Here is a 54911-nt window from a genome sequence, read left to right on the forward strand (position 1 = left end):
CGGGTCCTGCGCTCCCGCAGCATCCCCGGCATCGACCAAGAAGTCTGGGCCCTGCTCACCACCTACCAGGCACTCATCCGCACCGCCGGCGACGCGGCCTCCACCCGACCCGGCCTGGACATGGACCGCATCAGCTTCACCATCCTCATCCAAACCGCCGCCGACACCGTCACCACCGCCACCGCGGTCCTGCCCACCAGCCCGACCGACCTGCTCGGCACCATCGGCCACGCCGTCCTCGCAGACCTACTCCCCGCCCTGCGCCGCCCACGCTACCGGGCCCGCACCCGCAAAAACCCCACCAGCAAGTACAGCCAGAACGCTGGCCAACACCCCAGAACCACCCAGACCTATACCATCCACGCCAGCATCACGATCTTCGAACAAGGACTTGCCGCCCGCCCACGACGCTAAACGCAACGGCGTTGAACGTGCCGATTCTTGTACATTTTCACTCCGTGACCATGGCGAACATGATGGCTGGTCGACGCGGATCGCAGGCGCGGCCACCGCTGCCCGAACTCGGCTCGCGATGCCGAGCGCCCGAATGACGATCGCTCTACGTTCGCGCCCCCGGCTCGGCTCGAACGTTGGGCGGATCAAGGCGGGCCGTATATGGGCCGATTTGTGGCTTACATTCCTGGTTGGCGGCTTTGCCCCTTATTAGGGTACTTGCCGGCGCCGCTGGGTCAGTTCGGGCTGGACGGGATCGCGAGGTCGGCGAGGGCGACGGGCACGGCGCGTACCTGGCCGAGGAGAGCGGCCTCCCGGCGTAGGAGGGCACGCTCGGCCTTGAGCCGGCTGACCGTGTCCGGCTCGGCGAGCAGCGACTGGCGGTCCTCGAGGGTCAGCGAGGCCGTGGCCGCGACGAGGTGGGACAGCACGGTCGGGTCGTCGGGCAGTTGCTCCCCGTCGTTGTCGGACCGCACCGCGCGCAGGTAATCCTGATAGGCGGCGAGCACGCCCGCGGCGAGCTCGCCCTCGCGGTCCGGCTCGCCCTTGGGCTCGGGGAGCCATTCGACCTCGCCGGTCAGGTATGGCGTGTCGTTGGGCGCCAGCCTCAGCAGCCGGAACCGGCGCCGGCCGACCGTCATCAGGTCGAACCGGCCGTCGGGCAGCTCGGTGATCTGCCGGATCTCCGCGGCGCAGCCGATCTCGTAGAGTGACAGCGACTCGCCGGCCGTGATCGTCGCGTCCACCGACTCGGTCTGCCGGCCGACCTCCCAGCCGCGCCGGATCGCGACGACACCGAACTCGCGGGGCAGGTCCGCCGGGAGCTCGGTGAGATGCTGCACGAGGGTGCGGTATCGCGGCTCGAAGACGTGCAGCGGCAGCACCAGCCCGGGGAACAGCACCGTGCCGAGCGGAAAGAGCGGCAAGAGTGTCCGCGTGCGCTCCGGTTCGTTCGCTGCCTCCACGAGCCGAAGCGTAGCCGAGAGCGCCGCGAGTGGCGCTGAGGAGAGGCTCGTCACCTTCTCGGCCCTGATGAGCCGGCGGTCGTTCGCGCCGGACTGCCGCACAGCCAGCGGCGAGGAGACCCGGCGGTCAGGAAGCCAGGCGGCGAGCAAGCCAGGTGACGACGTGACGCCGTGAGCGAGGGCAAAGATCCCGACAGCCCGCAAGGCGGGACGGCAACGCATAACCGCTGGCGACGCCGAATAGACTCGCAAGGGTGTTGAACCGGATCGACCTGCGAGGCTCCGCCGAGGACCCGCGCCGTCTGCTGCCCCGAGCCGCCATCGACGTATCCGTCGCCACCGAGCAGGTGCGTCCGACCGTCGAAGCGGTCCGCGAGCATGGCGCGAGCGCGATCCGCGAGGCGACACATCGCTTCGACGGTGTCGAGGTCAAGCAGTTGCGGGTGCCGAAGGAGGAGATCGAGCGGGCCGAGGCCGAGCTCGACCCGGGGGTGCGCGCCGCGCTGCTGGAGTCGATCGAGCGCGCCCGCAAGGTGCACGACGATCAGCGCCGGACCGAGGTCACGACCGTCCTCGGCGAGGGCGGCACGGTGACCCAGCGGTGGTTGCCGGTGAGCCGCGTCGGGCTGTATGTGCCGGGCGGCCTGGCCGTGTATCCGTCGAGCGTGGTCATGAACGTGGTGCCGGCCCAGGCGGCCGGGGTGGCCTCGATCGCGGTGACGAGCCCGCCGCAGAAGGACACTGGCCTGCCCAACCGCAACATCCTGGCGGCGTGCGCGCTGCTGGGAGTGGACGAGGTGTATGCGGCGGGCGGTGCGCAGGCGATCGCCATGCTGGGCTACGGGTTCACGGACGAGGAGCCGGCGTGCGTGCCGGTCGACATGATCACCGGGCCGGGCAACATCTGGGTGACGGCGGCGAAGCGGATGCTGCGCGGGACGGTCGGCATCGACGCCGAGGCCGGGCCGACCGAGATCGCGATCCTCGCCGACGACAGCGCCGACCCGCGGCACGTGGCCGCGGACCTGATCAGTCAGGCCGAGCACGACCCGCTCGCGGCGAGCGTGCTGGTCACGACGTCGGTGGAGCTGGCCGACGCGGTCGATGCCGAGGTCGCGCGGCAGGTCGCCGCCACCAAGCACGTGCAGCGCGTGACCGAGGCGTTGAGCGGCTCGCAGTCGGCGACGGTGCTGGTGAGCGACCTGGACCAGGGGCTGCTGGTGGTCGACGCGTATGCCGCCGAGCACCTGGAGATCCAGACCCGCGACCCGCGGACCGTGGCGGAGCGGGTGCGCAACGCAGGCGCGATCTTCGTGGGCGCCTGGTCGCCGGTCTCGCTCGGTGACTACTGCGCGGGCTCCAACCACGTCCTGCCGACCGGCGGCTGCGCGCGGCACTCGTCCGGGCTGTCGACGCAGACGTTCCTGCGCGGGGTGCAGCTGATCGAGTATTCGCACGACGCCCTCCAGCAGGTCGCGGCCCACGTGGTGGCGCTGTCCGACGCCGAGGACCTGCCGGCGCACGGCGCGGCGGTGAAGGTGCGGTTCAGCGAATGACGACGCTCGACGATCTTCCGCTGCGGGACGAGTTGCGGGGCCTGACGCCGTATGGCGCGCCCCAGCTGGACGTGGCCGTCCGCCTGAACACGAACGAGAACTCCTATCCGGTACCGGATGCGGCCGTCGCGGAGATGGAGAAGTCGCTGGCCGCCGTGCTGCGCGACCTCAACCGGTATCCGGACCGGGACGCAGTGGCGCTGCGCACCGACCTCGCTGAGTATCTCGGTCATGGGCTGACCTGGCGCAACGTATGGGCGGCCAACGGCTCCAACGAGATCCAGCAGCAGCTGCTGCAGACCTTCGCCGGGCCGGGGCGCACCGCGCTGGGCTTCACCCCGTCGTATTCGATGCATCCGCTGCTGGCCGCGGGCACCGGCACGACCTGGGTCGACGGGCGGCGCGCCGCCGACTTCGCCCTGACCGCCGAGCACGCCGTCGCGAAGGTCCGCGAGGTGCGGCCCGACCTGGTCTTCCTCTGCTCGCCGAACAATCCGACCGGCACGGCGCTGCCGTTGGAGGTCGTCGAGGCGGTCGCGGAGGTGGCCGAGGGCATGGTCGTCGTGGACGAGGCCTACGCGGAGTTCGCCCGCAAGGGCACCGTCTTCGCGCTGAGTCTCGTCCAGCGGTACCCCCGCCTGGTCGTGACGCGCACGATGAGCAAGGCGTTCGCGCTGGCCGGCGGGCGGGTCGGCTACCTGGCCGCCGACCCGGCGGTGGTCGACGCGGTGCAGCTGGTGCGCCTGCCGTACCACCTCAGCGCCATGACCCAGGCGGTCGCCCGGGCGGCGCTCGCGCACACCGACGCGCTGCTGTCCACCGTGGACGCGGTCAAGCGGCAGCGCGACCGGATCGTCACCACGCTGCTCGGCTGGGGGCTCCCGGTCGCCGACAGCGACGCCAACTTCGTGCTGTTCGGCGCGCCGCGCGGGGACAGCAAGGGCGTGTGGCAGGCCCTGCTGGACCGGGGCGTGCTCATCCGCGACGTCGGGCTGCCGGGCTGGCTGCGCGTCACCGCCGGCACGCCCGAGGAGACCTCCGCCTTCCTGAACGCACTCGAGGAGCTGTTGTGAGCCGTACCGCCCGCGTCGAGCGCGTCACCAAGGAGACCAAGGTCCTGGTCGAGCTCGACCTCGACGGCACCGGTGTCGGGGAGATCTCCACCGGCGTGGGCTTCTACGACCACATGCTCAACCAGATCGCCAAGCACGGCGGGTTCGATCTGCGGGTACACACCGTGGGGGATCTGGAGATCGACGCGCACCACACCGTCGAGGACACCGCGCTCGCGCTCGGCGCCGCGTTCGCCGAGGCACTCGGGGACAAGGCCGGCGTGACGCGGTACGGCCACGCGCAGGTGCCGCTGGACGAGGTGCTCGCCTCGGCGGTGGTGGACCTGTCCGGCCGGCCCTACGTGGTGCACGACGAGCCGGCGAACATCGCGCCGCACATCGGCGGCAACTATCCGACCAGCCTGACCCGGCACATCTGGGAGTCCTTCGGGCACTCGGCGCGGGTGACGCTGCACGTGAGCATTCTGCGGGCGGGCCGGCACGGCGCCCAGCCCGACGCGCACCACATCGTCGAGGCGCAGTTCAAGGCGGTCGCCCGGGCCCTGCGGCAGGCCTGCGCGATCGACCCGCGTAACGCCGGCGCGGTGCCGAGCACCAAGGGTGCGCTGTGAGCATCGCCCTGCTCGCGCTGGCCGGCCTGCTCCTCGGCGGGGCGCTGTCGCTACGGCAGCAGAGTAAGTCGAAGGTGCCGTTCGTGATCACGCTGCTGCTGGCCGCGCTGTCCGCGGCCGGTGGCCTGCTGTGGATGTGAGAAGGGAAGTCCATCCGTGGCGAAACGGGTAGTGATTCTCGACTACGGCTCGGGCAACCTCCGTTCGGCCGAGCGGGCCGTCGCGCGGGTCGGCGCCGACGTCGAGGTCACCGACGACCTCGGCAAGGCGGCCCGGGCCGACGGCCTGGTGGTGCCCGGCGTCGGGGCCTACGCGGCGTGCATGGCCGGCATCGAGCAGCTCGGCGCCGGCCCGACGATCGCCGAGCGGGTCCGGGCCGGCGCGCCGGTGCTCGGCATCTGCGTCGGCATGCAGATCCTGTTCGACGCCGGCGAGGAGCACGGCGTGGTCACCAAGGGCCTGGGCCTGGCCCCGGGCGAGGTGAAGGCGCTGCACGCGCCGGTCGTGCCGCACATGGGCTGGAACACGGTGAACTGGCCACAGGACACGGTGCTCGGCGCGGGCCTGCCGGCCGACACCCGGTTCTACTTCGTGCACTCCTATGCCCCGACGGTGATCGACGCGCAGGCACAGGCCGGTGTACGGGTCGCCACGGCGGTGCACGGCGAGCCGTTCGTCGCGGCGTTCGAGACCGACGTGCTGCGCGCGACCCAGTTCCACCCGGAGAAGTCCGGCGACGCGGGCGCCGCGCTGCTGACCAACTGGCTCGGGACGCTCTGAGATCGTGAGCCGATCGTGAGCATGGCGTGAGCAAGGAACGGGCGAAGCGGCGCGCTCTGCTGGAGGCGGAGCGCGCCGCGCGCATGCGCCGCAACGAGCGCAAACGCGCGCGCCGGGCCGCGATGCGGCGGCTGGTGCCGAAGGTGCGCATCGGCCGAACCGGTAAGCTTTTCGCACGCCGGTCCCGCGCGCAGCGTTCGGTCATCGTCACCCTCGTGCTGGTGGTCCTGACCCTCGTGTGGCTGTTCATCGACTCGATGGCGGCCCGGATCGGCATCAGCGCGCTCGTCATCGTCGCCACCCCGGCGCTCACCGTGCTCGTCCTTGACCGCCGGATCTGACCGAAGGATCTGAAATCATGGCTCTGCAGCTCCTGCCCGCCGTCGACGTCGCCGACGGCCAGGCGGTCCGTCTCGTCCAGGGCGCCGCCGGCAGCGAAACGACGTATGGCGACCCGCTCGAGGCCGCGCTGGCCTGGCAGCGGCAGGGCGCCGAGTGGATCCACCTCGTCGACCTCGACGCCGCGTTCGGCCGCGGGTCCAACGCGGCGCTACTGGCCGACGTGGTGCGCCGCCTCGACGTCCAGGTGGAGCTGTCCGGCGGCATCCGCGACGAGGCGTCGCTGAAGGCGGCGCTGTCCACCGGCGCGACCCGGGTGAACCTCGGCACCGCGGCGCTGGAGAACCCGGACTGGTGCGACCACGTCTGTGCCACCTACGGCGACCAGGTCGCGGTCGGCCTGGACGTGCGGGGCCACCAGCTCGCCGCGCGCGGCTGGACCAAGGAGGGCGGCGACCTTTTCGAGGTGCTCGACCGCCTGGAGAAGGCCGGCTGCGCGCGATACGTGGTGACCGACGTGATGCGCGACGGCACGCTGACCGGCCCCAACCTGACCCTGCTGCTGGAGGTGACCGCCCGGACCAAGAAGCCGGTGATCGCCAGCGGCGGCGTGTCCAAGCTCGACGACCTGCGCCAGCTGGCCGCGCTCGAGCCGGCCGGTGTCGAGGGCGTCATCGTGGGCAAGGCGCTGTACGCCGGAGCCTTCACGGTCTCCGAGGCGCTGCAGGTGCTGGAGGAAGCGGCATGACCGTTGCGGTGCGGGTGATTCCCTGCCTGGACGTGGACGCCGGGCGGGTGGTCAAGGGCGTCAACTTCCTCAACCTCCGCGACGCCGGCGACCCGGTCGAGCTGGGCGCCGCCTATGACGCCGCGGGCGCCGACGAGCTGGTCTTCCTGGACGTGACCGCCTCGTCGGACGGGCGCGCGACGATGCTGGACGTGGTCCGCCGTACGGCTGAAACGGTCTTCATCCCGCTGACCGTCGGCGGCGGCGTCCGCAGCGTCGGCGACGTCGACACGCTGCTGCGCGCCGGCGCCGACAAGGTCGGGGTCAACACCGCCGCGATCGCCCGCCCAGAGCTGATCGCGGAGATCGCGCAGCGCTTCGGCAACCAGGTGCTCACGCTGTCGCTGGACGTGCGCCGCTCGGCGGACGGCCCGGGGCGCCAGCCGAGCGGCTTCGAGGTGACCACGCACGGCGGGCGCCGCGGCGCGGGGCTCGACGCGGTCGAGTGGGCGGCGCGGGTGGCCGAGCTCGGCGCCGGCGAGATCCTGCTCAACTCGATGGACGCCGACGGTACCAAGGACGGCTTCGACCTGGAGCTGATCCGCGCGGTGCGCGCGGTCGTCACCATCCCGGTCATCGCCAGCGGCGGCGCCGGGAAGGTCGACGATTTCGTCCCGGCCGTCGCGGCCGGCGCCGACGCCGTGCTCGCCGCGAGCGTGTTCCACTTCGGTGAGCTCACGATCGGCGACGTGAAGACCGCCCTGCGGGAGGCCGGTCACCCGACGCGTTAGCCGGCGCGGTGCTGGTGATACCGATCTAGACCACGTGCACCAGGTCCTGGCCCGGCACCCAGACGGGGAGGTCGCCGAAGGGCGCGGCCGTGCTCGCGCGGTGTCGCCAGGCGTCCTGGAGGACGGCGACGGTGGCGGCGATCGCGGGCCGGATGCCGGCCGCGGCGCGCCACGCGACGGACACCCGCCGGGCCGCCTCCGGGGTGACCGGGCGGGCCACGGTGCCGGCCGGCAGCGACGTGCGGGCCAGCCGCGGCACGAACGCCACGCCGAGGCCTTCGGCGACGAAGGTCAGCTGCGTCTCGAACTCGTTGACCAGGATCGAAGGGGCCAGCCCGGGCAGCATCCGCAGCAGCCACTCGTGGCACACGGTGCCCGGCCTCGACGCGATCCAGCGCTCCTCGCGGACCTCGTCGAGGGTCACCGGACCGGTGCCGAACGCCAGCGGATGCCCGGCCGGCAGGACCAGGTCGGCGACGTCCAGGCCGAGCTCGACACTGGCGACCCCCGGCGGGTAGGTCACCGGGATCTCCACCCACTCGTCGATGAGGGCCACGTCGATGATGCCGCGCAGGATGCCGTCGAAGCTCGTCTCCCGGTCGCTCTCCAGGAGCGTCGGCTCCAGGCCCGGGTGCTCGGCGGCGAGCCGGCGCAGCGCGTGAGGGAGCAGGCCGCGGCACGCGGTCGGGAACGACGACACGCTCAGCCGGCCCGACACGGTCTCCTGGTGCGCGGCCAGCGCCGCCTCGGCCTCCTCGACCGCGGCGAGCACCAGCCCGGCGTGCTCGGCGAGGATCCGGCCGGCCTCGGTGAGCCGCAGCCGCCGCCCGTCCTTCTCCACGAGCGTGGCCTTCGTCTCACGCTCGAGCTTCGCGATGTGCTGGGAGATCGCCGACGGCGTGCAGTGCAACGCGCCTGCGGCCGCCGTGACGGTGCCGAACGTCTGCACCGCGCGTAGCGCCTGGAGTCGAGGAAGGTCAAGCATGAAGTAATGCTAAATCAACGATGAAGAATTCTTCGATAGAACTTCACATTTGCCGGGTTAATTATCGACGCATGAAACCTCGTGATCTCGCCCTGGCGATCCTGGTGACCGTCATCTGGGGCGTCAACTTCGTGGTCATCCACGTGGGCCTGGACAGCATGTCGCCGCTGCTGTTCTGCGCGTTGCGTTTCGGCGTGGCCGCCCTGCCGGCGGTGTTCCTCGTCGGCCGGCCGCAGGCGCCGTGGCGCTGGGTGATCGCCACCGGCGTGGCACTGGGCGTGGTCAAGTTCTCGCTGCTCTTCGCGGGCATGGCGGCCGGGCTGCCGTCCGGGCTCTCCGCGCTGGTACTGCAGAGCCAGGTCGTCTTCACGCTCGTCTTCGCCACCGTCCTGCTGCGCGATCGCCCGGGGCCGCGGCGCGTCACCGGCGTGGTGCTGGCCGGCGCGGGCATCGTGCTCATCGCCACGCAGCTGGGCCTGGACCGCCCGCTGGGCGCGTTCCTGCTGGTCCTGGCGGCCGGCGCGGCCTGGGGCCTGGCGAACATCGCGATGCGCAAGGCCTCGGCCAAGAACATGCTGAACTTCATGGTGTGGGTGAGCGCGGTCGCGACCCCGCCGCTGATCCTGCTCACGCTGACCGTCGACGGCCCGTCGCACGTCTGGGGCGCGCTGAAGGGCCTGGACCTGACCGCCGCTGGCGCGATCGCCTACATCGCCTACCTCAGCACGCTGTTCGGCTTCGGCGTCTGGGGCCGGCTCATCACCCGCTACGGCGCCGGTACCGTCGCGCCGTTCGCCGCCCTCGCGCCGGTCTTCGCGATCCTGTCCGCGGCGCTGTTCCTGCACGAGCGGATCCACTGGTACGACCTCGTCGGCGGCGCGGCGATCCTGGGCGGAGTGCTGCTGGGCGCGACCGGCGGGCCGCGAGCGGACCCCAAGCCGGGTGCGGAATTGGACTTGCCCGCCGAGCCAGCGCATGCCAGTCTGAGGCCAATCGGTCGGGTGTGATAGCCAATCAAGGGGGAACTGGCCTTGTCTGCGATCGTCCGCGGCGCGCAACTGGCTCGCATGCTCAACGCCTGGCAGGTTGCCGTTGGAGTGCGCGGCCCGGGCGGGCGCCGCCCGGAGTATGTCGTGCTCGCCAACGCCGTGCGCGGCCTGCTCATCGACGGCCGGCTGGCCCTGGGCGTGCGGCTGCCCGCCGAGCGGGAGCTCGCGGCGGCGCTGGGCATCAGCCGTACCACCGTGACCGCCGCATATCGGGAACTGCGCGAGAGCGGGCACGTGTCCAGCCGTCGCGGTGCCGGGAGCTGGACCGAGCTGCCGGCCGGGCACCGGGTCGGCACCGCCGGGCTGTGGACCCCCAGCGATGACGCCGGCCTGATCGACCTGGGCTGCGCGGCGATGCCGGCCCCGCCGGAACTGCCCGCGGCCGCCGCCGCGGCCGTCGCCGACCTTGAGCCATATCTGTGCGGCCCCGGCTATCAGCCGGCCGGGCTGCTGGTGTTGCGGGAGACGGTGGCCCGCCGCTACACCGAGCGCGGCCTGCCGACCGAGCCCGACCAGGTGATGATCACCGGCGGCGTGCAGCAGGCCCTCGACCTGCTGCTGCGGCTGCTCGTCGCGCCCGGGCAGCGTGCCCTGGTGGAGACGCCCACCTATCCCAACGCGCTGAGCGCGTTCCTGGCCAGCCGGGCGCGGCTCAGCGCGTACGCGATCGGCCCCGACGGCTGGGACGCCGACCTGCTGCTGTCGACGGTCCGCGCGGCGCAGGCCCGGGTCGCGTACCTCATCTCCGACTTCCACAACCCGACCGGCCACCTCATGCCGGCGTCGTTGCGCGAGCGGCTCCCCTCGGCCGCGCACGCCGCCGGCACCGACCTGATCGTCGACGAGTCGTTCGTCGACCTGGCCTTGGACCCCGAGCTCGCCGACGGCGGGATGCCGCCCGCGGTGGCCGCGTTCGACCGCACCGCGCGGGTGCTCACGATCGGCGGGATGAGCAAGGCCTTCTGGGGCGGCCTGCGCATCGGCTGGGTGCGCGGTCCGGCGCCGCTCATCGCCCGGCTCGCCGCGGCCCGCGTCGGCGTCGACATGGCCTCGCCGGTGCTCGACCAGCTCGTCGCCACCCGCCTGCTGCAACACCGCGACACGATCGTCGCCGCGCGGCGCAAGCAGCTGCTGGTGCAGCGCGACGCGCTCGCCGCGGCGCTGCGCGCGGCGCTGCCGGACTGGCGCTTCGTGCTGCCCCGCGGCGGCATGGTCATCTGGGCCGAGCTCGACGCGCCGGTGTCCAGCGCCCTGGCCCGATCCGCGGAGGAGCTCGGCGTGCGGGTCGCGTCCGGGCCACGCTTCGGCGCGGACGGGACGATGGAGCGGTTCATGCGCCTGCCGTTCACACTGCCGGAGGCCGACCTGGTCGAGGCGGTGCGCCGGCTCGCCGAGGCCCGCACCGACCTGGACCGCCCGCGCCGCCACTCGTGGTCGACGCAGGTGGTCGTGGCCTGAGACTCCTGCTCACAGACGCGTCGTGGCCCCCGGGAATGGCGGTCCCCGGGGGCCACGACACTGTGGGGTGTGAGCGAGGCCTGTGTCAGATCTCCGCGAGCGTGCCCGCGTACATACGCTCGATGTCCTGCTCGAACGACTTCTCCACGGCGCGGCGCTTGACCTTGAGCGAGGGGGTGAGCTCGCCGTCCTCGATGGACAGGTCGCGGCCGAGGATCTTGAACTTCTTGACGGTCTCCCAGCGGTTGAGCTTGGTGTTGAGCTCATTGACGTAGCCCGCCACGAGCTCCTCGGCCTCCTTGGAGGCGGCGATCTCGGCGTAGGACCTCCCGGCCAGCGCGGTGCCCTCCGCCCACGCCTTGATCGCGTCGGGATCGAGGGTGACCAGCATCGTCACGTAGTTGCGGGCCTGGCCCACGACGATCGCCTGTGAGGTGTACGGGCACACCGACTTGAACAGGCCCTCGATGTAGCTGGGCGCGACATACTTGCCGCCCGAGGTCTTGATCAGGTCCTTCTTGCGGTCGGTGATGCGCAGGTAGCCCTCGGCGTCGAGTTCGCCGATGTCGCCGGTGCGGAACCATCCGTCCTCGGTGAACGCCGCGGCGGTCTCGTCGGACAGGTTGTGGTATCCCCGCATGACCGGCGTGCCCCTGAGCAGCACCTCGCCGTCGGTGTCGAGCCTCACCTCGAGGTCGCCGAGCGCCTGGCCGACGGTGCCGATCCGCTCCCGGCCCTCGCGGTTGACGAACGAGCCCGCGGACGTCTCGGTCAGCCCATACCCCTCCAGGATGGGCAGGCCGGCGGCGAAGAAGAACTCGCCGATCTCCGCGGACAGCGGCGCCGATCCGGAGACCATCGCGCGCATCCGGCCGCCGAGGCGGGCGCGCAGCTTGCTGAAGACCAGCTTGTCGGCGATCGCGGCCTGAACCTTGAGCATCCCGCCCGGCTCGCAGCCGGCCAGCCGCTGCGCGGAGGCGCGCTTACCGACCGCGACCGCCCAGGTGAAGATCTTCCACTTGGCGCCGCCGTCGGCCTGCGCGCCGGTGACCACGCGGTTGTACACCTTCTCGAAGATCCGCGGCGCGGCGCACATGAGCGTCGGCCGGATCCGGCCGAGGTTGTCGATGATCTTGTCGACCCGGCCGTCGACATACGTGGGCAGGCCGACATACAGCATCCCGCACAGCAGCGTCTTGCCGAACGAGTGCGACAGCGGCAGCCACAGATACTGCAGGTCGTCGCTGCGGAGAATGCCCGTGTCCTGCTGCGTCTTGCCCTGCCAGACCCAGCCGGCGTGCAGCAGCTCGACGCCCTTGGGCCGGCCGGTGGTGCCCGACGTGTAGATCAGCGTGGCGAGCCGGTCGCCCTCGACGCCGGCCGCGATCCGGTCGATGAGCTGCGGGTCCGCGGTGGTCGCCGCCCGTCCGGCCGCCTCCACCTCCGCGAGGGTCATCGTCTTCACGGGTTCGGTACCGCTGGGAGCCCCGTCGATCAGCACGACCACCGTCAGGTTCGGCAGGTCCGCGCCGTCGAGCTTGGCCGCTTGGTCCGGGTTTTCGGCGATGAGCACCTTGGAGCCGGAGTCGGCGACGATATAGACGGCCTCTTCGGGCTCGGTCGTCGGATAGACCGTGGTGGTGGCGGCGCCCGCCAGCATGATGCCGAGGTCGGCGAGGATCCAGTCGAGGCGGGTGCTGGACAGCACCGCGACACGGTCCTCGGGCTGCACGCCGAGCGTGGTCAGGCCGGCGCCGATGGCGCGGGCGCGCTCGCCGACCTCGCGCCAGGTCAACCAGATCGGGTCGGCGTCGTCGTCGGGGGCTGGGTGGCCGAAGGCACGGGCGTCCGGAGTCTCGGCCACCCGGTGCAGGAACATGTCCGGGATCGAGCGGTACGGCAGTTCGAGCCGCTGGGTCTGGGTCATGATCGGCCTTCCGGGACGTCCGGGAGCGAGCACCGGCGTTCGTGACTGCCGTCACGTCTTCCGTTACCAGACGGTAAACCGTCGATCCCGTTACCGGCTAGACCCGAAACCGAAACGTGAGGAAGCGCCGGATCCGTGCCCCTTCACCGCAACCGTCCGTGCCGCTCACATGCCCAGTCGCGCTCCTCGGAGGCGTTCGAGGAGATCTTCCGGCCCGGTGAGCTCCACATCGGCGGCGGCCTGGCGGCCGGTGAAGAACAGCAGCAGCTCGCCCGGATCACCCTCGACGGTCACCTGCCGGGCCGGGTCAGGGTCGCCCTTGCCTGCCGTGAACGGCTCCACGATCGGTTCCGCCGTTGACTGCGGGCCCGGCGACCTCACCACGATGCGGGCCGGGAACCGGCGGGCCGACAGTCGCGCCGAGCCCTTGACGCGGGCGCCCAGGGCCCGCGCGTAGGCCTCCGGCAGCTCGCGCGGCGCCCAGCCCGGCACCGCCCGGCGGACGTCCTCGAGGTGGATGAAGAACTCGACGAGGTTGACGGCCTCCTCGGCGAACGCGGGGCGCACGAACGGCGCGGGGGTGCGCACCTTCTCGACCAGCGCCGTGTAGTCGCCGGCGGCGAGCCGGTCCTGGACCTGCTTCGTATGCCCCGCCACGGGCTTGATCAGGATGCCGGCGGCCGCGTCGGGCCGGCGCTCGCGCAGCACGAGGTGCGCGGCGAGATCGCGGGTGGCCCAGCCCTCGCAGAGGGTCGGCGCGTCGGGGCCGGCGGCGAGCAGCGCGTCGGCGAGCGCCGCGCGTTCGGCGCGGGCGAACGAAGTCATGTGCGTAACGCTAGCCCCGAAAGTGTCGTAGGTCGTCGGTAAGGTTGGCGTCCGGTCGGGGTCGCTTACCGGGCGCCGCGAAAACAGGGAGCTGATGTGACCAGCGGCAAGGTGCTCGCGAAGGGCTTTCGGGTGCTGGGCCACGCAGTCCGTGACGAGCCTCACATGTTCGTTGTCTCGGTCGTCGGCAGTGTGCTGTTCAGCATCCTCACGATCGCCACCGCCTTCGTCTCCGGCGCGGTGGTCGGCCGGCTCGTGGTGCCGGCGTTCGACCGAGGCCACGTCGCCACCGGCACGCTGCTGCTCGCCGCCCTGGCGATCCTCGCGGTCAGCCTCGGCAAGATCGTCGGCATCTTCGGCCGCCGGCTGGGCGCCGGGGCCATGCAGTTCAACCTCCAGGCGAGGTATCGCCGCGCGGTGACCCGCCGCTATCTGCGCCTGCCGCTGGCCTGGCACCAGCGCCACCCCACCGGCACCCTGCTGTCCAACGCCAACGCCGACGTGGAGTCGGCCTGGTATCCGATCGCGCCCTTCCCGTTCGCGGTCGGCGCGGTTGTCATGCTCGTCGCCGCGGTCGTCTCGCTGTTCGTCACCGACTGGGCGATGGCGCTGGTCGGCGTCGCGATCTTCCCGGTCCTGCTCGGCGTCAACGTGGCCTACTCGCGCCGCATGGCGCCGCGGGTCGCCCGCGCCCAGCAACTGCGCGCCGAGGTCAGCACGGTCGCCCACGAGAGCTTCGACGGCGCGCTCGTGGTCAAGACCATGGGGCGCGAGGCGTCGGAGACCGAGCGCTTCGCCGCGAAGGCCGTCGAGCTGCGCGACGCCATGATCCGGGTCGGCCGCGTCCGCGCGCTCTTCGACCCCTTCCTCGACGCGCTGCCCAGCGCCGGGACCCTCGCGGTGCTCGTCGTCGGCGGCTGGCGCTACCGGCAGGGCGCCGTCGACGTCGCCGAGGTCGTCAGCGTCGCGTTCCTGTTCACCGTGCTGGCCTTCCCGGTCCGGGCCATCGGCTGGGTCCTCGCCGAGCTGCCGCGCAGCGTCGTGGGGTGGGAGCGGATCCGGCACGTCCTCGACGCCGAGGGCGACACCGTCTACGGCGACACCGACCTGCCCGGCACCGGACCGGCCGCGCTGCGCTTCACCGGCGTCGGCTTCGCCTACACCAACGAGGACGGCGCCGGCCCCGGCGTGCTCACCGACGTGACCTTCGACGTGCCGGCCGGGCGCACCGTCGCGCTCGTCGGACCGACCGGCTCGGGCAAGTCGACCATCGCCGCCCTTGCCGCTCGGCTCGTCGACCCCGTCTCCGGCATCGTCGAGCTCGACGGCGTCGACGTGCGCGAGCTGACCCAGGACGCGCTCGTGCGCAGCACCGCGCTGGTCGCCCAGGTCCCGTTCGTCTTCGACGACACCATCCGCGGCAACATCACGCTCGACCGGCCCGGTGTCGACGACGGCGCGGCCTGGCGGGCGCTGCGGCTGGCCCAGGCCGACGGGTTCGTCGGGCACCTCGCCGACGGGCTCGACACGACCGTCGGCGAGCGTGGCACGTCGCTGTCCGGCGGGCAGCGCCAGCGGCTCACCATCGCCCGGGCCCTCGCCGGCGCCCCGCGCCTGCTCGTGCTCGACGACGCGACCAGCGCCGTCGACCCGCGCGTCGAGGCCGCGATCCTCGCCGCACTGCGCCGCGCCGACGGCGCCACGCAGCAGGCCTCCATCCTCGTCGTGGCCTACCGGCGGGCCACCATCGCCCTGGCCGACGAGGTGGTCTATGTAGAGCGCGGGCGGGTCGTGGCCCGCGGCACCCACAGCGAGCTGCTGGACAGCGCGCCCGGCTACGCCGACCTGGTCACGGCCTACGAGAAGGCGGAGCAGGAGCGGGAGCGCGAGCACGCCTTCGACGGCTCGGACGACCGCCTGGACGAGACGAGCGTGACCGCATGACGAGCACCGTCGAGGCCGCCCCGCGGGCGGGCATCCTGCGGCGCGGCCTGGCGCTATCCCCGGAGCTGTTCACCGGGCTGGCCGGCACGCTCGGCCTGGCCCTGGTCGCCACCGCCGGCCGGGTCGCCGTGCCGGTCGCCATCCAGAAGAGCATCGACCTGGGCATCCACGCGCCCGGCGGGCCCGACCTCGGCGTGGTCGGCACGATCGTGGCGGTCACCGCGGGCGTGCTGCTGCTGACCATGCTCAGCGCCTACCTCATGAACGTGCGCCTCTTCACGGTCAGTGAGACGGCGCTGGCCGGCATCCGCGCCCGCACGTTCCGGCACATCCACGACTTGTCGATGCTGCACCAGCAGTCCGAGCGGCGCGGCGCGCTCGTCTCCCGGGTCACCAGCGACGTCGACCAGATCAGCCAGTTCCTGCAGTTCGGCGGCTTGCTGTTCATCGTCAACCTCGGCCAGCTCACGGTCACCACGATCGTCATGCTCGTGTACTCGTGGCAGCTGACCCTCGTAGTCTTCGCCGCCTTCGCGCCGCTGATCTTCGTCGTGCGGTTCTTCCAGCGCCGGCTCAGCGTGCTGTATCTCGAGGTTCGCGAGAGCGTGGGGGCGATGCTCGGCGTCATCGCCGAGAGCGTCGTTGGCGCCCCGGTCGTGCGCGCCTACGGCATCCAGGGTCGCACCGGCGAGCGGCTGGACCGCTCGATCGAGCGCAGCCGGCGCGGCCAGTTCCGTGCCCAGACCAACAACGTGACCAGCATGAGCTTCGGCGAGCTCGCGGCCGGCCTCGCGCTGGCCGGCGTCGTGGTCGTCGGCACGCTGCTCGGCGTCGGCGGCCGGCTCAGCGTCGGCCAGCTCACCGCGTTCCTGTTCCTGGCCACGCTGTTCGTGCAGCCGGTGCAGGTGGCCACCGAGGTGCTCAACGAGGCGCAGAACGCGATCGCCGGCTGGCGGCGGGTGCTCGACGTCATCGAGACCGAGCCCGACGTCGCCGACCCCGGCGCCGACGGTCGCGCCCTGCCGGACGGCCCGATCGACGTCCGGTTCGAGCACGTCCACTTCGCCTATCCCGGCGGCCCCGAAGTGCTCACCGACGTCCACCTCACCGTCGCCGCCCGCACCCGGGTCGCCGTCGTGGGCGAGACCGGCAGCGGCAAGACCACGTTCGCCAAGCTGCTGACCCGGCTCATGGACCCGAGCCGGGGCCGTGTCCTGCTCTCCGGCGTGCCGCTCGGCGACGTCCGCTTCGACTCGCTGCGCAGCCGGGTCGTCATGGTCCCGCAGGACGGGTTCCTCTTCGACGCGAGCGTTGCCGACAACGTCCGCTTCGCCCGTCCCACCCTCACCGACGTGGACCTCGAGCTCGCCTTCACGGAGCTCGGCCTCATCGACTGGGTCGAGGGCCTGGCCGACGGCCTGCACACCCAGGTCGGCGAGCGCGGCGAGGCGCTGTCGGTGGGGGAGCGGCAGCTGGTGGCGCTCGCCCGGGCGTATGTGGCCGACCCCGATCTGCTCGTCCTGGACGAGGCCACGAGCGCCGTCGACCCGGCCACCGAGGTCCGCCTGCAGCGCACGCTGGACGCCGTGACCCGCGGCCGCACGACGATCGCGATCGCCCACCGCCTGTCGACCGCCCAGGCCGCCGACGAGGTCATCGTGGTCGACAAGGGCCGCGTCGTCCAGCGCGGCCCGCACAACCGCCTGGTCACCGAGCCCGATTCGATCTACGCCCGCCTCTACGCATCCTGGCTCGAACAAACCCGCTGACCCCGCCGCGCCGACCCCGGTCCCGCGCCGCTCGGTCCCGCGCCGCGCCGACCCCGGGTCCGCGCCGCGCTGGTCGGTCCTGACCGGGTCGCTCGGCTGCGGCTGCGACGGTCGGCGGCGTCCGGGCTGTTTGGCTGCGGCTGCGGCGGTCGGTCGCGTGGTGCTTGCTGGGGCGTGTGTCGTGCCTGGCGGCTTGTCGGTTGCGGTGATCTCGATCGTGATCCCGGTCATGGGCTAGGCGCGGCGCTACGCTTCGAGGCGGGGCGGGCGCGCCGGGTGGCCTACATTTGGGCGCATGCCAGCCAGGGGGCGCCGATCCGTGCCAATGCAGGTACGCATCGCGGTGGCTGGGTTCAACGCGGCCGGCGGCGTCATCTTCACGCTCGCGCTGACCGCGCTCGGCGTGCTGCTGTCCGGCATGCAGATCGACCCGGTGGCCCAGGGCGGCACCGGCTACCTCGACTTCGTCCTGTTCTTCAACGCGGTCCTGTTCGTGTCCCCGCTGGCGGCGGTCCTGGTCTTCCTGGGCACCCGCGTGCGGCGCGGCGAGCACTGGGCCTGGCTGGCGAGCCTGGTGTTCTGGGCGTTCATCGGCGCCACGATTCCCCTCCTGGCCTGGCTGCTGGAGGCCCCGCTGTCCTTCCGCCTCGTACCGGTCCTGTGCGCCGCCGCGGTCCTCGCCTTGCTGCTGACGCCCCAAGCCCGCACCCACTGCGCCGACCTCGGCGACTACTGACCTCTCGGCGCGGCCCTCCGCACCGACTCATCCGAAATGTCGGCCTTTACCGTCGCGGCTGCCGGTCGGGGGAGGGGGTCGGCGAGGTACTGCTGGATGGTGGGTCCGATGGTGCGCACGACGTCGTCCTGGGTCATGGAGGCGAGGGGCTCGAGCTTCAGGATGTAGCGCATCAGCGCCAGGCCGATCATCTGCGAGGCGACCAGGGCGGTCCGCTTCGGGGCCTCGGCCGGGTCCAGGTTGAGGGCGCTGGTCGCACGGCGCAGGATCTGGCTCACCAGGAACTCGCGCAGCATGCGGGCCGACCACTCGTGCTGCAGCGCGCTACGGACCAGCGCGGCCGCCGTGTTGCCGGCGGGGGAGTCCCAGACGGTGAGGAAGGTGCGCACCAGGCGCTCGCCGACGCCGTCCAGGCCGGGCTCGAAGACCTTCGGCAGGATTGTGCCGGGGTCGAGCGGGGCGTTCATCGCGGCGAGGAACAGCTTGTCCTTCGACCCGAAATAGTGGTGCACCAGCGCCGGGTCGACCCCGGCGCTGGTGGCGATCTGGCGGATGGACGCCCCGTCGAAGCCGTGCTCCGCGAAGGCCTTGGTGGCGGCGGCCAGGATGACCTCTCGCGTGTCCTGGTTGCCGGGGCGTCGTCCGGTGCGGGCCATGAGCCTCTTTCTGCCGTTCCTTGTGTTGCTGTCGTTCCTAGGTGCCTGCTGCCACCGTGTGTTGCCGGTCGTGCGCTGCCTTGTCGCCGTGGTGCCGTCCGGTTTGCGGTCCCTGCCGCCGTCGTCTCGCCGGCGGGCGGGGTCCACGCGTTCGGGCGGTGCTGTCGCGGTGTCCCGGCCGTGCGTGGCCGAGTGCCGGAACCGGGTCGACGGGGCGGGCGCGGGTCATGCGGTGCGGCGGCGCAGCGTTGCCGCACCGAGCAAGAGTGCCACGATCACACAGCCGACGATGATGGCGAGGTCTCGCCACATGGTCGACGTCGGGTCCGTGTGGGTGCCGACCTCGGTGAGGGCCTGCACGGCGTACGACATGGGCATGACGTCGCTGATCGCCTCCATCCAGCCGGGCATCCGGTCCCGGGGCTGCAGCAGGCCGCAGAGCAGGACCTGGGGCAGTACGACGGCGGGCATGAACTGCACGGCCTGGAACTCGCTGTCCGCGAAGGCGCTGACCAGCAGGCCGAGCGCCATGCCGAGCACGGCGTTGCCGACCGCGATGACGCCGACGAGCCATGCCGGCCCGAGCGTGTCCAGGCCGAGCAGCCAGAACGCGAGCGTCGAGACGATCACGGCCTGTACCGCAGCGGCCACCGCGAACGCGATGCCGTAGCCGAGCAGGATGTCGACCTTGCCGATCGGCGTGGTGAGGAGGCGTTCCAGGGTGCCGCTGGTGCGCTCGCGCAGCATCGCCACACTCGTCAGCAGGAACATGATCACCAGCGGGAACACGCCCAGCATGATGAGGCCGACGCGGTCGAACAGCTGGGGGTTGTCGTCGTAGAGGTACCGAAGCAGGGTCAACAGGACGGTCGGGACCACGAGGATCAGGGCGATCGTCCGGCGGTCGTGCCGGAGCTGGCGGAGGATGCGCCCAGCGGTGCCGAAGGTCAGTCGCGGGGACATGGGTCAGCCCACCTTCTCCGTGTCGTGTGCCTTCGCCGTGTCCTGCGCCTGCACGAGCCTGAGGAACGCCTCGTCCAGGTCGTCGGTGCCGGCGCTCCGCCGTACCTCCGCGGGGGTCTGATCGGCGATGAGGTGCCCCTCGCGGATCAGCAGGAGCCGGTCGCAGCGGCCGGCCTCGTCCATCACGTGGCTCGACACGAGCAGTGTCGAGCCGCCGGCGGCCAGCGCGTGGAAGTGCTGCCAGAGCTCGTTGCGCAGGACCGGGTCCTGGCCGACGGTCGGTTCGTCGAGCACGAGGAGCGTCGGCCGGCTCATGATCGCGCAGGCGAGCGAGGCGCGGGCGCGCTGGCCGCCGGAGAGCTGGCCGACCAGCTGGTCCTTGGCCTTGCTCAGGCCGACGTCGCTGATCGCCGCGTCGGCCTGCTTCGCGCCGAGGCCGTAGAGGGACGCGAAGTACCTCGCGTTCTCGCGGACGGTCAGGTCGGCGTACACGCTCGGCGCCTGGGTGAGGTAGCCGACCTTGTCGCGCAGCGGCTTCGACCCCGCGGGGTGGCCGAGGACCGTGACCGTCCCGCTGACGATTTTCTGTACGCCGACGACGGCGCGGATGAACGTGGTCTTGCCACTGCCGCTGGGGCCGAGCAGGCCGGTGACGCTGCCGCTGGGCACGGTGCAGGTGAAGTCGTGCAGCACCCGCCTCTTGCCGCGCGCGATGACGAGGTGTTCGACCTCGATCGCGTTGCTCATCGTGGGTTCCTTCCTCTGGGCGGTCGGTCAGGGTTGTCGGGCGCTGCGATGCGAAGGTCCCAAAACTCAACGCCTGATGAACTCAACGCTAGATGAAATCTTCTCGGCCCGTCAAACCCGTAAATGCGACAGGGGACGGACCGGTGCCGGTCCGTCCCCTGTACTGGGGTTTAGGCTGACGTCAGAGCGACAGGATCCGCTCGAGGAAGTCCTTGTACTGCCGCATCGCCACGCGCAGCGCCTCGGTGTCGGGCCGCTGCGACGACGCGGCCGGGTTGAGGGCGTGCTGCTGCTCCTGCAGCTTCTCGGCGAGGGTCTCGATCGCGTCGCTGACCACGGCGGACGCACGGGCGACCGCCTTGACCGGGTCGTCGACGAACTTGGACTGGGACTTCACGAGTTGCTGCCGGAACTTGTCGGCCCGCTTCCGCTTCCACAGCACGATGCGCTGCTCGACAATGTCACCGGGCCGCAACGGCGCGGCGACGGCCGCGTACTCGAGTTCCTCGTCCTCGTTCTCTTCGACCACGACGATGGCGACCGGCTCGCCGTCCTCCGCCTCGTCGCCTTCGACGTCACCCACGAGCACCTGGACATCCTGGTCCTCACCGTCCGCACCGAGGGCCGCCGTGATGTCGCCGTCCTCGTCGTCGTCTTCCTCGTCCTCAGCGTCGGCTTCGGCCTCGGGCTCGTCCGTGGCGTCCTGGTCGTCGGCGTTCTCGTTGGTGGCTTCGGCCTCCGGCTCGTCTGCGGAGTCGTCCTCGTCGGTGGCTTCGGCCTCGGGCTCTTCCGCGGCGTCGTCGTCGGCTTCCTCGTCGGTGACCTCGGCCTCGCTGGTTACCTCTTCGATGTCCGCGCCGAGGTTGACCTCCTCGGCCGGCCCTTGATCCTCGGTGTTGTCGACGCCAGCCTCGATGACCTCGACCGGTTCGTCGTCTGCGGCCTCTTCGGTTTCGGCTGCTGGCTCGTCGGCAGCTTCTTCCTGGGCTTCGTCGGTCTCGGCGGTGTCTTCTGCGGCTGCGTCGTCCGCGGCCTCGTCGGTTTCGGCCGCTGGCTCGTCGGCAGCTTCTTCCTGGGCTTCGTCGGTCTCGGCGGTGTCTTCTGCGGCTGCGTCGTCCGCGGCCTCTTCGGTTTCGGCCGCTGGCTCGTCGGCAGCTTCTTCCTGGGCTTCGTCGGTCTCGGCGGTGTCTTCTGCGGCTGCGTCGTCCACGGCCTCGTCGGTTTCGGCCGCCGGCTCCTCGGCCGGGTCGTCCTGCGAGTCCTCAGTTGCTTCGGCGGTGGTCTGCTCTGCCGGCTCGTCGGTGACCTGGTCGGCGTCTGTGGTGGGCTCTTGTTCGGTCTCGGCGACGGGTTCCTCGGAGGCCTCGGCCTCGGGCTCCTCGGCGGTCTCCTCCTGGGCCTCTTCGGTCTCGGCGGTGGGCTGCTCTGCCGGCTCGTCGGTGACTTCGTCGGCTTCCGCGGTGGCCTCTTCTTCGACCTCGGCGGCGGGCTCCTCCACGGCGGGGGCTTCGGCGGCGTCCTCGGTCACCGCCTCTGGCTCGTCCTCAGCCGCGACGTCTTCCGCTTCCGCAGTCGGTTCGTCGCTCTCCGCTGCGTCGATCTCCGCGACCGGGTCGGCATTCTCGTCCGCCTCGCTCTCTGCGGCGTCGGCGTCGCTTTCGGCGGCGGGCCCCTCGTCGCCCTCGGCCGGGGCAGACTCCGCCTCGGCTTTCTCGGCGACGGATGCCTCCTCGACGACCACCTCGGTGGCCGGCTCGTCCGCGTCGGCCCCTTCACTCTCGTCCCCGGCCTCATCGGCAACGGCTTCGGGCTCCGCGGCGTCGCTCTCGGCGACGGCCTCGGCCTCATCGGTCGCCTCGGGCTCCAGGTCCTCCGCCTCCGCGGCCGGCTCCTCGTGGCTGGCCGCGTCGTTGGGCTCGGCGTCGGCCTCGGCACCCGAACTTTCGTCGGTGGTCTCCGCAGCCGGCTCCTCGCCTGCGACCTCGTCCGTGGTCTCGGCGACCGCCTCTTCGTTGCTGGCCTCATCCGCACTCTCGGCGACCGGCTCCTCGTCACCGGCCTCGTCGGTTTCGGCAATCGCTTCCTCGTCACCCGTTTCGGTGACGAGCTCGGCCTCGTCGGCGATGTCAGCGGCCGCTTCGGGTTCGGCGTCGGATTCCTCCGCGTCGGCGGCGTCCTCGAGGTCCTCGGCGGCCGCCGCCTCGGGCTCGGCGGTGGTCTCGGCGGCGGGCTCCTCGTCGCCCGGCTCCTCGGCGTCCGCGGCTGCCTCGACCTCCTCGGTCTCGGTCTCGGGCTCGTCGATGGTCTCGGCCGTGGGCTCCTCGTCGCCCGGCTCGGCGGCGGGATCCTCGGTTTCCGCAACAGCCTCCGCGTCCTCGGCCCCAGCCTCGGTGACCTCGACGGCTGCCTCCTCGCCTTCCGTCTCGGCGACGGCCTCTTCAGCGGCGTCCGTGGCGGCCTCTTCAGCGGCGTCCGTGGAAGCTTCCTCAGAGACATCATCAGTCGACGCCTCTTCGGACGCTTCCGTGGCGGCCTCGGAAGCGGTGGGCGCGGCGGAGTCGTCCTCCGTGAGCGGCTCCGGAGATGCGGCGGCGGCGCCGACGATGGCGGAGATGTCGTCGGGCACGGAGACGGAGATCGCCGGGGTGTCGGCGAGGTGGTCTTCAGCGGCGGGCGGGGTTTCGGCGGACTCGGGGGACTCGGCCGGGGCGGGGGCGTTGTCGGCCTCGGCGGGCGCCGCCAGGGTGTCGTCGAGCGGCTGGCGCGGCTCGGGCACCACGGCCTCGGCCGGCTTGTCCTCCGAAGCGGCCACTTCAGGGGATGGGCTCGACTGGTTGTTCGGCGGGGTGAAGTTGGGGTGCATCGTTGGGTCCTCCGTCCGCTCGGTCCGAACGGGGGCAGCCACCCGGTCGGACTGCTGCTTGGCTCAGCGCTGGGGTCGCGGACGCCGGGAGGCCGAGCGGCGCCCAGAACCGACGACCGCATGACCGACGGTGGGGTGCCCCCAGCGAGACGGGTCGGGGGTGGCCGTCGGGGGGCGGGGAAGGTGGGGCGACCGCGCAGATCTTCCGTGCGGCGCACCGCCAAGGTACTCCCTCAACACCAGCAGCCATAGACCCCAAACCGCCGAGTGTCCGCGGTGCGGAAGAATTGCTGTTGTGTCGTCGAAGCTTGATCCAGAAGTCGCCAACCGTCTACGCCGGAACGAGGCCGGGCTGGTGCCCGTGATCGTCCAGGAGCACGGCACCGGGGAGGTGCTCATGTTGGCGTGGATGGACGACGAGGCGCTGCATCGCACCCTTACGACGGGGCGGGCCACCTACTGGTCGCGCAGCCGGAACGAGTATTGGCTCAAGGGCGAGACCTCAGGCCACGTCCAGCACGTCAAGAGCATGGCGATCGACTGCGACGGCGACACTTTGCTGCTCACCGTCGAGCAGACCGGCGGCGCCTGCCACACCGGCAACCACACGTGCTTCTACACCCCACTGGAGGTGGCCGGATGACCACCGGCGCCGTGGCCCCGGACGAGGCCACCTTCCGCGAGCTCGCCCGGAACCGCCGGGTGGTGCCGGTGACCCGCCGGCTGCTGGCCGACGGTGAGACGCCGGTCGGGGTGTACCGCAAGCTCGCCGGCGGCCCGGGCACGTTCCTGCTCGAGTCTGCCGAGCAGGGCGCCGGGGCGGCGGGGGCGGTCTGGTCGAGGTACAGCTTCATCGGGGTCCGCAGCGTGGCCACGCTCGTCGAGCGGGATGGCAGCGCGCACTGGCTCGGCACGCCGCCCGCGAACGTGCCGGTCGACGGAGACCCGACCGAGGTGCTGCGGGCCACGATCGCGGCGTTGACCGCGAACGATGCCGACCTGCGGGGCCTGGACCTGCCGCCGCTGTCGGGCGGGCTCGTCGGCTTCCTGTCCTATGACGCCGTACGCCGCTTCGAGCGCCTGCCGGAGCTCGCCCTCGATGACCTGCACCACCCCGAGCTGGGCATGATGCTCGCGACCGACCTCGTCGCGCTGGACCACTTCGAGGGCGCGGCGCTGTTGATCGCCAACGCGGTGCTGCCGGCGGCCGGGGCGGACGACGCGGTGGTCGGGGCCGCGTACCACCAGGCGATCGGCCGGCTGGACGCGATGACCACGGCATTGTCCCGGCCCACGCCGCCGCTGGTATCCACTGTGGACAGAGTGCCGCTCGGCGAGGTGGTCAGCCGCACGCCGGCGGGAGAGTACCCGAAGGCGGTCGAGGTCGCCAAGGAGGCCATCCGGGCCGGTGAGTGCTTCCAGATCGTGGTCGCCCAGCGCTTCGAGCGGGCCACCGAGGCGGACCCGCTGGATGTCTACCGGGTGCTGCGGACGACCAATCCCAGCCCGTACATGTACCTGCTGCGCTTCGACGGCTTCGACGTGGTCGGGTCGTCCCCCGAGGTACACGTGAAGGTGGACGGGCGGCGGGCACTGCTGCACCCGATCGCGGGCACGCGCTGGCGCGGGGCGACGCCGGAGGAGGACGCCGCGCTCGCCGCCGACCTCCTCGCCGACCCGAAGGAGCGGGCGGAGCACGTGATGCTCGTCGACCTCGCCCGCAACGACCTCGGGCGGGTGTGCAAGCCCGGCACGGTGGAGGTGCCCGAGTTCATGACCGTCGAGCGGTACTCGCACGTCATGCACATCGTCTCGACCGTCGTCGGCGAGCTGCACGACGATCGCGGCGCGTTCGACACGCTCGCGGCGACGTTTCCGGCCGGCACCCTGTCGGGGGCGCCGAAGGTGCGCGCGATGGAGATCATCGAGGAGCTCGAGCCGACGCGCCGCGGCCTGTACGGCGGGGTGGTCGGCTACTTCGGCTTCGGCGGCGACATGGACACCGCGATCGCGATCCGCACCGCGCTGATCCGCGACCGGATGGCGTACGTGCAGGCCGGCGCCGGCGTCGTCGCCGACTCCGACCCCAGCGCGGAGGAGACCGAGACCCGAAACAAGGCCGCGGCGGTGCTCGCCGCCATCGCGACCGCCGAGACGTTGCGGCCGGCCCGGTGAACCTGATCGGCCGGCTGACCGGCCGGCGGGGCCTCGCGATCACGGCCGTGGCCTGTGCCGCGGGCGCCGGGCTGGTCCTGCTGGCCGCTACCCGGGGCTGGCAGGACGTGATCACCAACCAGCCGGCGCCGCTGCCGCCGATCACGGAGCACCGCACCGGCACGGAGATCGCCCCCTGGCTGCCGGCGCTTGGCGTGGTGGCGCTGGCCGGCGCCGGGGCGCTGCTGGCCACCCGGGCCGCGGCGCGGCTGGTCGTGGGTGCGCTGCTGATCCTGTCGGGCGCCGGAGTGGTGGTCGCCGCGCTGGTCACGCTCGGTGACGACGTCAAGGTTGTCTGGCCGCTGCTGTGCACCCTCGGCGGCTTGGTCGTGCTCGCGGCGGGCCTGGTCACCGCGCGCGCCGGGCGGTCGTGGCCGGGGATGGGCGCCCGCTACGAGCGTTTGTCGGCGGCCGAGAAGAAACCGGACCGGCCCGCCTCCCAGGCGGAGCTGTGGGACGCCCTCGACCGTGGCGAGGACCCCACCTCCGGCGACCACCCCTGACCATGACCGGGCTCGCGCAGGAGCCGGGTGCGATCGGCCCGGTGAGGACCGAATCGCGGTGACCGCCTGACCAAGGCGGGTCGCGCTCGACCGGGGCGAGGATCCGGACGGCGAGATCGCCCTTGATGAAGGCGCGGCCAAGGCCGGCGAAGGTCCGGCCGTCGGGGACCAGTGCTAGTAGGGTCGGCCCATGGCGAGCAGCACCGAGGAAGTGATCGAGGTCGCCGGGCGCGAGGTGACCATCACCAATCCCGACAAGGTCTACTTTCCGAAGTCCGGCCGCACCAAGCTCGACGTCGTGCGCTACTACCTGGCCGTCGCCGACGGGGCGTTGCGCGGGGCAGGCGGCCGGCCGATGGCGCTCAAGCGCTACGTCCACGGTATCGAGGGCGAGGCGTTCTTCCAGAAGCGCGCGCCCGCCAAGCGCCCCGAGTGGATCGAGACCGCGCAGCTGCGCTACCCGTCCGGGCGCACCGCCGAGGAGGTCGTGCTGCGCGACGCCGCGCAGCTCGCGTGGGTCGTCAACCTCGGCTGCCTGGAGCTGCACACCCACTCGGTCCTCGCCGAGGACCTCGACCACCCCGACGAACTGCGCATCGACCTCGACCCGGTGCCGGGCGTGCCGTGGGGCCAGGTGATCGACGTCGCGCTGATCGCGCGGGAGGTCCTGCAGGAGCACGGCCTGGCCGGCTGGCCGAAGACGTCCGGCTCCCGCGGCTTTCACATCTACGCCCGCATCGAGCCGCGCTGGACCTTCGCCGAGGTGCGCCGGGCCGCCGAGGGCTTCGCCCGGGAGGTCGCCCGCCGGGCGCCCGACCTCGCCACCGGCGCCTGGTGGAAGGAGGAGCGGCACGGCGTCTTCGTCGACTACAACCAGAACGCGAAGGACCACACGACGGCCTCCGGGTATTCGGTGCGCCCGTCGGAGGAGGCGAAGGTCTCGGCGCCGCTCGCGTGGGACGAGGTGCCCGGCTGCGATCCCGCCGCGTTCACGATGCAGACGCTCCCGGGCCGCCCCGACCCCTGGGCGGGCATCGAGGACGCGCGCGGGTCGCTGGAGCCGCTGCTGGAGCTCGCCGCCACGTTCAAGAAGCGGGCGCCGGCGAAGAAAGGCTCGGGCCGCCGCCAGCCGAGCATGCCGCTGATCGAGATCACGCGCACCGCGACGCGGGAGGAGGCGCTGGCCGACCTCGACCGGTGGAAGGAGCGGCATCCGGCGGTGTGGCCGCTGCTGGAGCCGGCTGACGTCCTGGTCGACACGATGCGGGGGATCAACTCGGTCTGGTATCGCATCCGGGTCAACCTCGTGCACGTGCCCGAGGCCGAACGCCCGCCGCAAGAGCCGCTGGAGCACGAGTTCGACCCCTTCGCCAAGTGGAAGGAACTGCAGGCGCGCGGCCAGATCCCGGCCCGCTGGCAGCGACCGGACGCGACGCCGCCGAAGGCCGGACCGGCGCAGCGGACCGAGCCGCAGGAGCAGGCCGAGGCGGAGTAGGAGGCCGAGGCGGAACGCAACGCCGAGACGCAGCGGCGGCGTCCCGGGACGCCGATCGCGGCCGGAGCGGGCCGCCAGGGCCGCGGTCAGCCGGTCGGCTTCCTCGATGCTCATGGTGCGTTCTCAGGGTCGTCGATCCAGCCGGCCAGCACGACGAGGCCGGTCGGGCGGTGGATGGTCAGGTAGCCGAACGGCAGGTCGAAGCGCACGGTCACGCGCAGCCTGCGGGTCGTGGATGCCCGATGCGGCACCGGGACCACGGGTGGGGGCGCCGCCGGGGTCGGTGGGAACCCGCCGAATCCGCCGGCGGTGAACGCCGCCGCGGTGCTCTGCCCGGCCGCGCCGACCCGCAGGCCGCCGGGGCCGATGCCGGGGAACGTGCCCGACGCCGAGGCCGCGCGCAGCCCGAGGACATCGGCCACGGCGAGCAGGTCGTGGGCGGCGGCCACGGCGAACCGCGCGACCTTCACCACCAGCTCCGGCTCGGCGTCGTCGGCGTCGACCAGCGCGCTCGTGATCGCGGGGCCTTCCGTGGCCGGGGTCGCCGCGCCCGCGGCCGTGGTCGCGGCGGCGAGGACCGCGCCCGGTGGGGCACCGCCGGCGGCCGTGCACAGGATCACGTCAATGTCCGCGGTGCCGGCGACGGTGAGCAGGGTGACCGGGCCGGCGGCGGTCACGGCGACCCGCAGCACGGAGAAGTCGGGGCCGCGGCGGTGCAGCGAGGCGAGGCGGCGACCGGCCCACGGGCCGGCGACCGGACGCATGACGCCGTCGGTGAACGGGTCCCGCCAGTCGGCGGTCACGGCCACGGCGGAGGCCAGGACCACCGCGTCCTCGTTCGTGGGGCCGGCGGTGGCGGCCGGCAGGGGCGGGACCGCAGCGCCGGTCCGCGCGGACGCCCAGGCGTCAAGCAGCGGGCGGTCGATGGCCGGGTCGCCGGTGAGCCGCGGGTCGCAGCGGGCCGCCCAGTCCAGCGTCAGCGAGGTGCCCTCCCGGGTCCAGACGCCGAGGGCGCCGCGGACCGGCAGCTCGAGCGGCGTCGGCGCGACCGCGAGCAACTCCGCGCGGGCCGGGCCGCCGGCGACGGAGGCGAGCAGGGCCAGCAGGGGATAGACGGCGGCGCCCGAGAACACTCCCGCAGGGGACACGGACGCCCAGCCTGCCGTCAATGTGTTCGCCCGCCGCACGCTCATGCCGACACCCTAGAACTGGGGTACGACAAAACTCGGCGGCGAGGCATTATGCCCTAGCCTGTCAGGTGACTTCGGCCATACCCCCGCGACCGTCCACTGACCGGGGGCGACCTAGCATCGGTCGCATGACCACCGGAGAGGGGAGCTCCTTGATCAACGCGGAAAGCGGCCGGGTGCTCGACGAGATCCTCGCCGGAGTGCGCGAGGACCTGGCGGCCCGTGAGGCTCAGGTGCCCCTTGCAGACATCAAGCAGCGCGCCGCGCAGGCGCCGCCGCCACGGGACGCATACGCGAAGCTGCGCGCTCCCGGCGTCGGCGTGATCGCGGAGGTCAAGCGCTCGTCGCCGTCGAAGGGGCAGCTGGCCGAGATCCCGGACCCGGCCGAGCTCGCGAAGGAGTATGCGGCCGGCGGAGCCCGCTGCGTCAGCGTGCTCACCGAGGGCCGGTGGTTCGGCGGCAGCCTCGACGACTTCGCCGCCGTCCGCGCCGCCGTCGATGTGCCGTTGCTGCGCAAGGACTTCATCGTGTCCTCCTACCAGGTGCACGAGGCCCGGGCGTATGGTGCCGACCTCGTGCTGCTCATCGTCGCCGCGCTGGACCAGAACACGCTGACCGGGCTGCTCGACCGGATCGAGAGCCTCGGCATGACGGCGCTGGTCGAGGTGCACGACGAGGAGGAGACCGACCGCGCCCTGGAGGCCGGCGCGCGGGTGATCGGGATCAACGCGCGTAACCTGCGCACGCTTGAGGTGGACCGCACCGTGTTCGAGCGGATCGCGCCCGGCCTGCCCGCCGAGGTGGTCAAGATCGCCGAGTCGGGGGTGCGCGGCCCGCACGACCTGATCCGTTACGCGTCGGCGGGTGCCGATGCGGTGCTGGTCGGTGAGGGCCTGGTGACCCAGAAGAGCCCCCGCGATGCGGTCGCCGAGCTGGTCACGGCCGGCAGCCACCCCGCGACGCCGCGGGCGGCCCGGTGAGCGCGTTCCTGTCCGCCGCGGGCCTGCTGCCCGACCCGTCTGGACACTTCGGTACCTACGGCGGCCGGTTCGTCCCCGAGGCGCTCGTCGCCGCGCTCGACCAGCTCGACGCCGCATACCGGCACGCGCAGGCCGACGAGGCGTTCCAGGCCGAGTTCGGGCGGCTGCTGCGCGATTACGCCAACACGCCGAGCCCGCTGTATCGGGCGGAGCGGCTGTCCCGTGGTACTGGTGCCACGATCTTCCTCAAGCGTGAGGATCTCAACCACACCGGCGCGCACAAGGTGCGCAACGTGCTGGGCCAGGCGCTGCTCACCCGGCGGATGGGCAAGACCAGGGTCATCGCCGAGACCGGGGCGGGGCAGCACGGCGTGGCCAGCGCCACCGCCTGCGCGCTGCTCGACCTCGAGTGTGTGGTGTACATGGGTGAGGAGGACACCCGTCGCCAGGCGCTCAACGTCGCCCGGATGCGCATGCTCGGCGCCACCGTGGTGCCCGTCACGACCGGCTCCAAGACGCTCAAGGACGCCATCAACGAGGCCCTGCGCGACTGGGTGACCAACGTCGACAACACGCACTACCTGCTGGGCACCGCCGCCGGGCCGCACCCGTTCCCGGCGATGGTGCGTGACTTCGTCGGCGGGATCAGCGTCGAGGCGCGCCGGCAGATCCTCGAGCAGACCGGCCGCCTGCCCGACGCGGTCGCGGCCTGCGTCGGCGGCGGCTCCAACGCGATCGGCGCGTTCCACGCGTTCGTGCCCGACGAGGGCGTGCGGCTGTTCGGGTTCGAGGCCGGCGGCGACGGCGTGGACACCGGCCGGCACGCGGCGAGCATCACCGGCGGCACGACCGGCGTGCTGCACGGCGCGCGCACCTACCTGCTGCAGGACGAGGACGGCCAGACCGTCGAGTCGCACTCGATCTCGGCTGGCCTGGACTACCCGGCGGTCGGCCCCGAGCACGCCTACCTGCACGACACGGGCCGCGCGCAGTACGAGCCGGTCACCGACGCCGAGGCGATGGACGCCTTCAAACTGCTGTGCCGCAGCGAGGGGATCATCCCCGCGATCGAGAGCGCGCACGCCGTCGCCGGCGCCCTGCGGGTGATCCCGCGCCTGGCGGCCGACCTCGGCCGCGAGCCGACCGTGATCGTCTGCTTGTCGGGCCGCGGCGACAAGGACATGGACACCGCGCGCGAATGGTTCGAGGTATAACGCGAATGGTTCAGGGTGTGACAGTCCAGACCGCGTTCGAGAAGGCCCGGGCCGAGGGCCGCAGCGCGCTGATCGGGTACCTCCCGGCCGGCTTCCCCGACTACGCCACGGCCGTCGACGCCGTCCGCGCCATGATCGACAACGGGGTGGACATCGTCGAGGTCGGCCTGCCGTACTCCGACCCGGTCATGGACGGCCCCGTCATCCAGCGCGCCACCGAGGCCGCGCTCGCCGCCGGCTTCCGGGTCCGCGACGGCCTGCGCACGGTCGAGGCGGCGGCGTCGACCGGCGCGCCGATCCTCACCATGACGTACTGGAACCTCGTCGAGCGCTACGGCGTCGAGCGCTTCTCCGCCGACCTGGCCGCCGCGGGCGGGGCCGGGCTGATCACGCCCGACCTCATCCCGGAGGAGGCGGAGCCGTGGCTGGCCGCGTCCGACGCGCACGGCCTGGACCGGGTCTTCCTCGTCTCGCCCTCGTCCACCGACGCGCGCATCTCGTCCACCACCGCCGCCTGCCGCGGATTCGTCTACGCCACCAGCGTCATGGGCGTGACCGGTGCTCGCAGCCAGACCAGTAGCGCCGCGCCCGCCCTCGTCGAGCGCATCCGCCGCCTGGCGCCCGGCACCCCGGTCGCGGTCGGCCTCGGCGTGTCCAACGGCGACCAGGCCGCCGAGGTCGGCGCCTTCGCCGACGGGGTGATCGTCGGCAGCGCCCTGGTGCGGTGCCTGCTCGACGCCGAGACCCCGGCCGCGGGCGTCGCCGCGGTGGCCGAGTTGAGCGCGCGACTCGCGGAAGGCGTCCGCCGCCGCTGATCGCCGCCGACGCGGCGACCGGGGCCCTCGTGCGCGACCTCGACCGCGTCGTCGCCGCCCTGCGCGGCGTCGAGCCGCTGCTGCCGGGTGATCACGTGTGCTTCGCGGTGCTCCAGCGGCTCTGTGCCTTCGCCGCCTAGCGGCGCAGGGCGGCGCGCCACCCGTCGCGGATCGCCTCGGCGCCCCACGCGTTGGGCTCGATGTGGCCGCACAGCCACAGCTCGCGGTTGGCCGGGTGGGAGTCGGGGAGCGTGATGTCACCGGCCTGGGCGCCGTGGCCCAGGAACGCCGCGTGCAGGTCGGCTACCGCCGCGCCGTGGCGGGCCGCCGCCGTGCGGATCTCCGTGTTGATGGCCTCGAGCAGGGCCACGCCGCCCTCGACGTCGGGCAGGCCGGCCCGGGACATGTCGCCGGTGCCGTCGGTCGGGTCGTAGACGGTGCTGACCACGATCCTCGCCCCGGTGGCGGCGAGGCTGGTGAGCGTCGCGTCGTAGTTGGCCGCGACCGCCTCCACCGCCGCCGGCGCCTTGTCGGGTGACTCGAACATCGCGCTGAGCAGGTCGTTGCCGCCCATGGTCACCGTGATCAGCGCGGGCCGGTCGCCCACTTGGCCGAGCTGCCGGCGCAGCACGTCGTCGCTCGTCGCGCCGTCACGCGCGAGCAGCATGAGCTCGATGCCGAGGTCGTCAGCGAGCAGGGAGGCGGCGCCCAGGCCGGGGCCGCCCGCGTAGTCGTCGATAGACATCGAGTCACCGAGCGCGTAGTACCGCGGGGCCATGCAATGATCTTCGCCGATGCTGGCCCGGTGATCCAGCGGAATCCGCCAGGGATTTTCAGGCCTCGACGACCTCGGGCTCGGTGTCGCGTTCGACCTCGCGGATCACGCCCGAGCGCCCGGCGCCCGCGTCGGCGATGGCGGTGCGGGTGGTCACGGTGAGCGGCTCGGGCAGCGCGCCGGGAGAGTGCCTGGCCAGCCGGCTGATCCGCCCCGGAGCGTTGAGGGCGGGTCCACCGCCCTCAAGGCGGCCGCGGAAGACGTGGACGAACAGGTCGGGCATGGCGGTGCCGCACCCGTCGCCGGTGAGCTGGTACATGCCGATCAGCTCGACGATCTCGGTCTCCAGGCCGGTCTCCTCGCGGACGTCCCGGATGATCGCGTGCACCGGGCTCTCCGCCCCGCGAATCTTGCCACCGGGCAGGGCCCACAGCTGGTGGCCACCGGCCTGGCGGCACAGCAGCACGTGCCCGGCCGCGTCCTCGATGACGGCGGCGACGGTGGCGGTCACCTTGCTGCCGTTACTCAGCGCTGAGTACAGCTCATGTTGGCACTCTAGGCGCCACCGCTCAGCGTCGCGAGATCTTCGCTCATTGTGACCTCCGCGGGCGCATCGAACGGGGCGGCCATCGCAATCCGCCGGATCGGCGGTAGCGTGTTCACCCGTGGATGCTGCCCTCTCACCGCTGGCCGAGATCCCGAGCCCGACCCGTGGCGTCTGGGACCTCGGACCCGTTCCGCTGCGCGCCTATGCACTCTGCATCGTGCTGGGCATCGTGGCCGCCTGCTACATCACCGACCGGCGTCTGCGGTCGCGGGGTGCGCCGCCCTGGGTGATCCTCGACGTGGCCATCTGGGCTGTGCCGTTCGGCATCGTGGGCGCCCGGCTGTATCACGTGATCACCTCCCCCGAGGGGTATTTCGGCGAGGGCGGCTCGCTGCTCAAGGCCTTCAAGATCTGGGAGGGTGGTCTCGGCATCTGGGGTGGCATCGCGGCCGGCGCGCTCGGCGCCTACATCGCGTGCCGCCGGCTCGGCCTGCCGTTCGCGATGACCGCCGACACGCTGGCCGTCGGCCTCCCGGTGGCCCAGGCGATCGGGCGCTGGGGCAACTGGTTCAACAATGAGCTGTATGGCAAGGAGACCTCCCTGCCGTGGGGCCTCAAGGTGTACAACTGGGACGCCGGGCACGGCCGGGCGGTGGAGGTCGGCGGCCATCCCTCCGAGCTGGGCGTCTTCCACCCGACGTTCCTCTACGAGTCGTTGTGGTGCGTCGGCATCGCGGTGGCCGTGTGGCTGCTCGACCGGCGGTATCGGTTCGGCCGCGGCCGCGCCTTCGCGCTCTACGTGATGCTCTACACCGTCGGCCGGTTCTGGGTCGAGTTGCTGCGCATCGACGACGCGCACCACGTGCTGGGCATGCGCCTGAACAACTGGACGTCGATCATCGTCTTCGCCGCCGCGCTGGTGTACTTCCTGCGCGTGCGTGGCCCGCAGGAGCGGGTGAGCGTCGACGAGGACGGCCGTATCTCGCTGGTCGGCGCGGAGCCGTCCGGGCCGGACGGCGACACCGCGGACGGCACGGCGCAGGCCGGGGAGCAGCCGGAGCCGGCGGAGGAGCAGGCAGAGACGCAGGCGGAGGAGCGGGCAGTGGCCGGCGAGCCGGACGCCGAGCAACCCGACCCGGAGCAACCGGCGAAGGAGCACGAGAGCAGCGACGCGGCCGGTAAGGGCTGATGCGAACCGCGGTCGTGGTCGGGGCCGGCGTCGGCGGGCTCACCGCCGCCGGGGCGCTGGCCCGGGCCGGCTGGAAGGTCACCCTGCTCGAGCGCGACGACCGGCTTCGTCCCGGCCGGGCCGCGCTCGTGCTGTGGCCCAACGGCGTCCGCGCACTGCAGGCCCTCGGCCTGTCCGGCGGTCTCGACGGCATCTGCACGCCGGTTCCGCCCGCCGGCATCCGCCGCCCCGACGGCACCTGGCTGGTTCAGCCCGGCGCCTCGCAGATCGGCTCGCCGCCCGTGGTCGTGCACCGCGAGGACCTGCACGACGCGTTCATCGCCGGCCTCGGCGAGCAGGTCGACGTGCGCGCCGGCATCGAGGTCCAGAGTGCCCGGGTGCACCGCGACCGCCCGGCTGTCGGTGACGGGCGGGTGACGTTCGAGGCCGACCTGGTCGTGGCCGCGGACGGCCCGAACAGCGTGATCCGGCGCAGGCTCGCCGCCTCCAGCACCTTCGCCAGCGCGGGGTTCGCCGCATGGCGGGCGGTCATTCCGTGGTACCGCGTCCCGGAGCTCCCGCGGGAGGTCGCGCCGCACGGTGAGGCGCTCGGCGACGGCCAGCGGTTCGCCTACGCCTCGCTCGGCGAGCGCGGATCCTCCGGCGGCTCGACCCGCGGCGGCATCTACTGGGTGGCCACGGTGCCCGGCGCGCCGCGCCCCGAGCCGGCCGCCGGCCAGCTGGCGCTGCTGCGCCGCTGGTTCGCCGACTGGCACGCCCCGGTCGGCCAGCTGCTGGCCGCGACCGAGGCCGAAGACCTGGTCCAGGAGCCGGTCGGCGAGCTGACGCCGCTGCCGGAGACCTTCGGCGTGCCGGCCGGGCGGGGCGGCTACGTGCTCGTCGGCGACGCCGCCCACGCCATGCCGCACCACCTGGCCCAGGGCGCTTCGCTGGCGCTGGAGGACGTGGCGACGCTGCATTCGGTGCTGGTGGGCTCCACTTCTGCGGGGCTGGGGCCGGCGCTGCAGGAGTACAGCCGGCTGCGCCGCGCCCGGGCGCTGCGGGTGTCGCAGCAGTCGAGGAAGGCCGCGGCGGTCCTGCAGCGACGCGGCCGGCTGGCCTCGTCCCTGGCGCGGGTCAACCCCCGCGCGCTGGACCGGGCCGCGGCCGTGTCGGCGGAGTGGGCCGGCCCTACCGGTTGAGGACCCCGTGCTCCACGCACGCGGCCGACCAGCCGGCGGGCAGCACCTGGACCTTCATCCGGCGCCGGCACTGCGGGCAGTAGCGCGGCGGCTCCAGCTCCCGCGCGGCCGCGCACGTCGCGTGGGAGCCGCCTGTCAGCGCCTCCCCGCAGCGGTCGCAGTAGGTCCCGACGGTCACAGCGTCGCCGAGAGGGCTTTGACGGGCATGCGCAGCTCGTCGAGCAGCGCCAGGTCCTGCGACGGCGAACGGCCCAGCGTGGTGAGGTAGTTGCCGACGATGACCGCGTTGACGCCGCCCAGCAGGCCGTCGCGGGTGCCCAGGTCGCCGAGCGTGATCTCCCGGCCGCCGGCGTAACGCAGCAGCGTGCGCGGCAGCGCCAGCCGGAACGCGGCGATCGCCCGCAGCGCGTCCTTGGGGTCGAGCACCGGCTGGTCGGCCAGCGGCGTGCCCGGGCGCGGGTTGAGGAAGTTCAGCGGCACCTCGTGCGGGTCCAGCTCCTGCAGCTGGATCGCGAACTCGGCACGCTGCTCCACGCTCTCGCCCAGGCCCAGGATGCCGCCAGAGCAGACCTCCATGCCGGCGTCGCGCACCATCCGCAGCGTGTCCCAGCGCTCCTCCCAGCTGTGGGTGCTGACGACCTGCGGGAAGTGGGAGCGGGCGGTCTCCAGATTGTGGTTGTACCGGTGGATCTTCAGCTCGGTCAGCCGGTCCACCTGGGCTTGGCTCAGCATGCCCAGCGAGGCGGCGATGTTGATGTCCACAGCCTCGCGGATCGCGGCGACACCGTCGGCGAGCTGCGCCATGAGCCGCTCGTCCGGGCCTCGGACGGCGGCGACGATGCAGAACTCGGTCGCCCCGGTCGCCGCGGTCTGCCTCGCGGCCTCCACCAGCGACGGGATGTCCAGCCACACCGCCCGCACCGGCGATGTGAACAGGCCCGACTGCGAGCAGAAGTGGCAGTCCTCGGGGCAGCCGCCGGTCTTGAGCGACACGATGCCCTCGACCTCGACCTCCGGACCGCACCAGCGCATCCGCACCTCGTGCGCGATCGCGAGATATTCGGGCAGTTCCTCGTCGGTGCAGCGGAGGACAGCGAGCACCCCGTCGTGGTCGAGGCCTACGCCGGTGTCCAGGACGGCCCGCAGCCGATGGCTGTCAGCTTCAAGCATGCTCGTACCTTACAAAGCGTTTGGGTCGCCTGTCCGGCCCCGGGAGGGCTCGGTTAGGTTGTGCACATCGCACAATCGGCATCGTAGATGTTCTACAACGGCAACGGGAGGCCTACGGTGGAGTGGCTGTCCGCACTCGATGAGGAGGCCGCCGCCCGGCGCGCCGCGGGCCTGCGCCGCGAACTGCTGCCGCGCGCCGCCGGCACCGCCGACCCGGTGGTCGACCTGGCGGGCAACGACTACCTCGGGCTGTCGCGCCACCCGCAGGTGCTCGCCGCCGCCGTGCGGGCCCTCGAGGACTTCGGCCTGGGCGCCACCGGCTCGCGCCTGGTGCGCGGCTCCACGGAGTCGCACCGCGACCTGGAGACCGCGCTCGCGGCGCTGCTTGGGATGCCGGCTGCGCTGGTGTACTCGTCCGGCTACCTCGCCAACCTGGGCGCCGTGCGCGCCCTCGTCCGTCGCGGCACGCTCGTCGTCTCCGACGCGCACAACCACGCGTCCATCGTGGATGGCTGCCGCCTCGCATGCGCCGGGCGGGCCGCGCGGGAGGGTGCCGAGACCGTCGTCGCGCCGCACGCGGACCCCGCCGCCCTGCGCGACATCCTCGCCCGCCACCCGGGCCGCCCCGCCGTCGTCGTCACCGAGAGTGTCTTCTCGGTCGACGGAGACCTTGCCCCGCTCGCCGACATCTACGCCGTGGCCCGCGCCCACGGCGCCCTCATGCTCGTCGACGACGCGCACGCCCTCGGCGTCATCGGCCCGGCAGGCGCCGGAGGAGTGGCGGCCGCGGGCCTGTCCGGCGCGCCGGGCATCGTGGTCACCGCGACCCTGTCCAAGTCGCTGGGCGCCGCCGGCGGTGTGATCGCCGGTCCGGAGCAGCTGCGCCGCGAGCTCATCGACACCGGCCGTACCTTCATCTTCGACACCGCCCTGCCGCCGGCCGTCGCCGCCGGAGCCCTGGCCGCCCTCCGCCTGCTCGCCGACGGCGACGACCTGCGCGCCGAGCTGCACGCCCGGGCCCGGCGCACGGTGCAGCGCCTGCGCGGCGAGGGCCTCGAGGTCTCCGAGCCCGCCGGCGGGGTGATCTCGATAGCCGCGCCGGGCCCCGACGAGGCGCTCGCGTGGGCGGCCGCCTGCCGGGACCGGGGCGTGGCGGTAGGCTGCTTCCGGCCACCGTCCACTCCGGACGGTCGGTCCCGCCTGCGGCTCACGGTCGGCGTGGGCGTCCCGGCCGCGGCCTTCGACCGGGCCGTCGACATTATCGTGAAGGAACGCCCGTGACCGGTCCGGAGCGAAGCGGAGGGGCCGGTCACCGGCTGGCTCAGGCTTTCGGGCGCGCAACCGACGAGCGAAGCGAGGAGGGCGCGTGACCGGTCCGGAGCGAAGCGGCGCCTGGTCTGGGTCGATCCTTGCGAAGCCTCATCGAGCCAGACTGGGCGTTGGGGCCGGTCGCCGGCTGGCTCAGGTTTTTGGGCGCGCAACCGCCGAGCGAAGCGAGGAGGGCGCGTGACCGCCGTGCTGGACGCCCTCTTCGGCGAGGAGATCCCCGGACCGGTGACCGGCACGATCGTGGTGACCGGCACCGACACCGGTGTCGGCAAGACCGTCGTCACCGCCGCGATCGCCGCCGCCGCGACGGCCGCTGGCCAGCGCGTCGCGGTGGTCAAGCCGGCCCAGACCGGCACCGCCGACGGCGACGAGCCGGACGCGGTCACGGTCGCCCGCCTGGCCGAGCCGGCGACGACCCGCACGCTGGCCAGCTTCCCGGACCCTCTCGCCCCGCTCGCGGCCGCCCGGGTCGCCGGAGAGGACCCGCTGACCGCGGTGATGGCCCAGCTGGCCGTCCGGTCCATCGCCGAGAACCATGACGTCACCCTGGTCGAGGGTGCGGGCGGCCTGCTCGTACCGCTGGGTGAGGACGGCTGGACCGCCCTCGATCTCGCCTCGGCCCTCGGCGCGACGGCGGTCGTGGTGGCGCGCGCCGGCCTGGGCACCCTGAACCACACCGCGCTGACGCTGGAGGCCCTGGCGCGTCGCGACGTGCCGGCCCTGGTGGTGTTCGGCGCGTGGCCCGCCGAGCCGGAGCTGGTGCACCGCACCAACCTGCACGACCTGCCCGGGGAACTGGCCGGTGCGGTGCCGGACGGCGCCGGCGCCATGACCCCGCCGCTGTTCCGCCGCGAGGCCCCGCACTGGCTCGACGCCCGCCTGTACGGCCGTTTCGACCCGGTGGCGTTCCGCTCCCACAGCCGCTGACCGCCCCGCGCCGCCCTGCCCCGCGCCGCCCTGCCCCGCGCCAGTCCGGTCCGCCCCGTGCTGCCTCGCGCCGCCCGGTCCGGCCGTCCGCCCCGTGCCGTGCCGGTCCGCCCTATGCCGCGCCGCGTCGGTCCGGCCGTCCGGTCTGTGCCGGTCCCGCGACATGCCGGTCTGGGCCGTGCTGCCGCGCCGCATCGCATCGGCCGTGGCGCGCCGGTCCGCGCCGCTGTGCAGTGCCGCGTCTGCAACGGGGTGGCCGCGGGTGATCGCCGGTCGCAAGAGTCCCTCGGCCGCCCTGGCGCCGCTCATACGCGGCGACGCGGTTCGCGACCAGCCCGTCCGGAGGCGAGACCGTCCGGAGGCGAGACCGTCCAGCCGGGGAGACCGGCCAGCGGCTACGGCAGGACGACGACGCTGGTGCCGGGCGCGATGTTGTCCAGCAGGACCTTCTGCGCGGCGGGCGGCATCCGTACGCAGCCGTTGGACGTGCGGTAGCCGAACTCGTTGCGGTACCAGGCGTGGATGCCGGTGTGCGCGTCGGCGAGGCCGGCCGCCACCGCCTTCTTGTCGTCGGGCACGGCGCCCAGGGCGAGGACGTCCAGCCCGGCGTACACCTTGTTCGGCAGCGACGATCGGCCCAGCACGAACGTGCGCCCGAGCGGCGTCTGGGTGGCCGGGGCGCCGATCGTCACCGTCCACGTCTGCTGCGCCACGCCGTCACGGACCCAGGTGAGCGTGAACGCGCCGCGGCGCACCACGATCTGGTCGCGCAGCGCGACGGTGCGCCAGCCGCCCGGCGGCAGCCAGCCGACGCTGCGGTTCATCGACGGGAGCAGCACCGCGACCCAGCCGTCCGAGCGCTGCACCACCGGCATGATCAGGTCCACGCCGCTGATCTTCGGGGTCAGGTACGCCCGTGCCTGCCCGCCGGGCGCGTCGTACACCGGGCTCTTGGCGTTCACCTGCAGGCCCTCGCCCAGCAGGGCGGTCGAGGCCTGGTCCGGGTCGGCCGAGAAGCCGGTCGCCGCCTGGGTGTACGTGATCGTCGGCAGGCCGGCCGCCGGTGCGGCCGCGGGCGGCGCGCTGGTCGCGGGTGCGGCTGTGGGCGGCGGGCTGGCGGCCGGTGACGGCGACCCGATCGGCGTGCTCCCCGCCGGCGCGGGCTGCGTCACGGCGACCGGCGGTGGCGCCGGATGCTTGGAGCCGCAGGCGGCGAGCGGCGCGGTGAGGGCCGCCGCGAGCGCGACGAGGGTGGCGGCGCGGCGGGCATGCATGATCACACGGTAGCGGTCGCCGGTCACCGCCGCCGTCAACAGGCCGGGCGGGCCGTCGGTCTGATCGCCCGATCGGGTGGTCCGTGCAGCGGCGCCGGCGTACCAGTGGCTCGCCCCTGGTACGCCGGTCGGCCGCCGCTACAGGTTGCGGTCGTCGACGATGTGCATGGCGGCCTCCTCGGCCGAGGCCGCACCGCCGTCGATGCCCACGTCCGAGCCGATCTCGTCCTTCTCCTCGTCCTCGCCGTATCCCTCGTCGGGCGCGACGAGCCGGCCGGCCCGGCGGTCGCCGACCTCGTCGGGGTCGAAGAACTCGTCCGACTCGGTGGTCGCGCCGTAGTCGTCCAGGTCGAGGCGGGACGACGGGTCGGGCTCCTCCTGCAGCAGCCGCCGGTCCAGCGACTCACCCTGCTCCGCCTCCGCCTGGGTGACGCCGAAAGCGTTGAGGCCACGCGGCTTCTCCGGCGGCGAATACCCCTCGTCGAGAGCGTCGTCGAGCCCGCGGTCGGACAGCGTGTCCTGCGCGGACAGTTGGCCCTCGTCGTCCGGATCCGGGTCCCAGCTGTCGGTCTGCTGCGTCATGTCGGCATCCCCTGTTTCTCGCCTGGCTTCCGCTACTTTTGAGCCTAGATCACAGGGTTGTGCAGCGCCTTGTGAGTGCTGATGAGGTCGGCGTAGCGGTGGCCGCTGGCCTTGATCGTGCGGCGCTGGGTGTCGTAGTCCACGCGGATGAGGCCGAAGCGCTTGTCGTAGCCGTACGCCCACTCGAAGTTGTCCAGCAGTGACCACGCGAAGTACCCGTGCACGGGCGCGCCGCGCAGCACGGCGTTGCGCACCGCCTCGACGTGCTGGTCCAGGTAGTCGGTGCGCTCCTTGTCCTGGATCTCGCCGCTGGGCTCGACCGTGTCGTGCCACGCCGAGCCGTTCTCGGTGACCAGGATGCTGCGCGGGGAGTACGTCTGCGCGACCGAGACCAGGATGTCCTCCAGGCCCCTGGCGTACACCTCCCAGGGCATCGCCGTCTCGACCGAGCCGGGCACCGGGATCTGCCGGGCGAACGGCGCCTGCCCGGCCGGGTCGTCGACCACGATCTGCCGGAAGTAGTAGTTGATGCCGAGGAACTCGGTCGGCGCGGCGATGAGCTCGAGGTCGCCCTCCCGGACCGGCGGCTGCACGCCGTAGCACTCGAGCATGTCGGCCGGGTAGCCGCGGCCGAAGACCGGGTCGAGCCACCACCGGTTGACGTGCCCGTCGGCCCGCACCGCCGCGGCCACGTCCTCGGGCCGGTCGGAGCCGGGCTCGATCGGGCTGAGGTTGAACACGATGCCGACGTTGGGCGCGAGCCGCGCCGAGGCCCGGATCGCCTGGTTGGCCAGGCCGTGGCCGAGCAGCACGTGGTGCGAGGTGTGTACGGCGCGGGTCAGGTCGCGTTCGCCGGGCGCCATGCGCCCCTCGAGGTGGCCGATCCACGACACGCACAGCGGCTCGTTGACGGTGTTCCAGTCCGCGACGCGGTCGCCGAGGCGCCCGGCCACGACGCTCGCGTAGTCGGCGAACGCCTCGGCCGTGGCCCGGTTGGGCCATCCGCCCGCGTCCTGCAGAGCCTGGGGCAGGTCCCAGTGGTACAGCGTGACGAACGGGCGGATGCCCTGGGCCAGCAGCGCGTCGACGAGCCGGTCGTAGAAGTCCAGGCCGGCCTGGTTGACCTGGCCGGCGCCGTCGGGCAGCACCCGTGGCCAGGCCACCGAGAACCGGTACGCGTCGAGGTTGAGCCGGCGCATCAGCGCCACGTCTTCCGGCCAGCGGTGATAGTGGTCGCAGGCCACGTCGCCGGTGTCGTCGTTGTCGATGGCCCCCGGGGTGTGGGAGAACGTGTCCCAGATGGACGGTTTCCGGCCGTCTTCGGCGGCGGCGCCCTCGATCTGGTACGCCGCGGTCGCGGCACCCCAGATGAAGCCGGTTGGTAGTGCGGACAGATCCAGCACGGGACGGTTCTCCTCTTGAGACGGCGATTCCCTGTCGCGGGAGGCGGGGAGGCTCACATGCGTCCCGCGGCGCGGCCGGCGTGCGGACGCGCGCTCGACAGGAGGGCGGTGGCGATCCCTTTTCTATCGAGACTTAATTAATGTCGTCATTAAAGTGGCGCGGCCCTATATGCGTCAAGGGTTGGGCCTTAGAGTGGCTGGCACGGTGCGGACGCGGTTCGGATGCGGGGGTCTTGCGGGGGTAACGGTGCAGGTCGAACGGGCGACCAATCGCGGCGTACGGCTGCGCAACCGCTCGGCGCTGCTCACCCGGCTGTTCCTGGACGGCCCGCTGACGCGCCAGGACCTGTGCCGCAGCACCGGCCTGAGCCAGCCCGCGGTCTCCAACGTGGTCGGCGACCTGATCGAGGACGGCCTGGTCGCCGAGGCGGGTGCGCTCGAGTCCGAGGGCGGCCGGCCGAGCATGATGCTGCGGGTCGCGCCGCGCTTCGGCGCGGTGGCCGGCGTCGACGTCGGCGAGACGCGGGTCCGGGTGGAGCTGTTCGACCTCGCCATGAGCCAGCTCGCCAGCGTCGACCACCCGATCGACCCGGCCGGCTCGTCGCCCGAGGCCGTCGTGCGGCACATCCACGCCGGCCTGCGCACGGTCACCGCGGGGTGCGCGCCCGGTCACGTGCTGGGTGTCGGCGTCGGCGTGTCCGGGATCGTGCAGCAGTGCCCGGGCGGCGCCGTGGTGCACGCGCAGACGCTGGGCTGGGACGCGGTACCGCTGGAGGCCCTGCTGCGGGCGGGAACCGGCCTCGCGCTGCACATCGACAACGGCGCGAAGACCCTCGGCCAGGCCGAGATGTGGTTCGGCGCCGGCCGGGGCCGGCGCAACGCCGTGTTCGCACTGGTCGGCTCGGGCATCGGCGCGGCCGTGGTGACCAACGGGGCGACCTACCGCGGCGCGTCCAGCAGTGCGGGGGAGTGGGGCCACACCACCCTGGTCTACGGCGGCCGCGCCTGCCGCTGCGGCTCGCGCGGCTGCCTGGAGGCGTACGTCGGGGCGGAGGGCGTCCTGGATCGCTACCGCCAGGGGCGGGCCGGCCGCGCGGCACCGGGCGCCGACGAGGAGTCGCAGATCGCCGCCCTGGTCGCGGCGGCCTCGGCGGAACCGGCGGCCCGCGCGGTCCTCGACGACACCGCCGACTACCTCGGCGCAGGCGTGGCGAACCTGATCAACCTGTTCAACCCCGAACTGGTCGTCCTGGGCGGCTGGGCGGCGGTGGCCCTGGCCGGCCTGCTGCCGCGCGTGCGCGAGTCGGCCCGCCGGCACGCGTTGCGGCAGCCGTACTCGCAGGTGTCCATCGAGATGGGCCGGCTCGGCGTGGACGCGGTCGCCCTCGGTGCGGCGACCCTGCCGGTCGCGCGGCTGCTGAGCGAGGGCGGCGCCCGCCCCTGACCGTGGTTCGGGCCATGCGGTGAACGACCCGGGGCCGTGGGCGCGGGTGTTTGGATCGCGGCGGTATCGTGCGCACTGTGGTCGATGCCGTGCAGCACAGGTCCGCCGTACGGCGCAGTGGCATGCGGGACGTGGCACGCGCGGCCGAGGTCTCGGTCAGCACCGTCGCCAACGTGCTCAACAATCCCGCGGTGGTCGCCGAAGGCACCCGGCGGCGGGTCGAGGAGGCGATGGCCAGCGTCGGGTTCGTGCGCAGCGGGCCCGCGCGGCAGTTGCGCGGGATGCCCAGCAGGCTCGTCGGATCCGTCACGCTCGACCAGGCCAACCCGTTCTACGCCGAGCTCAATCGTGGCATCGAGGATCGCCTGGACGAGGCCGGGTGTCTGGTCCTCGCGTGCAGCACCGACGTCCAGGCCGACAAGGAGCTGCGGATCCTGCGGCTGCTGGAGGAGCAGTCGCCCCGCGGGATCATCGTCACGCCGACCGGCGAGAACCTGGCCGAGGTCGGGGCGATCAGCTCGCGGGGTACCCCGGTGGTGCTGCTCGACGCCCCGCGCGGCGCGCTCGACCTGTGTGCCGTCGCGGTCGACCACTTCGCCGGGGGGCGGCTCGCGGGGGAGCATCTGATCGAGCTTGGGCATCGGCGGATCGCGTTTCTGTCCGCGAGCTGGGCCGGCGGGCCGGTGCGCGAGCGCAGAGCCGGGCTGGGCCGCGCGCTTGCCGAGGCGGGGCTCGAAGCGCCGGTCGAGGTGCACATCGCGCAGGAGGGATTCTTCGGCGGTACCGATGCGGCGGTTTCGGATCTTCTGCACTGCACGGACCAGCCGAGTGCGGTGGTGTGCATGAACGACATCGCGGCCGTCGCCGTCGTGCGGGCGCTGCGGGAGCGCGGGCTGTGCGTGCCCGACGACATGTCGGTGCTCGGATACGACGACCTGCCGTTCGCGGCGCACGTACAGCCGCCGCTGACCACCGTGCGCCAGCCGATCCGCGAGATGGGGCGGGTCGCGGCCGACCTGCTGCTGTCCGAGGGCGCGGCCAGCCACCGGCATCGCGAGCTGGTCTTCACGCCGGAGCTGATGGCGCGCGCAACGACCGCACCGCCGCGGCCATGACCGCCGGACCGTAGGGTGGGGACATGCCCGTCGCGCAGTCGCTGGAAGAGCTTCCCTACGCCGCTTACCTGCAGCGGCACGATGAGGGGCCGCTCGAGCACGACGGGAACTACACCGAGGTGCACCTCGACGGGGTCGAGCTCGACGGCGGCGAGGCGACCAGCGTCAAGTTCATCGAGTCGGCGTTCACCGGGGTGGCGCTGGCTGACGTGGGACTGGAGCGGGCGCGGTTCAGCGACGTCTGGCTCAGCCGGAACCGGTGGTTGGGCGTTCGGCTCGTCGAGGCCGAGTGGCTCGACGTGTCAATGCTGGACAGTTCGCTCGCCGGGGTGCAGGCGTACGGCTCGCGGCTGCGGCGGGTCGTCTTCCAGCGCTGCAAGATCGACACATTCAACCTGCGCGGGGCGGCACTCTTCGACGTGGTGTTCGAGGACTGCGAGCTCAACGAGCTGGACTGCGCGGGCGCGTCGCTGTCCAACGTCACGTTTCCGGGGACCGCGATCCGCAACGCCAGGCTGTCGCAGGTCAAGTGCACGAAGGTGGACCTGCGCGGCGCCCGGGAGCTCGACGTCGCCGACGGGGCGGAATCGCTGCGCGGAGCGATCGTCGACGAGCGGCAGCTGATCGAGCTCGCGCCGGCGTTCGCAACGGCGCTCGGCATCGTCGTCAAGTAGCGCTGAAGGCCCACGCGGCAGGCCCGCGCGATCAGCCGAGCAGGCGCAGCGCCGCCCGCACCGGGAAACGCTCCACCGTGCGCTCGAAGGACGTCTCGCCCAGGCAGAAGCGCTCGAACATCCGCCAGCCCAGCGGCGTGCGCAGCACGGCGTGGAACACGCCCGGACGGCGGGCGAAGGTGGCCAGCAGGCGGTGGCCGGCGCGCATCGGCGGGGCCAGGGTCGCCGCGACCTCGCGCTCGTAGCGCGGCAGATCGCCGTCCGCGGCCGCCGCGCCGGCCAGGGCGCCCGAGCGCACCGCGAAGCTGATGCCCTCGCGGGTCCACGGCTCGAGCAGGCCGGCGGCGTCGCCGGCCACGATGACGCCGTCCTTGCGCAGCGGAGACGACTCGGTGCGGCACCGGGTCAGATGGCCGGAGTCGTGCACCGGCTCGATCCCGGACAGGCCCAGGCGGTCGACGAACGCGCGCAGGTACGCCTTGGTCCGCTCGCCCTCCCCGCGGGCCGCGATGACACCGACGGTGAGCAGATCGCCCTTGGGGAAGACCCACCCGTACGAGCCGGGCAGCGGACCCCAGTCGATGAGCAGGCGGCCGCGCCAGTGCTCCTGCCGCGCCCGGTCGATCGGCAACTCGACCTCCAGGCCCAGGTCGACCTGGCCGTACTCGACGCCGACGTGGCGGGCGGTGATCCCCGACGAGCCGTCCGCCCCGATCGCCGCCCCGGCGCTCACCTCCTCGCCGCCGGCGAGCCGGATGCGCACGCCGTCCGCGGTCTGCTCCAGGGCGCGGACGGTGGTGGCCTGGCGTACCGTCGCGCCGGCCCGCTCGGCGGCCAGGCGCAGGGCGTCGTCGAAGCGGGGGCGGCGCACCATCGTCAGCAGCGGGCTGCGGCGCGCGGTGCGGGCGAAGGCGGCGCGCCCGTCGTGGGTGAACTCGGCGCGCTCGATGTGGTCGTCGGCGGGGATCGTGATCCGGTCGGCGACCGCACCCGCCGTGAAGCCGATCAAACCGCCACCACAGGTCTTGTACCGCGGGTGCACGGCCTTCTCCAGGACGAGCGTGCGCGCACCGCGGCGCGCAGACTCGTACGCGGCCGACAGACCGGCTGGGCCGCCACCGACGATCGCCACATCCCAATCCGCCACGCAGAGACTTTAACGGGTGGGTGAGATTGGACTCGTGTGACCAACACATCAACCGTCCCGGTGACGGATCTGATTCACTTCGGTTATGTCCACCATCGACCACCTGATCCACGCGAATGAGCGGTACACCGAGACGTTCCCCGGGCCGCGCCCGCTGCGCCCGAAGCTGCGCCTCGCCGTCGTCGCGTGCATGGACTCGCGGCTGGACCTGTTCGGTGCGCTGGGCCTGGAGATCGGCGACGCGCACCTGATCCGCAACGCCGGCGGCCTGCCGACCGAGGAGGTGCTGCGCTCCCTCGCGATCAGTCAGCGCAAGCTCGGCACCCGCGAGGTGGTGCTCATCCACCACACGGAGTGCGGCATGGAGGGCTTCGACGACCCGGAGTTCCGCGGCGAGCTGACGGCGGAGTCCGGCATCGCGCCCGGCTGGGACGTGCCCGGCTTCGTCGACCTGCACGACACCATGCGGGGCTCGATCCGCACCGTGCGCGAGTGCGCGTGGCTGCCGCACCGTGAGGACGTGCGCGGCTTCATCTTCGACGTGGCGACCGCGAAGATCGAAGAGGTCATCTGATCCGCGAGGCGCGACACGACGGGGGTCGCGCCGAGGGATGCGGGGCGTCCTGCGCGGGTGGTTGATGCGGCACGATCAGACGCATGCGATTCGGCGGGCGACTCAACCGGATCGAGTTCACCGCGCTGATCGACCAGCAGGCGAACCGCATCCGCGCCAGTGCGTCGGCGCTGCCGCTGTACGGGCCGGCCGGGTGGAACGGCCCCTGCCGCATCGGCGCGTGGGGCTGGGAGGACGAGCGGCTCGCGCACGCCGGGCTGCTGTTCGGCGACCCCGCCGGCGGCCCCTGGGTCGAGATGATCACGACCGCGGGCCCGCCGATGCCGCTGCTGATCGACCTGCGGTTGGCCGCCATGGGGGAGACCCCGGGCGTCCGGCGCGCCGCCGGGCTTGCCCTGCGCGCCGCGTCGACGCCGGCACCGCGGCGGGTCGAGATTCCCGTCGACGGCGTGCCCCGCCCGCTCTCCCACTGGCCCGACGAGCCGCTCGGCGAGGCGGACGGGCGCGGCTGGCTGGCGATCCTCGACGAGGTGCCCGGCCTGCTGCTGCGGGCCGCGGGGCCGGCCCTGGCCGAGCTCATCCTGGCCCGCGTCGGCGACATCGAGCCGCACCTGGCCGGCACCCGCGCGCACCTGCTCGCGGGCTACGACGAGTACGGCACCGGCTAGCGGCCGCCGAGGCCTGGGCGAAGCATCGTGGCCCGCCCAGCCGGCCAGGAGGCCCTCAACCGGCCGCGGTGAGGTCCGTGTGGCCGGCCATCTCGGCCAGGAGGGCGACCAGGCGCTCGGTGGCCGGTTGCGCGGTCCGCCAGGCGGCCACCGTATCGGTCGTGTCGCCCGCGATCGGCACGAACACCACGCCGGTGTCGCGCAGCGTCCGCGCCGACGCGGCCAGGCGGGTCACGCCGCGATCCTGACGATGCTGGACGCCGCCGATGCGCCGTTCCGGCTGGCGCTGGGTCCGGATGCGGTGGATGCCATCCGGGCGCATCACGAATGGGTGCGCGACGAGCTGAGTAAGTGGGAGCCGCTGAGCCGCTCGACAGACATGTAGGTGTCGGGGCCGGCCGGCGCACTGTGCGCGCCGACCGGCCCCGGTCCAAGCGAGTGGTGCGAAACGGCTCAGCCGCTGGCCGGGCCGAGCTCGCCGGCACCGCCGGCACCCGTGATGCCGCTGCGGAACTCGGTGCCCTGCGCGAACGCGGTGCCGAGCTTCTGCTGCAGGGCGTCGAGCTCGGAGAAGGCCGCCTGGTGCGAGTTCTCGCTGCCTTCGGCGGCGAAGACGTGGTCGTCGACCTCGGCGCTGTGGCTGTAGTTGGTGAAGTCGGTCGACTCGTAGTGCACCCCGCCCGGCTGGTCGAACTCGACGTGGCGACCCGTCGAGAAGTCGGTCGACTCCGCCGCGTGGTGATCCTGCTCGTACACCCCGAACTGGCTGTTGTAGTCAGCCTCGGAGCCCTGAGCCTGGTGCAGCTGGTCGAGCTCGCTGCTCTGCTGCCCCGCCTCGTAGTGGCCGTAGTCGGTGCCGGTGTCGCCGGTCTCGAAGTCGCTCATGCTGGGGTCCTCTCAGGGTCGTACAGGATGATGGTCTCTGCGGTGTCCGGCCTGACACTGATCACGGTATTCGGGGTCACTCATCCGGAAATCCCCGATACGTGCCATCGGCCTGACGCGTTGTGCGAGCTGATGGCGGGGAGCGTATCGCCGGGCGGGCGACCCGAACTATCCCCGAGACGACACCTGATCAGCCATTTTCCGGCGCAGGACGGCAGCGGTGCATACTCCTGCCGTGCTACGACACTGCTGCGACGGCATGCGCGCGCAACTGGAACAGTCCGGCCCGGCCTCCTCGGACTACGACGACCCCTGGGACGACCCGGACGTGGTGGTCGTCTACACGCCGAAGTTCGACGAGTACGGGTTGCCGATCCGCGACGGCGGCACGTCGATGGTCGTCATCGGCTTCTGCCCGTGGTGCGGGGGGCGGCTGCCGCAGTCGCGCCGGGACGCCTGGTTCGACGAGATGGAGCGGCTCGGCCTCGACCCGTGGGAGGACGAGATCCCCGAGGTGTACCAGTCCGACGCCTGGTGGCGCGGGGAGGAGGGCGCCGCGGAGGGCTCGGCGCGCGAGCACGTCGAGCCCGAGCGCGTGATCAGCCCCGTCTAACGGACCAGCTCGACGATCGGGATCTGCCGCTCGATGCCGCGCTGGTGGTCGGCGAGGAACGGGTACTGCTCGACGATCCGCGCGAACAGCGCTTCGCGGTCGGCTCCGGTCGTCGGCCGGGCGGTGGCCCGGTACTCCTCCCCGTCGGCCTCCACGGTCACCGCGGGGTCGGCGGCGAGGTTGCGATACCAGTCGGGATGCTTCGGCGCCCCGGCGGCGGAGGCGATGACGAGCAGCCGGTCGTCGAGCCGGACGTACATCATCGGCGTCGTGTAGGACTTGCCGCTGCGCCGCCCGGTCGTGGTGAGCAGCAGCAGCGGCCGGCCCTCCAGCCGCCGGCCGCTGGCGCGGAACTCGGCGATGAGTTTGCGGTTGGCTTCGTGCAGGTCACTCGGCACACCGGTCATGAGGCCGACTCTATGCCCCAGACGTGCGGCGGCGCCTGCCAACCGGCTCGTCGAGCTCTTCCGGCATCGGCTCGCCACGAGCTCGGGGTCACTGCGTCGCCTGTCGGCGCGAGGCGCACCACGTTCTGAGACTTCAGGCATGTTCCCTGGTAAATAGCTATTAGGGCCATACGGCCAGTAGGCTATATTTACCGTCATGCTGAGAAGACTGGCCTTGGTGGAGCCGTGCAAGGCGCAGTATCTGCAGGTTGCGGATGCGCTGCGGGAACAGATCGCGCTCGGGGAGTACGTCGAGGGGCAGGTGCTGCCGTCCGAGGCGGTGCTCCTCGAACTGCACGCCGTCAGCCTCATGACGATTCGGCGGGCGCTGGCGATTCTGCGGGAGGAGGGGCTGGTCACCACGCAGCGCGGGCGGCCGGCCCGGGTGCGGCGGCGACCCGAACGGCGGCGGTTCGCGCTCGAGGCCGGCAGCCGGCTCGTCAGCCGGATGCCCACGTCCGACGAGCGGATGGGACTGGGAATCGAGCGAGGCGTCCCCGTGCTCGAGATCCGGCGCGCCGACGGCACGGTCGAGACGCTCGACGCGGAGAGCGTCGAGGTGGTCGTGCAGCCGCAACTTCGGGCACAGGTCGTGCGCGGGGTAGCGTCTGGCCGTGCTCATCCTGCTGCCGCCCTCTGAGGGGAAGGCCGACGCCCCGCGTCGGGGGAACCCGCTCGACCTCGACCGGCTCACGCTCCCGGTGTTGCGGGAGGCCCGGCAGGCCGTGCTCGACGACCTCGTGAAGCTCAGCGCCGACCCGGCCGGGGCGATCGAGACGCTCGGGCTCGGCGCCGGGCAGGCCGGCGAGGTCGAGCGCAACGCCCGGCTGGAGACGGCCCCCGCCGTGCCGGCGGGGAAGGTCTACACCGGCGTGCTGTACGACGCGCTCGGCCTCGGCACACTCGACGCCGCGGCCAAGCGGCGCGCCGCGCGGCAGCTGCTCGTGTTCTCCGGGCTCTGGGGCGTGGTGGGAATCGGCGACCGCATCCCGCCGTACCGGTGTTCGATCGGCGTCCGGCTGCCCTCGGTCGGGCCGCTCGCGGCGCACTGGCGGCGGGCGCTCGCCGCGCCGCTCGACGAGCTCGCCGGCGACGAGCTCGTGCTGGACCTGCGCTCGTCGGCGTACGCGGCCATGTGGGCGCCGCGCAACGCGGTCACCGTCCGGGTGCTGCACGGCGGGAAGGTCGTCAGCCACTTCAACAAGGCCACCAAGGGCCGCATCGTGCGTGCGCTGCTCACCTGTGGCGCCCGGCCGCGCACCGCGGTGCGGCTCACGGAGACGCTGCGCGAGCTAGGCCATCGCGTCGAGGAACTTCGGCCGGGCCAGCTCGACGTCCACGTGGAGCAGCTTTAGCGAATCGGCCGTTTCGATTCCCGCAAGTGCGACCACGGGAAAGAATTTCAAATAAAGAGCGGACGACGGGATTCGAACCCGCGACCCTCACCTTGGCAAGGTGATGCGCTACCAGCTGCGCTACGTCCGCACTGAGCAATTATGTTAGCGCATTCGGCCACGGGGCTCCCCGGCGGGGCCTCGCCCGTTAGCGTGACGCCCGTGAAGGTGCGTGTGCTCGCGATCGTCCTGCTGCTCGCGGGGTGCGGCGCGCCGCACCCCGCGACGCCGTCCACGTCGAACCCCGCCGCCCACTCTGGCCGGTCCGGCCAGCCTTCCGCCGCGTCCGCCGCCGCGCAGCCGGCCGAGCTGCGGCTGGCCTTCGCCGGCGACGTGCACTTCATGGAACGCACCGCGACGCTGCTGAAGAACCCGGCGACCGCGTTCGGCCCGATTGCGTCCACCCTGTCCGACGCCGACCTCACCGTCGTGAACCTCGAGACCGCGATCACGTCGCGGGGCACGCCGGAGCCGAAGACGTACCGCTTCCGCACCGAGCCGAAGGCGATCGACGCCTTGAAGGCGGCCGGGATCGACGCCGTGACGATCGCGAACAACCACACCCTCGACTACGGCCGCGTCGGCCTGCTCGACACGCTCGACGCGCTGCATGCCGCCGACTACCCGTACGTCGGCGCCGGACGCACCGCCGACGACGCCTACGCCCCCTGGTACACCACGATCAAGGGCGTCAGAATCGCGTTGCTCGGCTTCAGTCAGGTCCACGAGCTCGCCTCCACCTGGGCCCCCGGCCCCGACAAGCCGGGCATCGCCATGGCCTTCGACACCAACCGTGCGACCGCCGCCGTCACCGCCGCTCGCGCCCACGCCGACCTCGTGATCGTCTTCAACCACTGGGGCGAGGAGGGCAACAGCTGCGCCAACGCCGAGCAGAAGACCTTCGCCGCCCAGCTGTCCCGCGCCGGCGCCGACATCATCGTCGGCGCGCACGCGCACACCCTGCAGGGCTCCGGCTGGCTGGGCGACACGTTCGTGGCGTACGGGATGGGAAACTTCCTGTGGTACGGCACGTCCAAGAGCACCGAGACGGGCGTGCTGCGTCTCACGGTCCGCTCCAGGTCCGTGGTGAAGACCGAGTTCCTGCCGGCCGTCGTCTCCGGCACCGGCCAGCCCGTGCTGCTCACCGGTTCTGCCGCCGCAACGCTCAGCCAGCGGTACTCCGGGTTGCGCGGCTGCGCCGACCTGGCCGCCTCACCGACGTGAAATCGCAGGTCATCCCACCTCGACGCGCCGAACCCGGATACCGGTTTGGCATGGGGGATGGCGGTCGGCTAGAGTTTCCAACCGTCGCCAGGTACGAGATGGCGGTGCGGACGTAGCGCAGCTGGTAGCGCATCACCTTGCCAAGGTGAGGGTCGCGGGTTCGAATCCCGTCGTCCGCTCGGGAGTCACCACGGTGGGGTGGCCGAGAGGCGAGGCAACGGCCTGCAAAGCCGTGTACACGGGTTCAAATCCCGTTCCCACCTCGAAGTTGCCACACCACAAGTGTGGCACCTTAGAGGGCGATTGGCGCAGTGGGAGCGCGCTTCCTTGACACGGAAGAGGTCACTGGTTCAAACCCAGTATCGCCCACGCAGGTCAGAGGCCACATTCCATTGAGGAATGTGGCCTCTTTCGTTGCCTGCGCGTCTATGACTCCGAAACGGTCGCGTCGCTCGCGAAGATCCGATCCATCGCAACCGCGCCGTTGAGGAGCACCGGGCGCAGTTGGTGGCGGTAGACCGCTGTTCATGCGCTCGGCGCGGAACCGGATCTGCGTCTTGGCCGGCGACTCCCTGTCCGACATTCAGGGAGCACGGGCGGCCGGGGTTCGCGTGATCGGTTATGAGAACCGCCCGTGGAAGGTCTCCGCCTTCAGCGCCGCAGATGCCGTGATCACATCCATGATGGATCTGGTCTGACGACAAGAGCGTCACAGGTGTCACAGGTGTCACGGAGCATGCCCCGACCTGGGAAAATGTTGGTGATCATGCGTGACAACGCTGTGACACCTGGAGGCGCCTGTCCGGCTCTACTTGATCCGTTACGGACCGGCGTCACATGATGCGTGACAGCTCCGGCTAGATGATCATGGGGTGCTCTGGGTCTGACTCGGATCGTGGTTCAGTATCGCCTGCAGGAGCGCAGGCGGTAGATGCTCACGGGCACCGACAATTTCCAGGCCGAGGATGCGGCCGCCGGCGTTGAGGTCGAGGTTGAACATGCCGTGTTCGGGGTCGAACGGCACGACCTGTTCGCAGGTCCCGGCTGCGACCGGATGCTGAAGGTAGATGTATGCCGCGTTGGCCTCGCTGTCGTAGGTGCAAACCAGTGGGATCTTCACCTCGGTAAACATGGTCATCAGGCTGGCACACGCTGGGCAGGAATGGTCCGGTGTGGCGGTTCGGGCTTGCGGACCTTGTGCCGAGCGATGGGCTTCGTGGTGGTGAGCAATTGTCAAGAGTTGTGGATGAACTTGATGACTCAGCGGCGTTTTTGCGTGGGGACGGCGACGAGTTCGACTTCGAACCCGTCGGTGTTTTCGAGGTAGGCGGCGTAGTGGTCGGGGCCGCCGGCGTGTGGGTGGCGGTCGGGGAACAGGAGGGTCCAGCCGTGCTGGGTGGCTTGCCCGGTGAGGGCGTCGAGGAGTTGGGTGCTCTCGACGTGGAAGGCGAGGTGGTTGAGACCGGGCCTGCGTCGGTCGTGGTCGGCTGCGGTGAGGTCCGGGGACTGCTCGACCACGATGTAGGTCGGGCCCAGCCGCCAGCTGCGGCCGGCGGGCCAGGACTGGAAGGTGGTGTAGCCGAGGTGCTGCAGCAGCCATCCCCAGCTGTGGATGGCCCGGTGGAGATCTGGCACCCAGATCTCGATGTGGTGTGGTGTTCCCGTGGCTGGACCACTCATGCGGCGACCTGCGCGGGGCGTTCGACGAGCTTGCCGCGTTCGAAGCGGGCGCCGGCGCGGACGAGGGCGACGAGGTGGGGTGCGTTGACCGCGCGCCAGCGGGCCTGCGCGGCCTCGATGAGTTTGAACGCCATCGCGAGGCCGGCGGCTTTGGAGCCTGGTCCCTTGGTGACCTTGGTGCGGTGCCGGACGGTGGCGAAGGTCGACTCGATCGGGTTCGTGGTGCGCAGGTGCACCCAGTGCTCGGCGGGGAAGTCGTAGAACGCGAGGAGTTCGTCGAGATCGTCGGTGATCGTGGCGACGGCTTTGCCGAACTTGGCGCTGTAGCCCAGTTTGAACGCTGCGACGGCGCGGCGGGCGTGGTCGCGGTCCTCGGCGTTCCAGATCTCGGCGAGGGCCCGTTTCGCGCCTGGGTGAGCTGATTTCGGCAGTGCGGAGAGCACGTTGCCGATCTCGTGGAACCAGCAGCGCTGTTCGCGGGTATCGGGGAACACCTCGCGCAGCGCCGACCAGAACCCCAGCGCGCCGTCGCCGACGGCCAGGACCGGGGCGCGCATCCCGCGCCGCTTGCAGTCGCGCAGCAGGTCGGCCCACGACCCGGTCGATTCCCGGTAGCCCTCGGCCAGGGCGACGAGTTCCTTGGTGCCGTCGACACGCACGCCGATCATGACGAGCAGGCACAGCTTCTCCTCGTCCAGGCGCACGTTCAGGTGCACGCCGTCGGCCCACAGATACACGTAGTCCACAGTGGACAGGTCGCGGTCGCTGAACACGCGGGCCTCGTCCTGCCACTGCACGGTCAACCGCGTCACCACCGCCGCGGACAGGCCGGATCCGGTGCCCAGGAATCCCTCCAGCGCCGGGACGAAGTCCTTCGAGGACAGTCCGTGCAGGTACAACAGCGGCAACACTTCGGTGATCTTCGGTGACTTGCGGCACCACGCCGGCAGGATCGCCGAGGAGAACCGCCGACGTTCGCCGGTGACCTCATCGGTGCGCTTGTCGTTGACCCGCGGCGCGACCACCTCCACCGCCCCGGCCG

General features: G+C 72.3%; 57 protein-coding genes, 4 tRNA genes and 2 pseudogenes (1 of these 63 running past the window's edge). 39 read left to right on the plus strand and 24 right to left on the minus strand.

Going from position 1 to position 54911, the window contains the following annotated elements; genetic code table 11:
* Window positions 1–414, plus strand: a pseudogene (locus tag AB0367_RS20670) (hypothetical protein); the annotation flags it as partial.
* A 275-nt stretch (window positions 415–689) separates the two neighbouring features.
* On the opposite strand, the gene AB0367_RS20675 reads toward AB0367_RS20670, so the two are convergent.
* Complete coding sequence (locus tag AB0367_RS20675) at window positions 690–1418, minus strand: LON peptidase substrate-binding domain-containing protein (RefSeq protein WP_366227980.1); 729 nt, start codon at window positions 1416–1418, stop codon at window positions 690–692.
* Window positions 1419–1672: 254 nt separating this feature from the next.
* Here AB0367_RS20675 and hisD point away from each other — a divergent pair, with 254 nt between their 5' ends.
* The 8 genes from hisD to hisF are packed head-to-tail and all read left to right on the plus strand — an operon-like array spanning window position 1673 to window position 7295.
* The gene (gene hisD, locus AB0367_RS20680) at window positions 1673–2974 is read left to right on the plus strand and encodes a histidinol dehydrogenase (protein ID WP_366227981.1); all 1302 of its coding nucleotides are present in this window, start codon (window positions 1673–1675) and stop codon (window positions 2972–2974) included.
* The gene (locus tag AB0367_RS20685; protein ID WP_366227982.1) at window positions 2971–4047 is read left to right on the plus strand and encodes a histidinol-phosphate transaminase; all 1077 of its coding nucleotides are present in this window, start codon (window positions 2971–2973) and stop codon (window positions 4045–4047) included. Before hisD ends, AB0367_RS20685 begins: the two co-directional genes overlap by 4 nt.
* Complete coding sequence (gene hisB, locus AB0367_RS20690; protein ID WP_344612622.1) at window positions 4044–4658, plus strand: imidazoleglycerol-phosphate dehydratase HisB; 615 nt, start codon at window positions 4044–4046, stop codon at window positions 4656–4658. Before AB0367_RS20685 ends, hisB begins: the two co-directional genes overlap by 4 nt.
* Window positions 4655–4798 (plus strand): hypothetical protein, encoded by a 144-nt coding sequence (locus AB0367_RS20695; RefSeq protein ID WP_350547266.1) that lies wholly within the window; start codon window positions 4655–4657, stop codon window positions 4796–4798. Before hisB ends, AB0367_RS20695 begins: the two co-directional genes overlap by 4 nt.
* A 16-nt stretch (window positions 4799–4814) precedes the next feature.
* Complete coding sequence (hisH, locus tag AB0367_RS20700; RefSeq protein ID WP_366227983.1) at window positions 4815–5438, plus strand: imidazole glycerol phosphate synthase subunit HisH; 624 nt, start codon at window positions 4815–4817, stop codon at window positions 5436–5438.
* 26 nt (window positions 5439–5464) lie between these two features.
* Window positions 5465–5779 carry a hypothetical protein gene (locus AB0367_RS20705; RefSeq protein WP_366227984.1) on the plus strand — a complete coding sequence of 105 codons (315 nt, stop codon included), beginning with the start codon at window positions 5465–5467 and terminating at the stop codon, window positions 5777–5779.
* Window positions 5780–5796: 17 nt separating this feature from the next.
* Window positions 5797–6525, plus strand: a complete 729-nt coding sequence (gene priA, locus AB0367_RS20710) for a bifunctional 1-(5-phosphoribosyl)-5-((5-phosphoribosylamino)methylideneamino)imidazole-4-carboxamide isomerase/phosphoribosylanthranilate isomerase PriA (protein ID WP_366227985.1) — start codon at window positions 5797–5799, stop codon at window positions 6523–6525.
* Entirely contained in the window at window positions 6522–7295 is a 774-nt protein-coding gene (gene hisF, locus AB0367_RS20715; RefSeq protein WP_366227986.1) for an imidazole glycerol phosphate synthase subunit HisF, read from the plus strand. Before priA ends, hisF begins: the two co-directional genes overlap by 4 nt.
* Window positions 7296–7320: 25 nt before the next feature.
* Here the strand turns inward: hisF and AB0367_RS20720 are convergent, their stop codons facing one another.
* Window positions 7321–8280: a LysR family transcriptional regulator gene (locus AB0367_RS20720; protein ID WP_366227987.1), complete on the minus strand. Its 960-nt coding sequence runs from the start codon at window positions 8278–8280 to the stop codon at window positions 7321–7323.
* Window positions 8281–8351: 71 nt separating this feature from the next.
* On the opposite strand from AB0367_RS20720, the gene AB0367_RS20725 reads away from it, so the two are divergent.
* Window positions 8352–9287 carry an EamA family transporter gene (locus AB0367_RS20725; RefSeq protein WP_366227988.1) on the plus strand — a complete coding sequence of 312 codons (936 nt, stop codon included), beginning with the start codon at window positions 8352–8354 and terminating at the stop codon, window positions 9285–9287.
* A gap of 24 nt (window positions 9288–9311) precedes the next feature.
* On the plus strand, window positions 9312–10787 hold the full coding sequence (locus AB0367_RS20730) for a PLP-dependent aminotransferase family protein (RefSeq protein WP_366227989.1): 1476 nt from the start codon (window positions 9312–9314) through the stop codon (window positions 10785–10787).
* 85 nt (window positions 10788–10872) lie between these two features.
* Here the strand turns inward: AB0367_RS20730 and AB0367_RS20735 are convergent, their stop codons facing one another.
* On the minus strand, window positions 10873–12714 hold the full coding sequence (locus AB0367_RS20735) for a long-chain fatty acid--CoA ligase (RefSeq protein WP_366227990.1): 1842 nt from the start codon (window positions 12712–12714) through the stop codon (window positions 10873–10875).
* A 165-nt stretch (window positions 12715–12879) separates the two neighbouring features.
* Complete coding sequence (locus AB0367_RS20740) at window positions 12880–13539, minus strand: TIGR03085 family metal-binding protein (RefSeq protein ID WP_366227991.1); 660 nt, start codon at window positions 13537–13539, stop codon at window positions 12880–12882.
* Window positions 13540–13650: 111 nt separating this feature from the next.
* On the opposite strand from AB0367_RS20740, the gene AB0367_RS20745 reads away from it, so the two are divergent.
* The 3 genes from AB0367_RS20745 (at window position 13651) to AB0367_RS20755 (ending at window position 17988) form a co-directional block, all read left to right on the plus strand.
* On the plus strand, window positions 13651–15483 hold the full coding sequence (locus AB0367_RS20745) for an ABC transporter ATP-binding protein (RefSeq protein WP_366228178.1): 1833 nt from the start codon (window positions 13651–13653) through the stop codon (window positions 15481–15483).
* The gene (locus tag AB0367_RS20750; RefSeq protein ID WP_366227992.1) at window positions 15480–17252 is read left to right on the plus strand and encodes an ABC transporter ATP-binding protein; all 1773 of its coding nucleotides are present in this window, start codon (window positions 15480–15482) and stop codon (window positions 17250–17252) included. Before AB0367_RS20745 ends, AB0367_RS20750 begins: the two co-directional genes overlap by 4 nt.
* Before the next feature lie 295 nt (window positions 17253–17547).
* Window positions 17548–17988, plus strand: a complete 441-nt coding sequence (locus tag AB0367_RS20755) for a hypothetical protein (RefSeq protein WP_366227993.1) — start codon at window positions 17548–17550, stop codon at window positions 17986–17988.
* Here AB0367_RS20755 and AB0367_RS20760 read toward each other — a convergent pair.
* From AB0367_RS20760 to AB0367_RS20775, 4 genes are all read right to left on the minus strand, one after another.
* Window positions 17982–18644, minus strand: coding sequence for a TetR family transcriptional regulator (locus tag AB0367_RS20760; RefSeq protein WP_366227994.1), 663 nt, complete (start codon window positions 18642–18644; stop codon window positions 17982–17984). The genes AB0367_RS20755 and AB0367_RS20760 overlap by 7 nt on opposite strands.
* Before the next feature lie 225 nt (window positions 18645–18869).
* Complete coding sequence (locus AB0367_RS20765) at window positions 18870–19607, minus strand: ABC transporter permease (protein WP_366227995.1); 738 nt, start codon at window positions 19605–19607, stop codon at window positions 18870–18872.
* Window positions 19608–19610: 3 nt separating this feature from the next.
* Window positions 19611–20354 carry an ABC transporter ATP-binding protein gene (locus AB0367_RS20770; RefSeq protein WP_366227996.1) on the minus strand — a complete coding sequence of 248 codons (744 nt, stop codon included), beginning with the start codon at window positions 20352–20354 and terminating at the stop codon, window positions 19611–19613.
* Between the two features lie 181 nt (window positions 20355–20535).
* Complete coding sequence (locus tag AB0367_RS20775; RefSeq protein WP_366227997.1) at window positions 20536–23217, minus strand: hypothetical protein; 2682 nt, start codon at window positions 23215–23217, stop codon at window positions 20536–20538.
* 286 nt (window positions 23218–23503) lie between these two features.
* Between AB0367_RS20775 and hisI the strand changes: the two genes are divergently transcribed.
* From hisI to ligD, 4 genes are all read left to right on the plus strand, one after another.
* Complete coding sequence (gene hisI / locus AB0367_RS20780) at window positions 23504–23860, plus strand: phosphoribosyl-AMP cyclohydrolase (RefSeq protein WP_366228179.1); 357 nt, start codon at window positions 23504–23506, stop codon at window positions 23858–23860.
* Window positions 23857–25392, plus strand: a complete 1536-nt coding sequence (locus tag AB0367_RS20785; protein WP_366227998.1) for an anthranilate synthase component I — start codon at window positions 23857–23859, stop codon at window positions 25390–25392. The genes hisI and AB0367_RS20785 overlap by 4 nt, the downstream gene beginning before the upstream one ends.
* Window positions 25389–25934, plus strand: a complete 546-nt coding sequence (locus tag AB0367_RS20790) for a Trp biosynthesis-associated membrane protein (protein WP_366227999.1) — start codon at window positions 25389–25391, stop codon at window positions 25932–25934. The genes AB0367_RS20785 and AB0367_RS20790 overlap by 4 nt, the downstream gene beginning before the upstream one ends.
* Before the next feature lie 190 nt (window positions 25935–26124).
* A complete protein-coding gene (gene ligD / locus AB0367_RS20795) occupies window positions 26125–27429 on the plus strand; it encodes a non-homologous end-joining DNA ligase (RefSeq protein WP_366228001.1) in 1305 nt (434 codons plus the stop codon).
* A gap of 110 nt (window positions 27430–27539) precedes the next feature.
* Here the strand turns inward: ligD and AB0367_RS20800 are convergent, their stop codons facing one another.
* Window positions 27540–28622 carry a hypothetical protein gene (locus AB0367_RS20800; protein ID WP_366228002.1) on the minus strand — a complete coding sequence of 361 codons (1083 nt, stop codon included), beginning with the start codon at window positions 28620–28622 and terminating at the stop codon, window positions 27540–27542.
* A 173-nt stretch (window positions 28623–28795) separates the two neighbouring features.
* On the opposite strand from AB0367_RS20800, the gene trpC reads away from it, so the two are divergent.
* From trpC to trpA, 3 genes are read left to right on the plus strand one after another with little or no spacing between them, the layout of a single operon-like run.
* Window positions 28796–29599 carry an indole-3-glycerol phosphate synthase TrpC gene (gene trpC, locus AB0367_RS20805; protein ID WP_366228180.1) on the plus strand — a complete coding sequence of 268 codons (804 nt, stop codon included), beginning with the start codon at window positions 28796–28798 and terminating at the stop codon, window positions 29597–29599.
* Between the two features lie 8 nt (window positions 29600–29607).
* Entirely contained in the window at window positions 29608–30813 is a 1206-nt protein-coding gene (trpB, locus tag AB0367_RS20810; protein WP_366228181.1) for a tryptophan synthase subunit beta, read from the plus strand.
* A 17-nt stretch (window positions 30814–30830) separates the two neighbouring features.
* Window positions 30831–31628: a tryptophan synthase subunit alpha gene (trpA, locus tag AB0367_RS20815; protein WP_366228003.1), complete on the plus strand. Its 798-nt coding sequence runs from the start codon at window positions 30831–30833 to the stop codon at window positions 31626–31628.
* A 136-nt stretch (window positions 31629–31764) separates the two neighbouring features.
* On the opposite strand, the gene AB0367_RS20820 is transcribed toward trpA, so the two are convergent.
* Window positions 31765–32406, minus strand: a complete 642-nt coding sequence (locus AB0367_RS20820; protein ID WP_366228004.1) for a GDSL-type esterase/lipase family protein — start codon at window positions 32404–32406, stop codon at window positions 31765–31767.
* A gap of 55 nt (window positions 32407–32461) precedes the next feature.
* Window positions 32462–32914 (minus strand): NUDIX hydrolase, encoded by a 453-nt coding sequence (locus AB0367_RS20825; protein ID WP_366228005.1) that lies wholly within the window; start codon window positions 32912–32914, stop codon window positions 32462–32464.
* A 154-nt stretch (window positions 32915–33068) separates the two neighbouring features.
* On the opposite strand from AB0367_RS20825, the gene lgt reads away from it, so the two are divergent.
* Window positions 33069–34139, plus strand: a complete 1071-nt coding sequence (lgt, locus tag AB0367_RS20830) for a prolipoprotein diacylglyceryl transferase (RefSeq protein ID WP_366228006.1) — start codon at window positions 33069–33071, stop codon at window positions 34137–34139.
* A complete protein-coding gene (locus AB0367_RS20835) occupies window positions 34139–35320 on the plus strand; it encodes an NAD(P)/FAD-dependent oxidoreductase (protein WP_366228007.1) in 1182 nt (393 codons plus the stop codon). The genes lgt and AB0367_RS20835 overlap by 1 nt, the downstream gene beginning before the upstream one ends.
* On the opposite strand, the gene AB0367_RS20840 is transcribed toward AB0367_RS20835, so the two are convergent.
* Window positions 35310–35498, minus strand: a complete 189-nt coding sequence (locus tag AB0367_RS20840) for a hypothetical protein (protein WP_366228008.1) — start codon at window positions 35496–35498, stop codon at window positions 35310–35312. The genes AB0367_RS20835 and AB0367_RS20840 overlap by 11 nt on opposite strands.
* Window positions 35495–36490: a biotin synthase BioB gene (gene bioB, locus AB0367_RS20845; protein WP_366228009.1), complete on the minus strand. Its 996-nt coding sequence runs from the start codon at window positions 36488–36490 to the stop codon at window positions 35495–35497. The genes AB0367_RS20840 and bioB overlap by 4 nt, the downstream gene beginning before the upstream one ends.
* A gap of 117 nt (window positions 36491–36607) precedes the next feature.
* Between bioB and AB0367_RS20850 the strand changes: the two genes are divergently transcribed.
* Both AB0367_RS20850 and bioD read left to right on the plus strand, forming a co-directional pair.
* The gene (locus tag AB0367_RS20850; RefSeq protein ID WP_366228010.1) at window positions 36608–37771 is read left to right on the plus strand and encodes an 8-amino-7-oxononanoate synthase; all 1164 of its coding nucleotides are present in this window, start codon (window positions 36608–36610) and stop codon (window positions 37769–37771) included.
* 285 nt (window positions 37772–38056) lie between these two features.
* Window positions 38057–38746: a dethiobiotin synthase gene (bioD, locus tag AB0367_RS20855; RefSeq protein ID WP_366228182.1), complete on the plus strand. Its 690-nt coding sequence runs from the start codon at window positions 38057–38059 to the stop codon at window positions 38744–38746.
* Between the two features lie 395 nt (window positions 38747–39141).
* Here the strand turns inward: bioD and AB0367_RS20860 are convergent, their stop codons facing one another.
* The 3 genes from AB0367_RS20860 to AB0367_RS20870 all read right to left on the minus strand — a co-directional run bounded on the left by AB0367_RS20860 (window position 39142) and on the right by AB0367_RS20870 (window position 42005).
* Window positions 39142–40020, minus strand: coding sequence for a L,D-transpeptidase (locus AB0367_RS20860; protein ID WP_366228011.1), 879 nt, complete (start codon window positions 40018–40020; stop codon window positions 39142–39144).
* Window positions 40021–40158: 138 nt separating this feature from the next.
* Entirely contained in the window at window positions 40159–40602 is a 444-nt protein-coding gene (locus tag AB0367_RS20865; protein ID WP_366228012.1) for a DUF5709 domain-containing protein, read from the minus strand.
* Between the two features lie 44 nt (window positions 40603–40646).
* Window positions 40647–42005 carry a GH1 family beta-glucosidase gene (locus tag AB0367_RS20870; RefSeq protein ID WP_366228013.1) on the minus strand — a complete coding sequence of 453 codons (1359 nt, stop codon included), beginning with the start codon at window positions 42003–42005 and terminating at the stop codon, window positions 40647–40649.
* A gap of 247 nt (window positions 42006–42252) precedes the next feature.
* On the opposite strand from AB0367_RS20870, the gene AB0367_RS20875 reads away from it, so the two are divergent.
* The 3 genes from AB0367_RS20875 (at window position 42253) to AB0367_RS20885 (ending at window position 45238) form a co-directional block, all read left to right on the plus strand.
* Complete coding sequence (locus tag AB0367_RS20875) at window positions 42253–43449, plus strand: ROK family transcriptional regulator (RefSeq protein ID WP_366228014.1); 1197 nt, start codon at window positions 42253–42255, stop codon at window positions 43447–43449.
* A 122-nt stretch (window positions 43450–43571) separates the two neighbouring features.
* The gene (locus AB0367_RS20880; RefSeq protein WP_366228015.1) at window positions 43572–44564 is read left to right on the plus strand and encodes a LacI family DNA-binding transcriptional regulator; all 993 of its coding nucleotides are present in this window, start codon (window positions 43572–43574) and stop codon (window positions 44562–44564) included.
* Window positions 44565–44587: 23 nt separating this feature from the next.
* A complete protein-coding gene (locus AB0367_RS20885) occupies window positions 44588–45238 on the plus strand; it encodes a pentapeptide repeat-containing protein (RefSeq protein WP_366228016.1) in 651 nt (216 codons plus the stop codon).
* Window positions 45239–45269: 31 nt separating this feature from the next.
* Here the strand turns inward: AB0367_RS20885 and AB0367_RS20890 are convergent, their stop codons facing one another.
* Window positions 45270–46385, minus strand: a complete 1116-nt coding sequence (locus tag AB0367_RS20890; protein ID WP_366228017.1) for a geranylgeranyl reductase family protein — start codon at window positions 46383–46385, stop codon at window positions 45270–45272.
* Window positions 46386–46470: 85 nt separating this feature from the next.
* On the opposite strand from AB0367_RS20890, the gene AB0367_RS20895 reads away from it, so the two are divergent.
* Both AB0367_RS20895 and AB0367_RS20900 read left to right on the plus strand, forming a co-directional pair.
* Window positions 46471–46959: a carbonic anhydrase gene (locus AB0367_RS20895; RefSeq protein ID WP_366228018.1), complete on the plus strand. Its 489-nt coding sequence runs from the start codon at window positions 46471–46473 to the stop codon at window positions 46957–46959.
* An 83-nt stretch (window positions 46960–47042) separates the two neighbouring features.
* Window positions 47043–47627 (plus strand): hypothetical protein, encoded by a 585-nt coding sequence (locus tag AB0367_RS20900; RefSeq protein WP_366228019.1) that lies wholly within the window; start codon window positions 47043–47045, stop codon window positions 47625–47627.
* Between the two features lie 55 nt (window positions 47628–47682).
* Here the strand turns inward: AB0367_RS20900 and AB0367_RS20905 are convergent, their stop codons facing one another.
* A complete protein-coding gene (locus tag AB0367_RS20905; protein ID WP_366228020.1) occupies window positions 47683–47862 on the minus strand; it encodes a hypothetical protein in 180 nt (59 codons plus the stop codon).
* Between the two features lie 15 nt (window positions 47863–47877).
* Here AB0367_RS20905 and AB0367_RS20910 point away from each other — a divergent pair, with 15 nt between their 5' ends.
* Window positions 47878–48012 (plus strand): hypothetical protein, encoded by a 135-nt coding sequence (locus AB0367_RS20910; protein ID WP_366228021.1) that lies wholly within the window; start codon window positions 47878–47880, stop codon window positions 48010–48012.
* Between the two features lie 68 nt (window positions 48013–48080).
* On the opposite strand, the gene AB0367_RS20915 is transcribed toward AB0367_RS20910, so the two are convergent.
* Window positions 48081–48512, minus strand: coding sequence for a hypothetical protein (locus tag AB0367_RS20915; RefSeq protein ID WP_366228022.1), 432 nt, complete (start codon window positions 48510–48512; stop codon window positions 48081–48083).
* A 259-nt stretch (window positions 48513–48771) separates the two neighbouring features.
* On the opposite strand from AB0367_RS20915, the gene AB0367_RS20920 reads away from it, so the two are divergent.
* The gene (locus AB0367_RS20920; protein WP_366228023.1) at window positions 48772–49125 is read left to right on the plus strand and encodes a hypothetical protein; all 354 of its coding nucleotides are present in this window, start codon (window positions 48772–48774) and stop codon (window positions 49123–49125) included.
* On the opposite strand, the gene AB0367_RS20925 is transcribed toward AB0367_RS20920, so the two are convergent.
* Window positions 49122–49532: a nitroreductase family deazaflavin-dependent oxidoreductase gene (locus tag AB0367_RS20925; protein WP_366228024.1), complete on the minus strand. Its 411-nt coding sequence runs from the start codon at window positions 49530–49532 to the stop codon at window positions 49122–49124. The genes AB0367_RS20920 and AB0367_RS20925 overlap by 4 nt on opposite strands.
* A gap of 196 nt (window positions 49533–49728) precedes the next feature.
* On the opposite strand from AB0367_RS20925, the gene AB0367_RS20930 reads away from it, so the two are divergent.
* On the plus strand, window positions 49729–50211 hold the full coding sequence (locus tag AB0367_RS20930; RefSeq protein ID WP_366228025.1) for a GntR family transcriptional regulator: 483 nt from the start codon (window positions 49729–49731) through the stop codon (window positions 50209–50211).
* Window positions 50186–50926 carry a peroxide stress protein YaaA gene (gene yaaA, locus AB0367_RS20935; protein WP_366228026.1) on the plus strand — a complete coding sequence of 247 codons (741 nt, stop codon included), beginning with the start codon at window positions 50186–50188 and terminating at the stop codon, window positions 50924–50926. Before AB0367_RS20930 ends, yaaA begins: the two co-directional genes overlap by 26 nt.
* 57 nt (window positions 50927–50983) lie before the next feature.
* On the opposite strand, the gene AB0367_RS20940 is transcribed toward yaaA, so the two are convergent.
* Window positions 50984–51056 (minus strand) — tRNA-Gly (locus AB0367_RS20940).
* A gap of 71 nt (window positions 51057–51127) precedes the next feature.
* Between AB0367_RS20940 and AB0367_RS20945 the strand changes: the two genes are divergently transcribed.
* From AB0367_RS20945 to AB0367_RS20965, 5 genes and pseudogenes are all read left to right on the plus strand, one after another.
* Complete coding sequence (locus AB0367_RS20945; RefSeq protein WP_366228027.1) at window positions 51128–52189, plus strand: CapA family protein; 1062 nt, start codon at window positions 51128–51130, stop codon at window positions 52187–52189.
* A 106-nt stretch (window positions 52190–52295) separates the two neighbouring features.
* Window positions 52296–52368: transfer RNA gene (locus tag AB0367_RS20950), tRNA-Gly, on the plus strand.
* 13 nt (window positions 52369–52381) lie between these two features.
* A tRNA-Cys gene (locus AB0367_RS20955) sits at window positions 52382–52452 on the plus strand.
* Window positions 52453–52486: 34 nt separating this feature from the next.
* Window positions 52487–52558, plus strand: a tRNA-Val gene (locus AB0367_RS20960).
* Between the two features lie 179 nt (window positions 52559–52737).
* Window positions 52738–52887, plus strand: a pseudogene (locus tag AB0367_RS20965) (haloacid dehalogenase); the annotation flags it as partial.
* A 167-nt stretch (window positions 52888–53054) separates the two neighbouring features.
* On the opposite strand, the gene AB0367_RS20970 reads toward AB0367_RS20965, so the two are convergent.
* The 3 genes from AB0367_RS20970 to AB0367_RS20980 all read right to left on the minus strand — a co-directional run.
* Window positions 53055–53321, minus strand: coding sequence for a DUF2283 domain-containing protein (locus AB0367_RS20970; RefSeq protein WP_366228028.1), 267 nt, complete (start codon window positions 53319–53321; stop codon window positions 53055–53057).
* A 128-nt stretch (window positions 53322–53449) separates the two neighbouring features.
* Window positions 53450–53869: a VOC family protein gene (locus AB0367_RS20975; protein ID WP_366228029.1), complete on the minus strand. Its 420-nt coding sequence runs from the start codon at window positions 53867–53869 to the stop codon at window positions 53450–53452.
* On the minus strand, window positions 53866–54911 hold the 3' portion of the coding sequence (locus AB0367_RS20980) for an IS256 family transposase (protein ID WP_366228183.1). The gene runs 193 nt beyond the window's last position; only the last 1046 of its 1239 coding nucleotides appear in the window; the start codon falls outside the window, past its right edge — the gene reads right to left on this strand; it ends in the stop codon at window positions 53866–53868. Before AB0367_RS20980 ends, AB0367_RS20975 begins: the two co-directional genes overlap by 4 nt.

This window comes from Dactylosporangium sp. NPDC051484 (assembly GCF_040689395.1).
GTDB lineage: Bacteria > Actinomycetota > Actinomycetes > Mycobacteriales > Micromonosporaceae > Dactylosporangium.

Bases quoted from the DNA above. Each gene is read 5' to 3' on its own strand.
- AB0367_RS20975 (WP_366228029.1), bottom strand. From the start codon at position 53,869: ATGAGTGGTCCAGCCACGGGAACACCACACCACATCGAGATCTGGGTG.
- hisF (WP_366227986.1), top strand. From the start codon at position 6,522: ATGACCGTTGCGGTGCGGGTGATTCCCTGCCTGGACGTGGACGCCGGG.
- AB0367_RS20900 (WP_366228019.1), top strand. From the start codon at position 47,043: ATGCGATTCGGCGGGCGACTCAACCGGATCGAGTTCACCGCGCTGATC.
- AB0367_RS20685 (WP_366227982.1), top strand. From the start codon at position 2,971: ATGACGACGCTCGACGATCTTCCGCTGCGGGACGAGTTGCGGGGCCTG.
- AB0367_RS20760 (WP_366227994.1), bottom strand. From the start codon at position 18,644: ATGGCCCGCACCGGACGACGCCCCGGCAACCAGGACACGCGAGAGGTC.
- AB0367_RS20835 (WP_366228007.1), top strand. From the start codon at position 34,139: ATGCGAACCGCGGTCGTGGTCGGGGCCGGCGTCGGCGGGCTCACCGCC.
- bioB (WP_366228009.1), bottom strand. From the start codon at position 36,490: ATGCTTGAAGCTGACAGCCATCGGCTGCGGGCCGTCCTGGACACCGGC.
- AB0367_RS20750 (WP_366227992.1), top strand. From the start codon at position 15,480: ATGACGAGCACCGTCGAGGCCGCCCCGCGGGCGGGCATCCTGCGGCGC.
- AB0367_RS20930 (WP_366228025.1), top strand. From the start codon at position 49,729: ATGCTGAGAAGACTGGCCTTGGTGGAGCCGTGCAAGGCGCAGTATCTG.
- AB0367_RS20740 (WP_366227991.1), bottom strand. From the start codon at position 13,539: ATGACTTCGTTCGCCCGCGCCGAACGCGCGGCGCTCGCCGACGCGCTG.
- AB0367_RS20735 (WP_366227990.1), bottom strand. From the start codon at position 12,714: ATGACCCAGACCCAGCGGCTCGAACTGCCGTACCGCTCGATCCCGGAC.
- AB0367_RS20770 (WP_366227996.1), bottom strand. From the start codon at position 20,354: ATGAGCAACGCGATCGAGGTCGAACACCTCGTCATCGCGCGCGGCAAG.
- AB0367_RS20910 (WP_366228021.1), top strand. From the start codon at position 47,878: ATGCTGGACGCCGCCGATGCGCCGTTCCGGCTGGCGCTGGGTCCGGAT.
- AB0367_RS20785 (WP_366227998.1), top strand. From the start codon at position 23,857: ATGACCACCGGCGCCGTGGCCCCGGACGAGGCCACCTTCCGCGAGCTC.
- priA (WP_366227985.1), top strand. From the start codon at position 5,797: ATGGCTCTGCAGCTCCTGCCCGCCGTCGACGTCGCCGACGGCCAGGCG.
- AB0367_RS20925 (WP_366228024.1), bottom strand. From the start codon at position 49,532: ATGACCGGTGTGCCGAGTGACCTGCACGAAGCCAACCGCAAACTCATC.
- AB0367_RS20820 (WP_366228004.1), bottom strand. From the start codon at position 32,406: ATGGCCCCGCGGTACTACGCGCTCGGTGACTCGATGTCTATCGACGAC.
- AB0367_RS20865 (WP_366228012.1), bottom strand. From the start codon at position 40,602: ATGACGCAGCAGACCGACAGCTGGGACCCGGATCCGGACGACGAGGGC.
- AB0367_RS20765 (WP_366227995.1), bottom strand. From the start codon at position 19,607: ATGTCCCCGCGACTGACCTTCGGCACCGCTGGGCGCATCCTCCGCCAG.
- AB0367_RS20775 (WP_366227997.1), bottom strand. From the start codon at position 23,217: ATGCACCCCAACTTCACCCCGCCGAACAACCAGTCGAGCCCATCCCCT.
- AB0367_RS20755 (WP_366227993.1), top strand. From the start codon at position 17,548: ATGCCAGCCAGGGGGCGCCGATCCGTGCCAATGCAGGTACGCATCGCG.
- AB0367_RS20920 (WP_366228023.1), top strand. From the start codon at position 48,772: ATGCGCGCGCAACTGGAACAGTCCGGCCCGGCCTCCTCGGACTACGAC.
- AB0367_RS20895 (WP_366228018.1), top strand. From the start codon at position 46,471: ATGTCCACCATCGACCACCTGATCCACGCGAATGAGCGGTACACCGAG.
- AB0367_RS20720 (WP_366227987.1), bottom strand. From the start codon at position 8,280: ATGCTTGACCTTCCTCGACTCCAGGCGCTACGCGCGGTGCAGACGTTC.
- ligD (WP_366228001.1), top strand. From the start codon at position 26,125: ATGGCGAGCAGCACCGAGGAAGTGATCGAGGTCGCCGGGCGCGAGGTG.
- AB0367_RS20800 (WP_366228002.1), bottom strand. From the start codon at position 28,622: ATGAGCGTGCGGCGGGCGAACACATTGACGGCAGGCTGGGCGTCCGTG.
- AB0367_RS20915 (WP_366228022.1), bottom strand. From the start codon at position 48,512: ATGAGCGACTTCGAGACCGGCGACACCGGCACCGACTACGGCCACTAC.
- AB0367_RS20885 (WP_366228016.1), top strand. From the start codon at position 44,588: ATGCCCGTCGCGCAGTCGCTGGAAGAGCTTCCCTACGCCGCTTACCTG.
- AB0367_RS20725 (WP_366227988.1), top strand. From the start codon at position 8,352: ATGAAACCTCGTGATCTCGCCCTGGCGATCCTGGTGACCGTCATCTGG.
- AB0367_RS20860 (WP_366228011.1), bottom strand. From the start codon at position 40,020: ATGCATGCCCGCCGCGCCGCCACCCTCGTCGCGCTCGCGGCGGCCCTC.
- AB0367_RS20880 (WP_366228015.1), top strand. From the start codon at position 43,572: ATGCGGGACGTGGCACGCGCGGCCGAGGTCTCGGTCAGCACCGTCGCC.
- AB0367_RS20970 (WP_366228028.1), bottom strand. From the start codon at position 53,321: ATGTTTACCGAGGTGAAGATCCCACTGGTTTGCACCTACGACAGCGAG.